39 protein-coding genes are annotated in these 53,250 nt (G+C 64.8%); 20 read left to right on the top strand and 19 right to left on the bottom strand.

What is annotated here, in order from left to right:
- The 6 genes from DBR20_RS14870 to prmB form a co-directional block, all read right to left on the bottom strand.
- Nucleotides 1–305, bottom strand: a 305-nt coding sequence (locus tag DBR20_RS14870) for a VOC family protein (protein ID WP_108266715.1), incomplete at its 3' end; no start/stop codon positions are given.
- Complete coding sequence (locus DBR20_RS14865; protein WP_108266711.1) at nt 302–2,284, bottom strand: FimV/HubP family polar landmark protein; 1,983 nt, start codon at nt 2,282–2,284, stop codon at nt 302–304. The genes DBR20_RS14870 and DBR20_RS14865, both read right to left, overlap by 4 nt.
- A 149-nt stretch (nt 2,285–2,433) precedes the next feature.
- Entirely contained in the window at nt 2,434–3,462 is a 1,029-nt protein-coding gene (locus tag DBR20_RS14860) for an aspartate-semialdehyde dehydrogenase (RefSeq protein WP_108266710.1), read from the bottom strand.
- A gap of 90 nt (nt 3,463–3,552) precedes the next feature.
- Nucleotides 3,553–4,590: a D-glycerate dehydrogenase gene (locus tag DBR20_RS14855; RefSeq protein WP_108266709.1), complete on the bottom strand. Its 1,038-nt coding sequence runs from the start codon at nt 4,588–4,590 to the stop codon at nt 3,553–3,555.
- Nucleotides 4,583–5,686, bottom strand: coding sequence for a chorismate synthase (gene aroC, locus DBR20_RS14850; protein ID WP_100461071.1), 1,104 nt, complete (start codon nt 5,684–5,686; stop codon nt 4,583–4,585). Before aroC ends, DBR20_RS14855 begins: the two co-directional genes overlap by 8 nt.
- Nucleotides 5,683–6,612: a 50S ribosomal protein L3 N(5)-glutamine methyltransferase gene (gene prmB / locus DBR20_RS14845; RefSeq protein WP_100461075.1), complete on the bottom strand. Its 930-nt coding sequence runs from the start codon at nt 6,610–6,612 to the stop codon at nt 5,683–5,685. Before prmB ends, aroC begins: the two co-directional genes overlap by 4 nt.
- A gap of 123 nt (nt 6,613–6,735) precedes the next feature.
- On the opposite strand from prmB, the gene DBR20_RS14840 reads away from it, so the two are divergent.
- Entirely contained in the window at nt 6,736–7,386 is a 651-nt protein-coding gene (locus DBR20_RS14840) for an SCO family protein (protein ID WP_108266708.1), read from the top strand.
- Nucleotides 7,383–8,225: an archaetidylserine decarboxylase gene (gene asd, locus DBR20_RS14835; protein WP_108266707.1), complete on the top strand. Its 843-nt coding sequence runs from the start codon at nt 7,383–7,385 to the stop codon at nt 8,223–8,225. Before DBR20_RS14840 ends, asd begins: the two co-directional genes overlap by 4 nt.
- A gap of 92 nt (nt 8,226–8,317) precedes the next feature.
- Here asd and DBR20_RS14830 read toward each other — a convergent pair whose 3' ends face one another.
- Both DBR20_RS14830 and DBR20_RS14825 read right to left on the bottom strand, forming a co-directional pair.
- A complete protein-coding gene (locus DBR20_RS14830; protein ID WP_108266706.1) occupies nt 8,318–8,665 on the bottom strand; it encodes a ribonuclease E inhibitor RraB in 348 nt (115 codons plus the stop codon).
- A 23-nt stretch (nt 8,666–8,688) separates the two neighbouring features.
- The gene (locus DBR20_RS14825; protein ID WP_108266705.1) at nt 8,689–10,299 is read right to left on the bottom strand and encodes a transglycosylase SLT domain-containing protein; all 1,611 of its coding nucleotides are present in this window, start codon (nt 10,297–10,299) and stop codon (nt 8,689–8,691) included.
- A 122-nt stretch (nt 10,300–10,421) separates the two neighbouring features.
- On the opposite strand from DBR20_RS14825, the gene DBR20_RS14820 reads away from it, so the two are divergent.
- Genes DBR20_RS14820 through greB form a run of 3 tightly spaced genes read left to right on the top strand, consistent with a single transcriptional unit; the run spans nt 10,422 to nt 12,933 of the window.
- Nucleotides 10,422–11,927, top strand: a complete 1,506-nt coding sequence (locus DBR20_RS14820) for a helicase HerA-like domain-containing protein (protein WP_108266704.1) — start codon at nt 10,422–10,424, stop codon at nt 11,925–11,927.
- 2 nt (nt 11,928–11,929) lie between these two features.
- Entirely contained in the window at nt 11,930–12,421 is a 492-nt protein-coding gene (locus DBR20_RS21930) for a hypothetical protein (protein ID WP_146187016.1), read from the top strand.
- Nucleotides 12,418–12,933, top strand: a complete 516-nt coding sequence (greB, locus tag DBR20_RS14810) for a transcription elongation factor GreB (RefSeq protein WP_100553118.1) — start codon at nt 12,418–12,420, stop codon at nt 12,931–12,933. Before DBR20_RS21930 ends, greB begins: the two co-directional genes overlap by 4 nt.
- A gap of 43 nt (nt 12,934–12,976) precedes the next feature.
- On the opposite strand, the gene DBR20_RS14805 is transcribed toward greB, so the two are convergent.
- On the bottom strand, nt 12,977–13,795 hold the full coding sequence (locus DBR20_RS14805) for a DUF3025 domain-containing protein (protein ID WP_108266702.1): 819 nt from the start codon (nt 13,793–13,795) through the stop codon (nt 12,977–12,979).
- Nucleotides 13,792–15,153, bottom strand: coding sequence for a 30S ribosomal protein S12 methylthiotransferase RimO (rimO, locus tag DBR20_RS14800; RefSeq protein ID WP_108266701.1), 1,362 nt, complete (start codon nt 15,151–15,153; stop codon nt 13,792–13,794). The genes DBR20_RS14805 and rimO overlap by 4 nt, the downstream gene beginning before the upstream one ends.
- Before the next feature lie 201 nt (nt 15,154–15,354).
- On the opposite strand from rimO, the gene DBR20_RS14795 reads away from it, so the two are divergent.
- Nucleotides 15,355–15,726, top strand: a complete 372-nt coding sequence (locus tag DBR20_RS14795; RefSeq protein ID WP_108266700.1) for a hypothetical protein — start codon at nt 15,355–15,357, stop codon at nt 15,724–15,726.
- A gap of 290 nt (nt 15,727–16,016) precedes the next feature.
- On the opposite strand, the gene DBR20_RS14790 is transcribed toward DBR20_RS14795, so the two are convergent.
- Complete coding sequence (locus tag DBR20_RS14790) at nt 16,017–16,601, bottom strand: hypothetical protein (RefSeq protein ID WP_108266699.1); 585 nt, start codon at nt 16,599–16,601, stop codon at nt 16,017–16,019.
- Nucleotides 16,602–16,715: 114 nt separating this feature from the next.
- Between DBR20_RS14790 and DBR20_RS21925 the strand changes: the two genes are divergently transcribed.
- The 4 genes from DBR20_RS21925 (at nt 16,716) to DBR20_RS22155 (ending at nt 18,409) form a co-directional block, all read left to right on the top strand.
- Complete coding sequence (locus DBR20_RS21925; RefSeq protein ID WP_146187015.1) at nt 16,716–16,964, top strand: hypothetical protein; 249 nt, start codon at nt 16,716–16,718, stop codon at nt 16,962–16,964.
- A 171-nt stretch (nt 16,965–17,135) separates the two neighbouring features.
- A complete protein-coding gene (locus tag DBR20_RS14785; protein ID WP_108266698.1) occupies nt 17,136–17,807 on the top strand; it encodes a dienelactone hydrolase family protein in 672 nt (223 codons plus the stop codon).
- A complete protein-coding gene (locus DBR20_RS14780; RefSeq protein WP_108266697.1) occupies nt 17,804–18,226 on the top strand; it encodes an HIT family protein in 423 nt (140 codons plus the stop codon). Before DBR20_RS14785 ends, DBR20_RS14780 begins: the two co-directional genes overlap by 4 nt.
- 15 nt (nt 18,227–18,241) lie before the next feature.
- Nucleotides 18,242–18,409 carry a DUF5668 domain-containing protein gene (locus DBR20_RS22155; protein ID WP_025876120.1) on the top strand — a complete coding sequence of 56 codons (168 nt, stop codon included), beginning with the start codon at nt 18,242–18,244 and terminating at the stop codon, nt 18,407–18,409.
- 65 nt (nt 18,410–18,474) lie between these two features.
- Here the strand turns inward: DBR20_RS22155 and dcd are convergent, their stop codons facing one another.
- Together dcd and apbC are read right to left on the bottom strand one after the other, a co-directional pair.
- Entirely contained in the window at nt 18,475–19,041 is a 567-nt protein-coding gene (gene dcd, locus DBR20_RS14775; protein WP_089236335.1) for a dCTP deaminase, read from the bottom strand.
- A gap of 79 nt (nt 19,042–19,120) precedes the next feature.
- The gene (gene apbC, locus DBR20_RS14770) at nt 19,121–19,975 is read right to left on the bottom strand and encodes an iron-sulfur cluster carrier protein ApbC (RefSeq protein ID WP_089236336.1); all 855 of its coding nucleotides are present in this window, start codon (nt 19,973–19,975) and stop codon (nt 19,121–19,123) included.
- Nucleotides 19,976–20,192: 217 nt separating this feature from the next.
- On the opposite strand from apbC, the gene DBR20_RS14765 reads away from it, so the two are divergent.
- From DBR20_RS14765 to DBR20_RS14730, 8 genes are all read left to right on the top strand, one after another.
- The gene (locus tag DBR20_RS14765; RefSeq protein ID WP_108266696.1) at nt 20,193–22,988 is read left to right on the top strand and encodes a TonB-dependent receptor; all 2,796 of its coding nucleotides are present in this window, start codon (nt 20,193–20,195) and stop codon (nt 22,986–22,988) included.
- 357 nt (nt 22,989–23,345) lie between these two features.
- A complete protein-coding gene (locus DBR20_RS14760) occupies nt 23,346–26,153 on the top strand; it encodes a TonB-dependent receptor (protein ID WP_108266695.1) in 2,808 nt (935 codons plus the stop codon).
- Nucleotides 26,154–26,540: 387 nt separating this feature from the next.
- Nucleotides 26,541–29,345: a TonB-dependent receptor gene (locus DBR20_RS14755; protein ID WP_108266694.1), complete on the top strand. Its 2,805-nt coding sequence runs from the start codon at nt 26,541–26,543 to the stop codon at nt 29,343–29,345.
- A 161-nt stretch (nt 29,346–29,506) separates the two neighbouring features.
- The gene (locus DBR20_RS14750) at nt 29,507–31,543 is read left to right on the top strand and encodes a prolyl oligopeptidase family serine peptidase (RefSeq protein ID WP_258223376.1); all 2,037 of its coding nucleotides are present in this window, start codon (nt 29,507–29,509) and stop codon (nt 31,541–31,543) included.
- Between the two features lie 182 nt (nt 31,544–31,725).
- Nucleotides 31,726–34,578: a TonB-dependent receptor gene (locus tag DBR20_RS14745; RefSeq protein WP_108266693.1), complete on the top strand. Its 2,853-nt coding sequence runs from the start codon at nt 31,726–31,728 to the stop codon at nt 34,576–34,578.
- 482 nt (nt 34,579–35,060) lie between these two features.
- The gene (locus tag DBR20_RS14740) at nt 35,061–38,051 is read left to right on the top strand and encodes a TonB-dependent receptor (protein ID WP_108266692.1); all 2,991 of its coding nucleotides are present in this window, start codon (nt 35,061–35,063) and stop codon (nt 38,049–38,051) included.
- Between the two features lie 190 nt (nt 38,052–38,241).
- Nucleotides 38,242–40,347 carry a M13-type metalloendopeptidase gene (locus DBR20_RS14735; protein ID WP_108266691.1) on the top strand — a complete coding sequence of 702 codons (2,106 nt, stop codon included), beginning with the start codon at nt 38,242–38,244 and terminating at the stop codon, nt 40,345–40,347.
- Between the two features lie 375 nt (nt 40,348–40,722).
- The gene (locus DBR20_RS14730) at nt 40,723–42,729 is read left to right on the top strand and encodes a M13 family metallopeptidase (RefSeq protein WP_108266690.1); all 2,007 of its coding nucleotides are present in this window, start codon (nt 40,723–40,725) and stop codon (nt 42,727–42,729) included.
- A gap of 131 nt (nt 42,730–42,860) precedes the next feature.
- On the opposite strand, the gene DBR20_RS14725 is transcribed toward DBR20_RS14730, so the two are convergent.
- Both DBR20_RS14725 and DBR20_RS14720 read right to left on the bottom strand, forming a co-directional pair.
- Nucleotides 42,861–45,890 carry a TonB-dependent receptor gene (locus DBR20_RS14725; protein WP_108266689.1) on the bottom strand — a complete coding sequence of 1,010 codons (3,030 nt, stop codon included), beginning with the start codon at nt 45,888–45,890 and terminating at the stop codon, nt 42,861–42,863.
- 318 nt (nt 45,891–46,208) lie between these two features.
- Entirely contained in the window at nt 46,209–47,864 is a 1,656-nt protein-coding gene (locus DBR20_RS14720; protein ID WP_108266713.1) for an SDR family oxidoreductase, read from the bottom strand.
- Between the two features lie 125 nt (nt 47,865–47,989).
- On the opposite strand from DBR20_RS14720, the gene DBR20_RS14715 reads away from it, so the two are divergent.
- On the top strand, nt 47,990–48,472 hold the full coding sequence (locus tag DBR20_RS14715; RefSeq protein ID WP_108266688.1) for a VOC family protein: 483 nt from the start codon (nt 47,990–47,992) through the stop codon (nt 48,470–48,472).
- Nucleotides 48,469–50,055, top strand: a complete 1,587-nt coding sequence (locus tag DBR20_RS14710) for an NAD(P)/FAD-dependent oxidoreductase (RefSeq protein ID WP_108266687.1) — start codon at nt 48,469–48,471, stop codon at nt 50,053–50,055. Before DBR20_RS14715 ends, DBR20_RS14710 begins: the two co-directional genes overlap by 4 nt.
- Nucleotides 50,056–50,249: 194 nt before the next feature.
- On the opposite strand, the gene DBR20_RS14705 is transcribed toward DBR20_RS14710, so the two are convergent.
- The 4 genes from DBR20_RS14705 to DBR20_RS14690 all read right to left on the bottom strand — a co-directional run.
- A complete protein-coding gene (locus DBR20_RS14705) occupies nt 50,250–50,924 on the bottom strand; it encodes a rhomboid family intramembrane serine protease (RefSeq protein WP_108266686.1) in 675 nt (224 codons plus the stop codon).
- A gap of 93 nt (nt 50,925–51,017) precedes the next feature.
- Entirely contained in the window at nt 51,018–51,446 is a 429-nt protein-coding gene (locus DBR20_RS14700; protein ID WP_258223375.1) for an MGMT family protein, read from the bottom strand.
- Nucleotides 51,353–52,273 (bottom strand): DMT family transporter, encoded by a 921-nt coding sequence (locus tag DBR20_RS14695; RefSeq protein WP_108266685.1) that lies wholly within the window; start codon nt 52,271–52,273, stop codon nt 51,353–51,355. Before DBR20_RS14695 ends, DBR20_RS14700 begins: the two co-directional genes overlap by 94 nt.
- A gap of 205 nt (nt 52,274–52,478) precedes the next feature.
- The coding region (locus tag DBR20_RS14690) for an FAD-dependent oxidoreductase (RefSeq protein WP_181393094.1) at nt 52,479–53,250 on the bottom strand (772 nt) is incomplete at its 5' end.

Genomic DNA, 53,250 nt, shown 5'->3' with positions numbered 1-53,250 from the left:
AACTGGAAACGGCTGCCGCCGGGAAAAGAGAACACGGTTCGCACGATCTGGCCACCGGCCGCGCGCACCGCCGCTTCCATCGGCGCCAGCTGGTCGGCATACAGCACCAGCAGTGGCGCGCCTTCGCTGGCACGCTGCGGTTGGCCGCGGAAGAAGCCTCCCTGCAGGCGGCCGTCATCGAAGGCGGTGTAGTCGCTGCCGTAATCGACAAACGACCAGCCGAACACGTCTTCGAAGAAGGCGCGGCTCGCAGCCGGGTCGCTCGAGGCGAATTCAACGTAGTCGAGACGGCGTTCGCGGGTCATGGCAGGCGGGCCAACAGTTCGCGGGCCTGCGCCTGGCAATGCAGATCGCCGCCTTCGGCCACCTCGTGCAGCAGGGTGCGCGCAGTCTGCGAGTCGCCCAGGTCCAGATAGGCGATGGCCAGTTCCAGCCGTTCCTGGCCGACACGCGGGGTCCAGTCATGGCCACTGCCTGCCGAAGACCCGACGGCGTCCTCGTCGGCAGCATGCTCGTCGTGCAGGTCGACCGGTGCAGCCGTCCCGTGCTCATGCGGTTCGGCCGGCAGATCGAACACACCGCGGAACTGCGGCTCCTGTTCGGCCTGCAGCGCGTAGTCGGGTACGGCTACCTCGGCCGGTTCGGTCGGCGCGACTGGGGCAGCGGCAGCGGCATCGTCCCAGCGCGGCAGGTCGTTCACCGCAGCAGGCAGTTCAGCCAGCTCGTCTTCATCAAGCTCACCCGCCCGCCACTCGGCCGGCGAGGCATCCTCACGGCTTTCCGCATCCGGCGCATCATGGCCGGCGGTGCTGGCCCAGGCCGGCATCGCCGGTTCCTGACGTCCGCCTTCGGCCGCGAAACCCACCCCGGCGTCCTGCTCGGCCAGGGTATCGAGCGCGGCACCTGCTGGCAGGGCTGCGGCCAGGCCGGCGGCATCGTGTTCCTCGCGCAGCGGTGGCAGCGGCGAGGGCTTGCGACGACGCAGCAACCAGGCGCCCAGGGCAACCAGCACCAGCAGCGGCAGGCCCAGCCAGTACCACGGCGTACCGGCGCCCGGCGCACCCGGCGCCTGTGCCAAGCGCTGCTGCGCGGCGGCCAGGTCATTGTCCTTCATCGCGATCAGTGACTGCTGCTGCTCCTTGAGCTTCTCCAGCTCCGCCACGCGCTGCTTCAGATCGCCGATCTCGGCATCGCGGGTGGCGATGTCCTCCTTGGCCTGGCGCAGTTGTTCGTTGCCCAGCATGTCACCCTCGCTGCCGGCACTGGTGCCGGTGGTTGTGCCCGCGTGCGCGGCGTCGGATGCCAGCGCCGGAGCGATTTCAAGTCGTGCCCCTGAGGCCGCAGCCGGGGAAGAAACGCTGCCATCGGCCTTGGCCACCGGCATCGGGGCGCCAGCCGGCTGCGGCACGGTACGTGCCTGCCGCCACTGCGCGGCATGTTCGCGAACCAGCGCGGCGGCCTCGGCCGCATCCACCGCGGCCAGTGCGCTATCGCCCGGCATGCGCAGCACCGCGCCCTGCTTGAGCAGGTTGACGTTGCCTCGGATGAAGGCTTCGGGGTTGGCGCGCAACAGCGCGATCATCGCCCGGTCGCGACTGATCTGATTGCCACGGGCCAGCGACCCGGCAATCTGCGAAAGGGTCTGCCCGCGCTGCACGGTCACGCTGCCGTCTGCGGCCAGTGCGGGCGCTGCTGGTGCTGGCGCAGGTGCCGCAGCGCGCGGACGCGGTGCCGCAGGTGCGGCTGCCGGCGTGGCTGGTGCCGGCTCGGCTGTGGTTGCAGCGGCGGCAGGCGCATCGCGGACGATGGTGTCCGACAGCACGCCGGCCGGCGCGACGATCTCCGGTTCGGCCACGGCCAGTGCACTGGCCGGTGCATCGACCAGCGCCGAGTACTCACGCACCAGCCGACCCTGGCCCCAATCGGCCTCGACCAGGAAGCTCAGCGACGGGGTTTCCACAGGCGTCTGCGAGGTCACCCGCACCACCGCCCTGCCCTGTGCGTTGCGGGTCAACTCGAACTGCAGTTCGCTGACCAAGCCAGCCGGACGCTGCAGGCCAACGCGCTCGAAGGTGACCGGCGAGGCGAGCGCGACGCGCAGGTTCTCAAGTTCGGACGGATCGGCCGAGATCACCGGGATCTCGGCCAGCAACGGCTGTCCCGGCTTGGACAGGACCCGGATGTCGCCCAGCCCCAGGGCCATGGCCGAACTGCTGACCAGGGCCAGCAGCGCGGCGGAAAGACAGGTGAGCGGACGCCGTGCGCCCTTGGCTCGTTTATTCATGGGCGACACTATAAAGCGTGCGGACCAAGGTCCGCACCCACCGGGGAGGCGGCCTGCGGTAGTGCCGGCCGCTGGCCGGCAGCACGGGCATGCGCCGACAAGGCAATGCCGGCCAGCGGCCGGCACTACCGGTCAGGCAACAGCGGCGATCAGCGCGTCTCGGCGGCGACCAGCTCGGCCAGCTGCACCGCGTTGAGGGCAGCCCCCTTGCGCACGTTGTCCGACACGATCCACAGGTTCAGGCCGCGCGGATGCGACAGGTCCTCGCGGATGCGTCCAACGTACACCGCGTCCGTGCCCGAGGCATGGGTGACCGGCGTCGGGTAGCCACCGGCTTCATGACGATCCACCACCTCGATGCCCGGCGACTGTTCCAGCAGCGCGCGCGCTTCGGCCACGGTCACCTTGTCACGGGTTTCGATCGCCACCGATTCGGAGTGGCCGTAGAACACCGGCACACGCACCGCGGTCGGGTTCACCAGGATGCTGTCGTCGCCCAGGATCTTGCGGGTCTCCCAGACCAGCTTCATCTCTTCCTTGGTGAAGCCGTTGTCCAGGAAGTCGTCGATGTGCGGGATCAGGTTGAAGGCGATCTGCACCGGGAAACGCTGCGGATCGATTTCCTGGAAGCTCAACAGCTGGCCGGTCTGCTTGCCCAGTTCTTCCAGCGCCGAACGGCCGCCGCCGGACACCGACTGGTAGGTGGACACGTTGATGCGCTCGATGCCGTACTTGCGATGCAGCGGTGCCAGCGCGACCAGCATCTGCATGGTGGAGCAGTTCGGGTTGGCGATGATGCCGCGCGGACGGTTGCCGATCTGGTCCGGGTTGACCTCCGACACCACCAGCGGCACGTCATCGTCGTAACGGAAGGCCGAGGAGTTGTCGATCACCACCGCGCCAGCGGCGGCGAACTTCGGGGCGTATTCCTTGGACACGCTGCCACCGGCCGAGAACAGGGCGATGTCCACGCCACTCGGGTCGAAGGTGGCCAGGTCCTGGATCTTGACCTTGCTGCCGTTGAATTCGACTTCGCCGCCGGCCGAGCGCTCGGAAGCGAGCAGGCTGAGGGTGGCGACCGGGAAATCGCGCTCGGCCAGGATGGCCAGCATGGTCTCGCCGACCGCACCGGTGGCGCCGACGATGGCGACGTGGAAGCTGCGTTGTGCATTGCTCATGGGGGAACTCTCACGAAAACGGGAAGGGGGAAAACTCACGCACGACAGCTGGGTTCGGGGAGCCTCCTCGGATGGATGCGCGGAGGTTCCCTATCGTTTCCCGCTTTTTTTATCCGAGGATGCGCGCGCGGCAAGGGCCGCGTCGGCGTTGATCGCGCTCGGCATGCGCGCCGGGCTGCCGTCCAGGCCAAGCCCGGCCAGCAGATTGTCCACGGCCATCTGCACCATGGCCGTGCGCGTGGCCAGCGAGGCGCTGCCGATGTGCGGGGTCAGCACGATGTTGCGCAGGGCCAGCAGTTCCGGCCGCACGTTCGGCTCGCCTTCGTAGACATCCAGGCCAGCCGCGGCCAGGCGACCGTTGGCCAGTGCATCGGCCAGCGCAAGTTCGTCGACGATGCCGCCGCGGGCGATGTTCACCAGCGTGGCCGACGGCTTCATCTTCGCCAGCGCGGCAGCGTCGATGATGTGGTGCGATGACGGGGAGTACGGCAGTACGGTCAGCAGATGGTCGGACTGCGCCAGCAGCGTGTCCAGGTCCACGTAGGTCGCACCGAGTGCGGATTCGGTATCGGCCGGCAACCGCGAACGGTTGTGGTACAGCACCTTCATGCCGAAGCCGAGTGCACCGCGACGGGCGATGCCCTGGCCGATGCGGCCCATGCCGAGGATGCCCAGCGTGCTGCCATGGATGTCGGCACCGAGCATGGTCTGGAACGACCACTGCCCCCATTGCCCCTCGCGCAGCCAGCGCTCGGATTCGGTGATCCGGCGCGCGGTGGCCATCAGCAGGGCGAAGCCGAGATCGGCGGTGGTCTCGGTGAGGACGTCCGGGGTGTTGCTGGCGAGGATGCCGGCGGCGCTGAGCGCGTCGACATCCAGGTTGTTGTAGCCGACCCCGACATTCGCGATCACCTGCAGCTGCGCGGCATCAGCGACCTGGGCCGCGCCGATCCGCTCGTTGAGGGTGATGATCGCTCCGTCAACGTCAGCCAGCTGCGCGGCGATCTGCTGCGGTGACCAGACGGTGACGGTGTCGGTGGTGCGCAGCTGCACGCGATCGCGCAGCGGCGCGATGGCCGCGTCGATCAGCGGCTGGCTCACCCAGACCGTCGGCCGCGCATCAGCCATCAAGCTGGCCGGGAATGCGCGGAGTGATGGTGCCGACGTCGCCGCACTGCGCGCGGTGGCGCAGCGCCTGGTCCATCAGCACCAGTGCCATCATCGCCTCGGCGATGGGTGTAGCGCGGATGCCGACGCAGGGATCATGGCGGCCGGTGGTCACCACCTCCACCACATTGCCGGCCGTATCCAGCGACTCACCCGGCAGGCGCAGGCTGGAGGTCGGCTTGAGCACCATCGAGGCGACCACCGGCTGGCCGGTGGAGATGCCGCCGAGAATGCCGCCGGCATGGTTGCTGGCAAAACCCTGAGGAGTCAGCAGGTCACGGTGCTCGGTGCCCTTCTGCATGGCGCTGGCGAAACCGTCGCCGATCTCCACGCCCTTCACCGCGTTGATGCTCATCAGTGCGGCAGCCAGTTCCCCATCGAGCTTGCCGTAGATCGGCTCACCCCAGCCCGGTGGCACGTTGTCGGCGACCACGTCCACGCAGGCGCCGACCGAATCACCGGACTTGCGCAGCGCATCCATGTACGCCTCCAGCTCGGGCACCTGTGCGGCGTGCGGCCAGAAGAACGGGTTGTCCTCGACCACCGACCAGTCGAAACCGGCCGGGGTGATCTCGCCCAGCTGCGACAGGTAGCCGCGCACGGTGATGCCGAAGCGTTCGGCCAGCCATTTCTTGGCGACCACGCCAGCAGCCACGCGCATGGTGGTCTCGCGCGCCGAGGAGCGGCCACCGCCACGCGGGTCGCGGATGCCGTACTTGTGCCAGTAGCTGTAGTCGGCATGCCCCGGACGGAACTGCTGGCCGATGTTGCTGTAGTCCTTGCTGCGCTGGTCGGTGTTGCGGATCAGCAGCGCGATCGGGGTGCCGGTGGTCAGGCCCTCGTACACCCCGGACAGGATCTCGATTTCGTCGGCCTCGCGCCGCGCCGAGGTATGCCGGCTCTTGCCGGTGGCGCGACGCTGCAGGTCGTGGCTGAATTCGGCCGCGTCCAGCGCCAGCCCCGGCGGGCAGCCATCGATCACGCAGCCGATGGCCGGCCCGTGCGATTCGCCGAACGTGGTGACGGTGAACAGCTTGCCGAACGAATTGGAGCTCACGGGCGCTGTGCCGCCAATTCGGTGATGCGTGCGCTGTGGGCGATCAGCTCGCGGCACTCGACCGCGAAGATGCCCATCTGGCCGACCTTGAACTCGACCCAGGCGAAATCGACTTCCGGCAGCAGCTTGATCAGGTGCTGTTCGGATTCGCCCACTTCACAGATCAGCAGACCGTCCTCGCTCAGGTGCAGCGGCGCGTCGCGCAGGATCTTCAGCACCAGGTCCAGGCCGTCGTCGCCGGCACGCAGGCCCATGTCCGGCTCGTAGGAGTATTCCTGCGGCAGGGCATCGGTCTCGTCGTTGGTGACGTACGGCGGGTTGGTGACGATCAGGTCGTAGTGGCGGCCGGTCAGGCCGTTGAACAGGTCCGACTTCAGCAGGGTCACGTTGTGCGCCTGCAGGCGTTCCTTGTTCTCTTCGGCCAGCGACAGCGCCTCATCGCTGAGGTCCACGCCGTCCACTTCCCAGTTCGGGTAGTAGTGGCCCATGGCGATGGCGATGCAGCCCGAGCCGGTGCACAGGTCCAGCGCGCGGCTGACGTCGCGGCCGGCCAGCCACGGCTCGAAGCCGCACTCGATCAGTTCGGCGATCGGCGAACGCGGCACCAGGGCACGCGTGTCGCTCTTGAAGCTGAGGCCGGCGAACCAGGCTTCACCAGTCAGGTAGGCGGCCGGGATGCGCTCGTCGATGCGGCGCTGGAACAGCTCCAGCACCGCCAGCTTCTCTTCCCGCAGCAGGCGCGCCTGGCCGTAGGCCGGGCCGAGGTCGTGCGGCAGATGCAGGCCGTGCAGCACCAGCTGGGTGGCCTCGTCCAGGGCATTGTCGTAGCTGTGCCCGAAGGTCAGGCCCGCAGCGTTGAAACGGCTGGTGCCGTAGCGGATCAGATCGATGATCGTATGGAGTTCGGCGGCCGTTTCAGCGGTCATGGCGGTACTGCGGGCAAAGTGGCCCCCGATTATAGGGGTTGCCGCCTGCGCCGGCATCCGTTGCGGCAGAAACGATCCAGTCGCAGCCGGTATGATGGTGGCCACTTCCTGCGGCGGAATCCCATGTTCAATCGCAACGTCGGCATCATCCTGCTGATCGCTCTGGCAGCGGGCCTTGGCCTGCTCGCCGCCCAGCAGGTGTTCGCGCCGAAGCCGCCGGCCGGGCAGCCGGCCACCGAAGCGATCACCCTGTACCCGCAGCCGCGCGCCCTGCCCGACTACAACCTGACCCAGTCCGACGGCACGCGCCTGATTCCCGGCGAGCTGAAGGGCCACTGGACCCTGGTGTTCCTCGGCTTCACCTTCTGCCCGGACGTGTGCCCGACCACCCTGGCCGAGCTGGCCGGTGCGCAGAACCAGTGGGAAGCCCTGCCCGATGGCCTGCGCCCGCGCGTGTTGTTCGTCTCGGTCGACCCGGAGCGCGACACCGCGACCCGCTTGGGCGAGTACGCCCATGGCTTCCACAAGGACACCCTGGCGGCGACCGCCGACATCCCCTCGCTGGAGCGCTTTGCCACCTCGCTGGGCTTCGTGTTCCAGAAGGTGCCGGGCAAGCACTTCGACGAGAATCCCGAGGATTACACCCTCGAGCACTCCGCCAGCCTGGCCGTGCTCGATCCGCAGGGCCGGCTCGCCGGCCTGGTGCGGCCCCCGTTCAACGCGCCGGCGATCGCCCGCGACCTGCAGAAGCTGACCGAGAAATCCGCCCCATGAGTCTGACCACCGCCCTGACGTACGTCCTGCCCCACCGCCTGCTGTCCTCGATGGCGCGTTCGCTGGCGTACTCGGACAACCCGCGCGTATCGCGCTGGCTGATCGACACGGTCACCCGCAAGTTCAACGTCAACCTGGATGAAGCGGCCAACCCGGACCCGCGCAGCTACTCGACCTTCAACCAGTTCTTCACCCGCGCGCTGAAACCCGGCGCGCGCGTGGCGGATGCCGATCCGCGCAGCCTGGTGATGCCGGCCGACGGCCGCATCAGCCAGCTCGGAAAGATCGACGCCGGCCGCATCTTCCAGGCCAAGGGCCAGTCCTTCACCGCCGCCGAGCTGCTGGGCAGCGCCGAGGACGCCAAGCCGTTCAACGAGGGCCTGTATGCCACGGTGTACCTGTCGCCGCGCGACTATCACCGCGTGCACATGCCGTGGACCGGCACCCTGCGCGAAACCGTGCACGTACCCGGCCGCCTGTTCAGCGTCGGCCCGGCCGCGGTGAACAACGTGCCCGGCCTGTTCGCACGCAACGAACGCCTGGTCTGCCACTTCGACACCAGTTTCGGCCCGATGGTCAGCGTGATGGTCGGTGCGCTGCTGGTGTCGGGCGTGGAAACGGTGTGGAGCGGCGAAGAAATTCCGCATTACGGCGACCGCATCACCCGCAAGGATTACCGGGGCCGCGGCATCACGCTGCAGCGCTTCGAAGAGATGGCGCGCTTCAATTACGGCTCGACCGTGATCGTGCTGCTGCCACCGGGGGTGGCCGAATTCGCCCCGCATCTGGATGCCGAGCATCCTGTGCAGCTGGGCCAGGCATTGGCGAAGCTGCGCTGATCTTCTGGTAGTGCCGGCCGCTGGCCGGCATCTCCGTTGATCCAACGCATCGAGCGTTGCCGGCCAGCGGCCGGCACTACCGGATGCGGGCGTTACTGCAGGGTCGGCGCCGGGCCGACGTCCATCCCGTCGTAGTCTTCCACGCCCATCTGCGTGGCCAGCGCACTCAGCTCCTGGTTGCGCTTGTCCAGTGAGGTTTCGTCGTGGACTTCCACGCGCTCCACGTGCAGCACGTGGAATGCAGCGTCACCGTCTTCCGGCTCCTGCTCGAACATCTCCACCAGCACATAGCCCTGCGCTTGCAGGTGGGTGCCCAGTGCCTGCAGCGGTTCGGCAGTGGAGTGCACGAAGAAGTACCCCCACAGCAGCGGGGCATCCAGGTCCCAGTCGGTGTTCTCGCGGAGGTTGGTGAACAGGTTGCGGGTGTCTTCGATGTCCATGCGATATCCAGATTGCAGAAAAATTATTTGTCGCAGCCCTGCAGCTTCAGCACCTGGCCGTGGCGCAGGCTGTAGCCGGGGGCCTTGAGGCCATTGGCGCGGGCCAGCACCGGTACATCGCACTGGAACTTCGCGGCGATCCGGCCCAGGGTCTCACCCTTGCCGACCTTGTAGCTGCGCGCCGGTTTGGCACGGGGTGCCGGCGCCGGGCGCGGCGCAGCCACCGGCGCTGCAGGCGTGGTCGGCACGCTGCTGGCGGCATTGGGATCGACCACCGGCACCACCCCGCCCACGGCCACGCTGCCGGTGTAGCTGGCGGCGCTGGGGCGCACGATCGCCGCATTGAGGTCGGCGGTAATCAGGGTGCGGGCCAGGTCCGCACGCGGGCCGCTGACGCAGTTGCGCGTGTACAGGCCGGCAATGCGGTTGGTGGCGTTGATGAGGGTTCCGGCCGGAATCCAGCCGTCGGCCTCATAGCGCGGGTTGAGGTTGCGCAATGCGCGCATGTAGCCATCGCGAGTGCCATGGCTGCCCAGGCAGATGGTCAGCTCGTAGATCGTGGTCGAGCGGGCCAAGCGGATCGTGGCCGGCTGTGCGTTGATCTTCGGGAACTCCACGCCGTACTGCTGCGGGTGCAGGAAGATCCAGGACGCGGCGATCACCATCGGCACGTAGTCCTTGGTCTCGCCCGGGAACTGGTTGTAGACGCTGTCCACCCAGAAGCTCTGCCCCGGGTACTGCTTGTAGACGCGCGCCGCGCGGCCTTCGCCGCCGTTGTAGCCGGCCAACGACAGTTCGACATTGTTGTTGAGCTCACGCATGCGCTCGTTGAGGTAGGTCGCGCTGGCTTCGGCGGCGCTGCGCGCATCGAAGCGGGTATCGAAACCGGTACCGTCCGGGCCCAGGCCGAAGCGGCGGCCGGTGGCCGGCATGAACTGCATCAGTCCTGCGGCACCAGCGCGTGAGGACGCATGCACGCGGCCATTGGACTCCTTGGCCATGATGCCGAACAGCAACGCCTCGGGCAGGCCGCGCTTCTCCCATTCCGGCCACATCACCGCGCGCAGGTTCTGGTAGTTCTCGTAGGTGGTCATCAGCGCCGGGCGCATGTCGGTCAGCCAGCGGCGGATGCCGGCCTGCACGGCCGGGTTGTACTCGACCATGTTGTCGAAGGCATGGCGCTTGTCGTTGAGCAGCGCCGCCGCGCGGGTCGCCTCGGGCACGTCGGCAGCCAGCGGGCCGACATGGTCCGGGTCGGCTTCCAGGCGGTCGCCGGCTTCATCGGCCACGTCATCATCGGCGGCAGCATCGGCATCGTGCTTGAGCAGCCGCTTGTAGGTCGCCAGCATGTTGCTCATCTGGCAGCCCTTCTGCTTCACGCACTCGCTGATGACATCTTCCATGTCCTCCAGCGCGGCATCGGCCTCGTTGCGACCCTTCGGATCGGCGTTGGCGACCAGCAGCACGGCATCGCTGTAGCGCTTCTCGGCAGCCGTCATGCGCAGCTGCAGTGTATCCACCTTCACCTTGTCCCGGGCCGAAACCCGCTGTGCGTGGGCCTCCGGCGCCAGGGAAACCAGGCCAGCCAGGGCCAGCAGCGGCCAGGTGCGGGAAATCAGGACAGGAACGGGCATTGGTGGCACTGTGTATGAAACAGGCAGGCAGAGTAGCGGCGCGGCCAAGGTCGGGGCAAGCCGACCTTCGGCCCGTCACTGTCGGCGGTTAACATTGGCACATTCATCACAAGGGCTGGACCATGGATCCGATTCTGCTCGGCAAAGGCATCACTGACGATGTAGCTGTCACCCTGCTGCCGAAACTCGGCAACCGTCATGGGCTGGTGGCCGGCGCTACCGGCACCGGCAAGACCGTGACCCTGATGACCCTGGCCGAGGGTTTCTCGCGGATCGGGGTACCGGTGTTCCTGGCCGATGTGAAGGGCGATGTGTCTGGCCTGGCCGTGCCAGGTACCGGCGCTGAGAACCTGCTCAAGCGCGCGGCCGAGATCGGCGTGGGCGACTACGCCCCGGCGGCCAGCCCCACCGTGTTCTGGGATCTGTACGGCAAGCTCGGCCACCCGGTTCGCACCACCGTGAGCGAGATGGGCCCGACCCTGCTGGCACGCATCCTGGAATTGAACGACACCCAGGCCGGCGTGCTCGACATCGTGTTCAAGCTGGCCGATGACCGCGGCCTGCTGCTGCTGGACATGGACGACCTGCGCGCCCTGCTCGGCCTGGTGGCCGAGGAGCGCAAGGACATCTCCACCGAGTACGGCCTGGTCAGCGCGCAGTCGGTGGCGGCCATCCAGCGCTCCCTGCTGCGCCTGGCGCAGGACGGCGGCGAGCATTTCTTCGGCGAACCGGCGCTGGAACTGGCCGACATCATGCGGGTCAACCATGATGGCCGCGGTGTCATCGGCATCCTTGCCGCCGACCAGCTGGTGCTCAAGCCCAAGCTGTACTCCACCTTCCTGCTGTGGCTGCTGTCGGAGCTGTTCGAGCAGCTGCCGGAAGTGGGCGACCTCGACAAGCCGAAGCTGGTCTTCATTTTCGACGAAGCGCACCTCCTGTTCGACGATGCACCGCCTGCACTGGTACAGCGCATCGAACAAGTGGTGCGGCTGATCCGCTCCAAGGGCGTGGGCGTGTACTTCTGCTCGCAGTTCCCGGACGACGTACCGGCCAACATCCTCGGCCAGCTCGGCAACCGCGTGCAGCACGCGTTGCGCGCATTCACCCCGCGCGACCAGAAGGCAGTGAAGACCGCCGCCGAGACCTTCGTGCCGAACCCGAAACTGGATGTGGTGAAGGTGCTCAGCCAGCTCGGTACCGGCGAGGCGCTGGTGTCCACGCTGCAGGACAAGGGCGTGCCGATGCCGGTACAGCAGACGATGATCGCCCCGCCGCGCTGCCGCATGGGACCGGTCACCGAGACCGAACGTACGCAGGTGCGTGCCGGCAGCCCGGTCGGCACGCGCTACGACACCGCCATCAACCGCGAATCGGCCGCCGAACTGCTGGCCCAGCGCGCGCAGAAGGTGGTCGAGAAAACCGATGCGCCGGCCGCACGCAGCCGTGAGCAGGACGAGGCGCAGGAAGGTGGCTTCGGGCAGTCGATCAAGGACGCAATCTTTGGCACCAAGCGCCGCCAGGGCATGATCGAGACGATGGCCAAGCAGACAACGCGTACGGTCGGTACCAAGCTGGGCAACCAGATCGTGCGCGGCATCCTCGGTGGCATCTTCGGCGGCAAGCGCTGAGCATGCGCAACCGCGCCCTCATTGTTACAGCCGCAGGGATGTTGATGGCATTGCTGACGGTAGGTTGCAAGCCACCGCACGCACCTGCAGAAGGCAGCATTGCCGCTGCAACTTCGGACAATGCTCCCGCTGTGGGACACACCGGCCAGGAAGTGGTGGAGGCTGCCGAGGCAAGGCCAAGCGAAGCAGCGCCTGCTTACATGCCAGTCAGCACCACGGAACTGGCCGGCACATTCCTCGTTGGCGGCATCGAAACCCGTACTCTCGAACTCAAACCCAACGGCCGCTACGCACTGAAGGGCGGCGCGGTCTGGGACCTTGTCGAAAGCAAATGGTCCTTGGAGGCCGGCGGCACGAACCTGCGCCTGCACCATGATCACCAGCAAACGGAAGATCTGTTGTTTGGCGTGGAATCAGCCGATGTACTGGTCATGCTCAATGCCGATGGCAGCCCCACCCACATGCGCAGCACCCTGGATAGAGTCAAGAAGTGAGCCGTTGGCGTCCCCCCGCAGAAAAGAGCACCGCGCTGATCACCGCCGCCGGCCATGCACGCTTGAAAGCCGAGCTGGATGAGCTGTGGCGGGTGCGTCGACCCGAAGTGGTCAAGGCGCTGGCCGCGGCCGCCGCCGAAGGCGATCGCTCGGAGAATGCCGAATACACCTACCGCAAGAAGCAGCTGGGCGAGATCGATCGTCGCGTGCGCTACCTGACCAAGCGCCTGGAATCACTGCGCGTGGTCGACACCACGCCGACCGATCCACAAGCGGTGTTCTTCGGTGCCTGGGTGGAGCTGGAGAACGTGGACAGCGGGCAGACCAGCCGCTACCGCATCGTCGGGCCGGATGAGACCGATGCGGGGCTGGGCTGGATCAGCATCGATTCGCCCTTGGCGCGGGCCTTGTTGAAGAAGCGCCTGGATGATGAGTTTTCGGTGGAACTGCCCAGTGGTCATCACACCTTTGCGGTGATCGATGTCGAGTACGAGACTGCGGCCAAGGGCTGAGCCTCTGGCGGGCAGCCGCGCTCAGCCGGGCATGGGCTCGGCTCTACAGCAGCGGCGACGGGTAACGACGACCTTCGCGCAGCGGGCGGAAGTAATCGTCGTTCGCGTAGAAGGCTGGTGTCTGATCGGTGTGCCAGCCCGGAATGCCCGCCAATGGCAGCGGCCGCAGCTCCAGAGGGTCGAGCAGCACCCTGCCCTCGTCGATGGCCTGCGCGACCGCGCCGATGCAGCCGGCATCATCATCGCCCTGCAGCACGATGCATTTACCCACCAGCAGCCGGCCCGGCAGCAGCGCCTGTTCCATCAAGGCGTGACCAAACACAGCGGCAATGGTGATCCGCCCCGACTGCCAAGGGATGTGTTCGAAAAACGCGCGCCAATCGTGAGCATCCCAGGCGGCCAGCGAGGCCGGATCGTGCACGCGCACCACCACGCCCGTTTCATCGAACTGGGTCAGCGCGGCCTGCGCGCGGTTGCGCTGCCCTGCGGCCATGCTGTCGATGTGCCGGCATTGCTGCGTGTTGAGTGCGCGCTTGATCGGCAGGTAGCGTGCCCAGACCAGGGCATTGAACAGGTCGTGCCAGTTTTCGGCCCGGGTTGCGATGCGACCTTCGGCGATGCGCGTTTCATAGTGCAGGCCGTCGGCCAGCAACGCCGCATCCTGTTCGACAAAGCGCTTGCCCGGCAGCGCCAGGCGCGCGTCCAGGCCGGACACGCGCGGCCAGTTCGCTGCGGTCAGCAGATCAGCGAATTCGGCGATACCGGCAAACAGCGGATGATCGAACGCGGCCCCATCCACTGCCGCGCGCAGCGGTGCCACGAAGCGGCGGGGGCCGCCATCAGCAGCCTCCGCCGCGGTCACAGCACCTTGAGGTCGAATGCCGGGCGCGTGGTCGGCGGCAGCGCGTCGCCGTAGAGGTCGTGCTCGTCACTCTCGGTGATTTCCACGTCGACGAACTCACCCACGCGCAGCGGCACCTGATCGGCGTTCTGGATATGCACCAGGCCGTCGATCTCCGGCGCATCTGCCTTGGAACGGGCCACGGCGATATCGCCTTCGATGGCATCGACCAGGCATTGCTGCACCGTGCCGATCTTGGCTTCCAGACGCGAGGCCGAAATCTGCGCCTGCTTTTCCATGAAGCGCGCCAAGCGTTCCTGCTTCACTTCTTCCGGCACCGGGTCCGGCAGGTTGTTGGCCGTGGCGCCCTCGACGGGCGAGTAGGCGAACGCACCGACGCGGTCCAGCTGCGCTTCGTCCAGGAAGGACAGCAGCTCTTCGAACTCGGCCTCGGTCTCGCCCGGGAAACCGACGATGAAGGTCGAACGCACGGTGATGTCCGGCGCGATACGGCGCCAGTTCTGCACGCGCTCCAGGGTCTTTTCGACCGCGCCGGGGCGCTTCATCAGGCGCAGGATGCGCGGGCTGGCGTGCTGGAACGGGATGTCCAGGTACGGCAGGATCCGGTTCTCGGCCATCAGCGGTACCACGTCATCGACGTGCGGATACGGATAGACGTAGTGCATGCGCACCCACGCATCCAGTTCGGACAAGCCTTCGCACAGTGCCTTCAGTCGGGTCTGGTAGGCCTTGTCGCGCCACATCTTCTCGGCGTACTTCACGTCCACGCCGTAGGCAGAGGTGTCCTGCGAAACCACCAGCAGTTCGCGCACGCCGCCACGCACCAGGCGCTCGGCTTCGCGCAGCACGTCATCCACCGGGCGCGAGACCAGCTTGCCGCGCATCGACGGAATGATGCAGAAGCTGCAATGGTGATTGCAGCCTTCGGAAATCTTCAGGTAGGCGTAGTGACGCGGGGTCAGCTTGATGCCGTAGTCCGGCACCAGATCCACGAACGGGTCGTGCTTGGGCGGCAGCGCCGCGTGCACGGCTTCCATTACGCTCTGGTAATCCTGCGGCCCGGACACCGCCAGCACGTTCGGGTACGCCTCACGGATCTGCTCCGGGCGTTTGCCCAGGCAGCCGGTGACGATGACCTTGCCGTTCTGGTTCATCGCCTCGCCGATGGCATCCAGCGACTCGGTCACCGCCGAATCGATGAAGCCACAGGTGTTGACCACCACCACATCGGCCGAATCGTAGGACGGGACGATGTCGTAGCCTTCCGACCGCAGCTGGGTGAGGATGCGCTCGGAATCGACGAGGGCCTTCGGGCAGCCAAGGCTGACGAAGCCGACTTTGGGGTTCAGCTGGGACATGGAATCGCGGGACTCTGGGGGCCTGGGCCCCTGCCGGCATGGCAGGGGGACCTGGGGGCCGGGGCCTGAAAGGGCGCCAGTATACCGGGGTTGGGCGGCGGCCTCTGAATCGCGTGAGCCGCCCGATCCCGCACAGCCGCTGACATCGCGCTAACCCGCCCAGCGCCGGCAATGCAGGCCTGCCCCGCAACGAGCCCCCCGATGTCCGAATGGATCACCCTGGATACGCATTACGGTCCGCGCCTGGCAGGCACTGCCCGAGGGCAAACCCCGCGGCGCGCTGCCCGATTGTTCGAGGGTGGGGATAGATCAGAAGCGCTGGGCGGCCGGCTGACCGTTGCTCGGGCGCGGGTGGCTGACACCGCCGCCAAGATTGAGCGGATCAACGATGCCATGCTGGCCGATGACGCGGTTGACGCTCCGGCAGCACTCAAGCGCCGGGCAAGAGAGCTGGAAACGCCGCTGGCCGAGCAAGAGGCAGAGGCCGAGGCGTTGGAGCGGGAGTTGGTCATTATGGCGAGCTCGCCAACCCGACGGTCGCCAAGGTCTGGGCTGACCTTCAGGCCGGGGTGAACGCTCTGGACTATGGCGCTCGCACCAAAGCCGTCAGCTGGTTTCAGACACTTTCGAGCGTTTAGATCCGGATATGACTGCAGGGATGAAACGAGAGAGGCAGCCTGCCAATCTGTCTTGTTCATCTCGCCGGTCTTCAGTCGACCAAGTGCCAAGATGTGGCCGCTCTGCACCGTTAATCCTGCCCATCCATGAAGGACCTCGGAGAGTGTCACTGTCGACGCGACCAATTCTTTGGACGCGCCAACAAGAAAACGCCCGGCCAGCAGTGCTGCTGACCGGGCCCAGCCTCAGTTGGCCAGCAGGATCAGCTGGAACTTGGCATTCACCCCCCACGATCCGCCACCGCCTCCCGACGCGCCCAGGCTAAGGCTGAAGCTGCCGCCACCAAAGGACGAGCCGCCCGAGAAATCGATGCCCATGCCGCCGCCGAACTCCTGACGGACGCTTCCCTTCCAACCTTCGCTGAAGTTGTAGGTGACACCGACGCTTGCGGGGGAAATATCGACCACAGTGTTCTTGAATTCGACTTTGGCGGAGCCGGAGAGGTTGCCGTTGCTGTCGAAGGTGCCGCTCAGGCGAGCTTCCTCGGGGCCCACGCCGTAGCCGATCGTTCCGGAAACGCGCTCGTTCTCGTATTTCAGACGCAGGAAGGAGTCGTCCGCACCAACTTTCACGAACGCGTTGCCCGTCTTTGCTTCACCGCCGACCGCAGTGCCGTTGATGTTGCCGGAGAAGCTGGCACCTACCGGGCGGCCTTTTTCATTGATGACGCTGCCGCTGACCTGCCAGCCACTCTCGTCCATCGGTTGATCGATGGTGCCACCGCCTGCGCGCTGCATCACGTTGTCGTCCATGTGTTCGTTCTTGCTCATTGAATTGCTCCTGGTTGTTGCCTGTGCGGCGGTAATCGGTGCCACGGCCTATCCGGGGCACCAAAACTGCAGAGGGCCGCACATGGCGGCCCTCAAGTAAGAGTTGAATCCTGGTTGTGGTTGCTGCTGATCGCGATCCACCTGGATCAAGGCTTGGCAGGCGCGGAGGTGGTTTTCGACGTCGGTGCCGTTTCGAACTGCAGCTCCGACAACCTCAGGACGCAGCTCGGCTCGCGCATCACGTTTGACGGCGCCGGCGGCAGCTTCGGACAGCCGCCTGTTTCCACGCCGCCCTCGGGCAACGCGCGGACAACAAAAAAAGCCCCCGGCTTGCGCCGGAGGCTTGTATGTCATCCTGGCTGAAAGCTTAGGCTCCGGGTGTGCACCGGTCAATGCGAAAACCACCATCTGCACCGCCTTGGGAAACCACCGCCATTTCCCCGTAGCCGCCCGATGCGGCACAGCCGCTGACATCGCGCTAACCCTCACAACGTCGACAATGCCGTTCTGTTCCCTGCAACGAGGTACCCCCCGATGTCCGAATGGATCACCCTGGATACGCATTCCGGTCCGGTCCGTGCCTGGCAGGTCCTGCCCGAAGGCCCTCCGCGTGGCAGCCTGGTGGTGGTGCAGGAAATCTTCGGCGCCAACCCGCACATCCGCAGCGTGGCCGAACGTTTCGCGGCCGAGGGCTACGCGGTGCTGGCACCGTCATTCTTCGACCTGGTGGACGGCCCCGAGGCCGATCCGGATGCCCTGCCCTATACCCCCGAAGGCGTGAAGGATGGCCTGGAACGGGTCACCGCCCTGGGCATGGAAAAGGCGCTGGAAGTGGTCCGCGCCGCAGCCACCCGGCTGGCCCCGCATGGCAAGGTCGGCACGGTCGGCTACTGCTGGGGAGGCAGCGTCGCGCTTCTGTCCGCGCTGCGCCTGGGCCTGCCCTCGGTGAGCTACTACGGCGCGCGCAACGTGCAATTCCTGGATGAAACGCCGAAGGCCCCGGTGATGTTCCACTTCGGCGCTCAGGACAAGAGCATCCCGCCGCCGGCGATCCAGGCCCACCGCGAGAAGCTGCCGCAGATGGCGACCTACGTCTATCCGGCCGATCATGCCTTCAACCGCGAGGTCGGACATGCGTATGATCCAGACAGCGCCGCCCTGGCGCTGCAACGCACCCTGGACTTCTTCTCGGAGCATCTTGGATGAGCGATTTCGAACTCGATTCACGCCTGGCCACCGATAGCGTGCTGGTGGCCGAAGGCCCGTTGTCGCAAGTGCGACTGATGAACGACGAACGATTCCCCTGGCTGGTCCTGGTGCCGCGCCTGGCCGGGGTGACCGAGTGGATCGAGCTGGACGGCGAGCAGCAGGACAAGCTGCGCACCGAGCTCAACCGCGCCTGCAAGGCGCTGCACGGTTCCGACGGGGTTGAGAAAATCAACATCGGCGCGCTGGGCAACATCGTGCGCCAGCTGCATTTCCACGTGATCGGCCGCCATGACGGTGATCCGGCGTGGCCGGGACCGGTCTGGGGCAGCGGCCCAGCGCACCGCTATGAGCCGGCCGTGCTGGACCAGCATGTCGCCTACTGGAAGGAACGGCTAGGATATCCAGCCCATTCCTGAGTCAGTGCCGACCCGATGCGATTCAATATCGTCGCCGCCATCCTGCTGATCCTGATCGGCCTGTTCATGCTGGCCAGCAACCTGGGCTGGACCAACCTGAACCTGTCGCGCCTGCTGTTGACCTGGTGGCCGCTCGGCCTGGTGGCCGTAGGCATCGCGATCCTGTTCGGTCGCGGCAAATAAGCGAAGGCGGCGCATGCGCCGCCTTCGCGATCACGCAGAACGCCGGGCATCGCCCGGCGCCACCTTCAGGTGCGCGGCAGGGTCACGCCGGTCTGGCCCTGGTACTTGCCGCCGCGGTCCTTGTACGAGGTCTCGCACACTTCATCGGACTGGAAGAACAGCATCTGCGCCACGCCTTCGTTGGCGTAGATACGCGCCGGCAGCGGCGTGGTATTGCTGAATTCCAGAGTCACGTGACCTTCCCACTCCGGCTCCAGCGGGGTCACGTTGACGATGATGCCGCAGCGCGCATAGGTGCTCTTGCCCAGGCACACCACCAGGGTGTCGCGCGGGATGCGGAAATATTCGACCGTGCGCGCCAGCGCGAAGCTGTTCGGCGGAATGATGCACTCATCGCCAACGATGTCGACGAAGCTGCCCGGATCGAAATGCTTGGGGTCCACGATCGTCGAGTTGATGTTGGTGAACACCTTGAACTCGCGCGAGCAGCGCACGTCGTAGCCGTAGCTGGAAGTGCCGTAGCTGACGATGCGCTCGCCGTTGACCTGCTTGACCTGCCCGGCCTCGTACGGCTCGATCATGCCGTGTTGTTCGGACATCTGGCGGATCCAACGGTCACTCTTGATGCTCATGCTCTGTCCTGGGTGCAAGGGGGCGCAAGGATTCTAACAGGGGGCCGGGCGTCGCCGCCGCAGCCCCGCCAGCGGGCCCTTACAGCAGCGAGGACAGGATCGGGATCGAGGCGCGCGGGCGCTTGCCCACCTCCTCGACCAGACGCTGGGCAGCGCGATGGTAGGCCTGGGCCGCCGCCGAATCCGGCTGCGCGGCGGTGATCGGGGTGCCGGCATCACCCTGCTCGCGGATGCCGATCTGCAGCGGCAACGACCCCAGCAGCGGCACGCCGTACTGCGCGGCCATGCGCTCGCCACCACCCTCGCCGAACAGGTGCTCGACGTGCCCGCAGTTGCTGCAGGTATGCACGGCCATGTTCTCGACCACGCCCAGCACCGGCACCTCGACCTTCTCGAACATCTTCAGCGCCTTCTTCGCGTCCAGCGTGGCGATGTCCTGCGGGGTTGTGACGATCACCGCGCCGGCCAGCGGGATCTTCTGCACCAGCGTCAGCTGGATGTCGCCGGTGCCCGGCGGCAGGTCGATCAGCAGGTAGTCCAGGTCGTCCCACAACGTGTCTTCGAACAGCTGGGTCAGCGCCGCCGTCGCGCGTGGCGCGCGCATGATCAGCGGCGTTTCGTCCTCGACCAGATAGCCGATCGACATGGTGTCCACGCCGAAGGCACGCATCGGCTCGATGCTCTTGTTGTCCGGGCTTTCCGGGCGACCGGACAGGCCGAGCATCGCCGGCACGCTGGGGCCGTAGATATCCGCGTCAAGCACGCCGACGCGCGCGCCAAGCTGCTGCAGGGCAACGGCAAGGTTGACCGCCGTGGTCGACTTGCCCACCCCACCCTTTCCCGAGCCCACCGCGATCACGTTGCGGATGCGCGCATGCGGCGCCAGTCCCTTCTGCACCTGGCTGGCATGCGGACGACGGGAAGAACTGTTCACTGCGGACTCCGGGGTGAATCGATAAGAAGAACCCAACATCATACTAGCTGGACGTACGCTGACTGAAATTCAGGATTGCTACAGATTCGTGCACAGATTGTTAAGTTCATGTTACGTTCGCTGAGCACTGGTTTTGGGCTCCGCGGCTGGTTGTTGCAGCACGCACGATGGCGCATGCGCAGTGCCGTACTCGTATTTGCTCTTTGAACGGAACTACATGAAAGACCTTCGCAATTCCGCACGTCGCAACACCCTCGCTGTCGCCTTGATCTCCGCCCTGGTTGCCGCCTCGCCGGCAATGGCCCAGGACAAGGCCACCAACCTGGACAAGATCACCGTCACCGGCTCGCTGATCCCGCAGACCCAGGTTGAAACCCAGACCCCGGTGATGTCGATCTCCGCCGAGGACATCCAGACCCGTGGCTTCAGCAGCGTTGCTGAAGTGCTGCAGCAGTCCTCGCTGACCACCGGCGGCCTGCAGGGCGGCCAGACCTCGGGCGCTTTCACCCAAGGTGCCGAAGCGGCCGGCATGTTCGGCCTGAACCCGGGCTACACCAAGTACCTGATCAACGGCCGCCCGATGCTTTCGTATCCGGCGCTGTACAACGGTAGCGAAACCTTCAACAACATCAGCGGCATTCCGATCGACATCGTCGAGCGCATCGAAGTGCTGCCGGGCGGCCAGTCCTCGCTGTACGGCTCGGACGCGATCGCCGGCGTGGTCAACATCATCCTGAAGGAGCGCATGGACGGCGGCACCGTGACCGTCCGCGGCGGCACCTACACCAAGGGTGGTGGCAACAACATCCGCTTCAGCGCGGCCAAGGGCTTCAACGCCTTCGATGACCGCTTCCATGCCCTGGTCAACGTGCAGCTGGAAAACAGCAGCCCGATCTGGGGCTTCCAGCGCGACATCACCAAGCAGAACAACCCGGTTGGTTACACCGCGCAGCTGCCGTCCAACGATTTTGCCGTCATCGGCAACTCGGACAACAAGCTGTACATGATGGACCCGACCCGCTGCGGCAACGTGGCTGGCCTGTATGACGGCACCACCACCGTCGGCAAGCGCGCCTCCGGCGAGTCCTGCGGCTCGGTGTACAGCGCCGGCTACAAGACCCTGAAGAACGGCAAGGACAGCGGTCAGTTCTACTCGTCGATGACCTTCGACGTGAACGACAACTTCCAGCTGTTCGCCGACGTGCTGTACAGCAAGGAAAAGACCGAGTTCACCTCCGGCTCCAGCGCCCTCTGGTGGGGCACCAAGTCGGTCATGGGCGGCTTCTACGACCAGGGCCTGGGCAAGGTCGTCAACCTGCAGCGCGCTTTCGCACCGGAAGAAATCGGCCCCGGCCACTACGACAACATCCTCAACTCGGATGAGAGCCGTTCCTACCAGGTCACCCTGGGCGGCAAGGGCATGGTCGGCGACTGGGACTACAGCGCCAGCTTCACCCGCGGTGAGTACCGTCTGGACCAGAACCGCTTCGTGCGCTGGAAGGACAAGATCGAGGACTTCTTCGGCCAGACCGTGCTGGGCCCGCGCCTGGGCACCACCGCTGATGGCTTCGGCATCTACAACCCGAACTACGCCGCGTTCTACTCGCCGATCACCCCGGACCAGTTCGCCAGCTTCACCGGCTACGGCACCCACCGCAGCAAGACCTGGCAGAACCTGGCCCGTGCACAGGTGACCAACGGCTCGCTGTTCCAGCTGCCGGGCGGCGACGCCGGCCTGGCGATCGTCCTCGAGGGCGGCAGTGAAGGTTGGGATTACTCGCCGGACCAGGCGTTCGTCGATGGCAACGTGTGGGGCACCACTGCGGTTGCCGGCGCCGGCCACCGCAGCAACTACGCGGTGACCAGCGAACTGCGCATGCCGGTACTGGAAACCCTGACCGTCAGCGCCTCGGGCCGCTATGACGCGTTCAAGATCGGCGATGGCACCGTCGACAAGGCCACCTACAGCATCGGCCTGGAATTCCGTCCGATCGAAAGCCTGCTGTTCCGCGGCAAGTACGGCACCGCCTTCCGCGCGCCGACCCTGTCCGATGCCTACCAGGGCATGAGCGGCTCCTACGCCTCGAGCCAGAACGACTACTACCGTTGCAGCCAGCTGGGCTACGCCCTGCGCGACGAAGCCTGCTCGTTCTACAAGACCACCTCGGTGTACAGCGAAAAGTCCGGCAACCCGGAACTGAAGCCGATCACCGCCGACGTGTGGAGCGCAGGCGTGGTGTGGGCTCCGATCAGCAACTTCTCGCTGTCGGCCGACTACTACAACTGGAAGATCAAGAACGAAGTCAAGACCCTCAGCACCGACCAGCTGCTGCTGGCCGAGTACCAGTGCCACAACGGTCTGCCGAACAACACCTCGGCCAGCTGCCAGAACGTGACCGACTGGGTGACCCGCGATGCCGGCGGCAACCTGACCCGCGTGTACACGCCCAAGCTCAACGTTGCCAGCCAGAACCTGGAAGCGGTGACGGTCAGCGCCAAGTACCTGCAGGACATGGGCCGCTTCGGTTCGCTGCAGTTCTCGGGCAACTACACCAACATGCTGAAGCGTGAAGTGACCCCGCTGCCGGGTGCACAGAAGCTGGATCTGCTGAGCGATCCGTACAACATGTGGTACTACGACAACTTCGCCAAGGTCCGTGGCGATCTGTCGGTAGGCTGGAACATCGGCAAGTTCACCACCACCGTGTATGCCAACTACGTCGGCAGCACCCCGAACTACCTGGCCTACACCGGCCGCAGCTATGACTACGTCCACTCCTCCGGCGCCAAGGCCGGCAAGTGGGGCTCGTACACCACCTACAACATGAGCCTGAACTACCAGGCGCAGGACGATCTGACCCTGTCGCTGATGGTCAACAACGTGTTCAACAAGCTGCCGGAAGGCCAGCGCTACAACTACCCGGGCAATGAATCGACCCCGTTCAATGGCGGCTTCTACAGCGTCTACGGCCGTCAGATCTCCGCCCAGGTGAAGTACGACTTCGGCAAGTAATCCCGTCGTTTTCCGGGTTTGATTCCGGACCAGGCCCCGCTTCGGCGGGGCCTTTTTTTTTGGCTGGACACGCCGCGCCAAATGCAGCGGCCCCTCAATTGTCAATCAATAAATATTTACACAACATTCATTCCGCCAAACTCGGCAAAGCAGCTAGATTTTCGCAAATTGCTGTTTTCAAAGAAGTTTTTATTAACCTCAAATAACGAGCCATGGAAGCGTTACAAAGCCGCGCAAAACAAGTTAAGCGTGTGTTACGTTCGAAAAACGCCGCCTTCCTGAGTTTGCAGGCTGCTGAACAATCCATGAGTTCCCAGGAAAGGGAAACGCGTCTCTCACGACCACTCGGAGTACCGCATGTCTCGCAATGGCTTCCCGCGTCACCCCCTCACCCGCGCCGTCCTCAGCGGCCTGATCCTGGCCAGCAGCAGCGCGATCGCGCTCGCCCAGGAGAGCACTCCTACCGATCTCGGACGCGTGACCGTCACCGGATCCCTGATCCCGCAGACGCAGATCGAGAACCACACGCCGGTCCTGACCGTCACCGCCGAGGACATCCAGACGCGCGGCTTCAGCAGCGTGGCCGAGGTGCTGCAGCAGAACTCGCTGACCACCGGCGGCCTGCAGGGCGGCCAGACCTCTGCTTCGTTCACCCAGGGCGCTGAAGCTTCGGGCATGTTCGGCCTCAGCCCGAGCTACACCAAGTACCTGATCAACGGACGGCCGATGCTGTCCTACCCGGCCCTCTACAACGGCAGCGACACCTTCAACAACCTCAGCGGCATCCCGATCGACATCGTCGAGCGCATCGAGATCCTGCCCGGCGGCCAGTCGTCGCTGTACGGCTCGGACGCGATCGCCGGTGTGGTCAACATCATCCTCAAGGACCGCATGGACGGCGGCGTGCTGAACGTGCGCGGCGGCGCCTACACCGAGGGCGGTGGCAACGATTTCCGCGTCAGCGGCGCGCATGGTTTCAACGCCTTCGATGACCGCTTCCACGCGCTGGTCAACGTGCAGTACGAGAAGAGCAGCCCGATCTGGGGCTACCAGCGTGATCTGACCAAGCAGAACAACACCAAGGGCTATACGCCGCAGGTGCCGACCAACGACTTCCTGGTCTACCTGCCGGGCCAGCAGAACGCTTACGTGATGATGGACCCGACCCGCTGCGCCAACGTGGCCGGCCAATTCGGTGGCACCACCGTACTGGGCACGCGCGCTACCGGTGAGTCCTGTGGCTCGCCCTTCAGTGCCGGCTACAAGACCCTGAAGAACGGCAAGGAAAGCAGCCAGATCTATTCGTCGATGTCCTTCGACGTCAACGACAACTTCCAGCTGTTCGCAGATGCGCTCTACAGCCTGGAAGAAGTGCAGTACACCGCTGGTTCGGGCTACGCGTTCTGGGGCAGCAACGTCGGCTTCGGTGCCTTCGTCGACCAGGCCAGCGGCGAGTACATGAACCTGCAGCGCGCGTTCGCGCCTGAGGACATCAGCGCCGGCGGCTACCGCGACATCATGAGCACCGATCGCAACAAGGCCTACCAGGTCACTCTGGGCGGTCGTGGCAACGTCGGCAACTGGGACTACAGCGCCAGCTTCAGCCGCGGCGAGTACAAGCTGACCGAGCGCAGCTTCGCGCGCTGGGCCAACGAGATCGACAGCTATTTCGAAGACCGTGTGCTGGGTCCGGTGCTGGGCGTCACCGACGACGGCTACAACATCTACAACCCGAACTGGGGCGCGTTCTACTCGCCGCTGCCGGCGGGTGATTTCCAGACCTTCACCGGCTTCACCTACAACAAGAGCCGCACCTGGCAGAACCTGGGCCGCGCGCAGATCACCAATGGTTCGCTGTTCAAGCTGCCCGGTGGCGATGCTGGCCTGGCGGTGGTGGCCGAAGCCGGCAGTGAAGGCTGGTCGTATACACCCGACCAGCGCCTGCTTGATGGCAGCGTATGGGGAACCACCTCGGTGGCCGGCGCCGGCCATCGCAGCAACTACGCGCTGACCAGCGAGCTGCGCATGCCGCTGCTGGAGTCGCTGACCGTGACCGCCTCCGGCCGCTACGACGCGTTCAAGATCGCCGACAAGACCGTCGACAAATCGACCTACAGCATCGGCGTGGAATTCCGCCCGATCGAAAGCCTGCTGTTCCGCGGCAAGTACGGCACCGCCTTCCGCGCGCCCAGCCTGTCCGATGCATTCCAGGGCCGCAGCGGCTACTACGCCAACAGTTCGGTCGACTACTACCGCTGTGGCCAGCTCGGCTTCAACCCGAGCGACACGGTAGGCTGCCCGTATGCCAACGAATCAGTGTTCGGCGAACAGTCCGGCAATGCCGAGCTGGAAGCGATCACCGCCGACGTCTGGAACGCCGGCATCGTGTGGGCCCCCATCAACAACCTGTCGGTGTCGGTGGACTACTACAACTGGAAGATCAAGAACGAGGTCAACACCCTCAGCTCCGATCAGCTGCTGCTGGCCGAGTACTACTGCCGCAACGGCCAGACCAACAACACCTCGGCCAGCTGCCAGAACGTGAGCGACTGGATCACCCGTGACGGCACCGGCAAGCTGGACCAGATCTACACGCCGAAGATGAACATCGCCAGCCAGAACCTGCAGGCGGTGACGGCCAGCTTCAAGTACGTGCAGGACATCGGTCGCTTCGGTGCGCTGCAGTTCTCCAGCAACTACACCAACATGATCAAGCGCGAACTGCAGCCGCAGCCGGGCGACGACTACCTGGACCTGCTGCGCGACCCGTACGCGATGTGGAACTACGACCAGTACGCCAAGGTGCGTGCAGATGGTGCGGTGGGCTGGGCGAAGGACAAGTGGACCACCACGCTGTACTTCAACTACATCGGCAAGACGCCCAACCGCATGGCATACCTGGGCAAGGGCTACGACTACGTGCATCCGTCTGGTTACGAAGCCGGCAAGTGGGGCTCGTACACCACCTACAACCTGAGCGTGAACTACCAGGCGATGGACAACCTGACGCTGTCGATGATGGTCAACAACGTGTTCAACAAGATGCCAGACGGCCAGGCCCACAGCTACGCCGGCAACATCGACGCGCCGTACAACAGCAACATCTACAACCCCTACGGCCGTGCGGTCTACGTGCAGGCCAAGTACGAGTTCGGCAAGAAGTAAGCGCCGCTCTCGCAGCAACCCAAAGGCCCCGCTTCGGCGGGGCCTTTTTCATGCCCGTCGATTGAGACGAACGAAAACGAAAAGTCCCATAAATTAAATATCCAGAAATACTCCAAGGGCGTCCACAAGCCTTTGATCCTGAAGATAAATATCACTGTCGACCAATACCGTTCTGCATCGCAACATTTTGAAACATTCCCAGACAAACTCGTTTATTCATTGATTACAAAGGAATTTTCCAGGAACAGCTGGCACATCCGTATGACAGCGCCATTTTGACAACGTGAACGCCGTGTTACGGTCTTGCTGAATGGATTGAAACTGAACAAATCATGAAGATGTCAAGGACGACATAGCCAGACGACATCGCTCATACGGGGATCCATCATGTCTCGCCATCGCACCACGCCTTCGCGTCACCCCCTGACCCTCGCCCTGATCGGCACCCTGCTCGCCTCCGGCGCAGCCCACGCACAGGACAACGCGCCGACCCAGCTCGACCGCGTCACCGTCACCGGTTCACTGATCCCGCAGACGCAGATCGAGAACCACACGCCGGTCCTGACCGTTACCGCCGAGGACATCCAGACCCGCGGTTTCACCAGTGTCGCCGACGTCCTGCAGCAGTCCTCGCTATCGACCGGCGGCCTGCAGGGCGGACAGACCTCTGCTTCGTTCACCCAGGGTGCCGAGGCAGCCGGCATGTTCGGGCTCAGCCCCGGCTACACCAAGTACCTGATCAACGGCCGCCCGATGCTCTCGTATCCGGCGCTGTACAACGGCAGCGACAGTTTCAACAACATCAGCGGCATTCCGATCGACATCGTCGAGCGCATCGAGATCCTGCCCGGCGGCCAGTCGTCGCTGTACGGTTCGGATGCGATCGCCGGCGTGGTCAACATCATCCTCAAGGAACGCATGGACGGCGGCGTGCTGAACATCCGCGGCGGCGCCTACAGCGAAGGGGGCGGCAACAGCTTCCGCTTCAGCGGCGCCCGCGGGTTCAATTCCAAGGACGACCGCTTCAATGCGCTGGTCAACGTGCAGTACGAAAAGACCAGCCCGATCTGGGGCTACCAGCGCGACCTGACCAAGGTCAACAACCCCGACGGCTACAGCCCACAGTACGTCTCCAACGACTTCCTGGTACTGCTGCCGGCCAACAGCAACCGCTACGCGATGATGGACCCGAACCTGTGCGCCAACGTGGCGGGCCAGTTCGACGGCACCACCGTGCTCGGCACCCGGCCGACCGGCCAGGCCTGTGGTTCGGTGTACGGCACCGGCTACAAGACCATCAAGAACGGCAAGGAAAGCGGGCAGATCTACAGCTCGATGACCTTCGATGTGAACGACAACTTCCAGCTGTTCGGCGACGCGCTCTACAGCCTGGAAGAAGTGAAGTACGCCACCGGCTCCGGCTACACCTGGTGGGGCACCTCTTCCGGCTGGGGCCGCTTCTATGATCAGGACAGCGGCCAGTACATGAACCTGCAGCGTGTGTTCGCGCCGGAGGACATCGGCGACGGCGGCTACCGCGACATCATGAACACCGATCGCAACAAGGCCTACCAGGTCACGCTCGGCGGTCGCGGCACGGTCGGCAACTGGGACTACAGCGCGAGCTTCACCCGCGGCGAGTACAAGCTGACCGAGCGCAACTTCGTGCGCTGGAACGATCCGATCAACGATTACTTCGAGCAGCGTGTGCTGGGGCCGGTGCTGGGCACCACCAGTACCGGCTACGACATCTACAGCCCGGACTGGGAAGCGTTCTACTCGCCGCTGCCGAGCGGAGATTTCCAGAGCTTCACCGGCTACACCTACAGCCAGAGCCGGACCTGGCAGAACCTGTTGCGCGCGCAGGTCACCAACGGTTCGTTGTTCAAGCTGCCCGGCGGCGATGCCGGCTTCGCAGTGGTGGTCGAAGGTGGCAGCGAAGGCTGGGACTATACGCCGGATGCACGCCTGGTCGATGGCAGCGTCTGGGGCACCACCGCGGTGTCCGGCGCAGGCCATCGCAGCAACTATGCAGTGACCACTGAACTGCGCATGCCGTTGCTGGAATCGCTGACGGTAACCGGCTCCGGTCGCTACGACGCCTTCAAGATCGGCAGCAGCACTGTCGACAAGGCAACCTACAGCGTCGGACTCGAATTCCGTCCGATCGACAGCCTGCTGTTCCGTGGCAAGTACGGCACCGCCTTCCGTGCGCCCACCCTGTCCGACGCTTTCCAGGGTGTCAGCGGCTATTACGCCAACGGCTCCACCGACTACTACCGTTGCGGCCAGCTTGGCTACGACCCGGCCAACACGACGGGCTGCCCGTATGACAGCGTGTCGGTGTTTGGAACGCAGTCCGGCAACCCCGACCTGGAACCGATCACCGCAGATGTATGGAACGCCGGCATCGTGTGGGCTCCGATCAACAACCTGTCGGTGTCGGTGGACTACTACAACTGGAAGATCAAGAACGAAGTCAACACCCTCAGCTCCGATCAGCTGCTGCTGGCCGAGTACTACTGCCGCAACGGCCAGACCAACAACACCTCGGCCAGCTGCCAGAACGTGAGCGACTGGATCACCCGTGATGGCTCCGGCGTACTCGATGAGATCTATACGCCGAAGATGAACGTGGCCAGCCAGAACCTGCAGGCGCTGACGGCCAGCTTCAAGTACGTGCAGGACATCGGCCGTTTCGGTTCGCTGCAGTTCTCCGGCAACTACACCGACATGCTCAAGCGCGAACTGCAGCCGCAGCCGGGCGATGAGTACCTGGACCTGCTGCGCGACCCGTATGCGATGTGGGTGTACGACTCGTACGCCAAGGTGCGCGCCGACGGTTCGATCGGCTGGGCCAAGGACAAGTGGACCACCACCCTGTATGCCAACTACATCGGCAAGACGCCGAACTACATGGCCTACCTGGGCAACGGCTACGACTACGTCCACACCTCCGGCTACAAGGCCGGCAAGTGGGGGTCGTACACCACCTACAACCTCAGCGTGAATTATCGGGCGATGGACAACCTGACCCTGTCACTGATGGTCAACAACGTGTTCAACAAGCTGCCCGACAACCAGCGGTACAGCTTCGCCGGCACCAGCGGCCAGCCGTACAACAACTACCTGTACAACGCCTACGGCCGTGCCATCTACGTGCAGGCCAAGTACGAGTTCGGCAACCACTGATCCGTCGACACGTCCGCGCACAGCAGAAGACCCCGCTTCGGCGGGGTCTCTTCATTTGGGCTGCCGGGAGGACGAAGGCACTTTTCACGCCGAGTTGACGGAATCCCGGGCTTCGTTCATCTTCAGGTCATGTTGCCGTGCCTCGCCACAAGGAACCTCTGATGATGCAACCCCGTTACAAGACCGCCCGTCCGGGTACCGTCGCCACGCTGCTGCTGGGCCTCTGCATCGGCCACGCCGTTGCTGCGCCCCTGCCCGCGGAGGATTTCGCCAAGATTCCCGCGCTGCAGTCGGTCACGATGAGTGCCGACGGCAAGCAGCTGGTCGCCATCATTGCCGCCCCTGGCAGCAACAATGCCGATACCGCGCTGGCCAACTGGAACCTGGACAACCTCGCCGCCGGTCCGGTCGCCATCACCCCGTCCGGCGATCGAATGAAGTTCATCGCTGCCAGCGCCCTCAAGGCCGGACGCAACCTGGTCATCAGCCGCCAGGAGTGGACCGGCAAGCTGGGCGGCTGCGGCGAAGGCAACAGTACCGGCGCCACCAAGACGTTCCTGACCAAGGCCTACCTGACCGACGCCAGCCAGGCGAAATTCGACGAGGCCTTTGCCAGTAACACCCGAACGCTGGGTGTCAGTGCCGATACCCTGCGCTGCCTGGAACTGGCCGGCACCGCTTCGCTGGTGCACCAGCTGCCGTTGGACCCGGACCGGGTCATCATCAACCAGCTCAATGAAGCCACCCTGCAGGCCAACTACTACCGCTTCAACCTGCGCACCGGCCAGACCGAACTGCTGTTCAAGGGCAACTCGCGCACAACCCCGGGCCTGTTCCACCCGCGCACCGGCGAAGTGGTGACCCAGACCCAGATCGAATCCAGCGGCTCGGACGATTTCGAACAGCGCGTGCTGATCAAGAACAGCGCCGGCCAGTTCGAGGTCCATGCGCCGCTGACCACCAAGCTGAGCGAACGCTACACAGTGGACGTGGTCGGCATCGACGATGACAGCGGCAAACTGTATGTGCTGACCGACCAGTTTTCCGATCTGGTGCAGGCCCGCCTGTACGACCCGGTCAAGAAAGAGTTCGACAAGGAGCCATTGGCTGCCCACCCGACCTTCTCCATCAGCTCGCTGATCCTCGGCACGCGCAAGAGCAACTTCAACCAGGTGCTGGGCTTCTACATCGATGGACCGCAGCGCCAGGCGATCTACGTCGATCCGCAGATGAAGGGCCTGCAGGAAGGCCTGCAGAAGGCCTATCCGGGCCTGACCGTCTACATCACCGGCTACAACGACGATCTCTCGCGGGTGCTGTTCACCACGGAAAGCAACCGCAACCCGAAGAGCTATTACATCCTGGCCGACCGCAAGGACGTGGTGCCGCTGGGCAGCGAACGTCCCTGGGTGGACAGCAAGCAGATCGGCGAGCAGCGCTGGGTGACCTACACCGCCCGCGATGGCCAGCAGATCCCGGCGATCCTCGACCTGCCGGCAGGTTGGAAGCAGGGCGACGGCCCACTGCCGACTCTGGTGCATCCGCATGGCGGACCGTGGGCTCGCGACTACACAGGCTGGGACGTGTCCGGCTGGGTGCCCTTCTTCACCTCGCGCGGTTATGCCGTGCTGCGACCGCAGTACCGTGGCAGCTCCGGTCTGGGCCGCAAGCTGTGGCTGGCAGGCGATGGCGAGTGGGGCCAGAAGATGCAGGATGACAAGGACGATGGTGCCGCCTGGCTGGTGTCGCAGGGCATCGCGGCGAAGGATCGCATCGCGATCTTCGGCTACTCCTATGGCGGCTTCGCTGCGGCAGCGGCCACCGTACGCAGCCCATCGCCCTACCAGTGCGCCATCGCCGGTGCACCGGTCACCGATCTGGGCCGGTTGGGCACATCCTGGAGCCAGAACCGCCTGCAGCGCATTCTGCAGGGTCGCACGGTGAAGGGCATGGACCCGATGCAGAACACGGCCAAGGCCACCATTCCACTACTGACTTTCGTCGGCGACCGCGATGTCCGCACGCCGGCGTTCCATGCCCGCAATTTCTACAGCGCAGTGCAGGGCAAGGTGCCGGCCAGGTTCGAACTGATCCCGGACATGCCGCACAGCATGCCGTGGTACCCGCGCCACTTCCAGACGACCCTCACCCTGATGGCCGATTACCTGGCCAAGGACTGCGGGCCGGGCGGCCTGTAACCCCCACAGAGCACCCGATCAGCAACCCCGCCGGCTTAACCGGCGGGGTTTTTTAATGCCCGAATTCCTGAATTTTCCCTTAGCAACAATAAGTTACGAGAAGTATCCATTCATGTTGCATTTACTTTACGCCACACATACACTCCATTAACCGAAGCATAACAAGTGGGGATCACGACGAAATGCGCAACGCCAACCGCCACATCAAGCCAAGCCGCGTACCACTGACTCTCGCTGTGCTGGCCTGTCTCCAGGTCGCACCGGCAATGGCCCAGGAGACCACCCAGCAGGAAGCAAAGGCGTCAAGCACTTCTTCCTCCACCCAGCGTGCCACCGACCTTGACAAGGTCACCGTCACCGGCTCGTTGATCCGCCGTGCGGACTACGAAACCACCTCGCCGGTGTTCACCATCAACGCCGAGACCAACGCCAGGCAGGGTCAGGTCAACGTCGCAGAGTTCCTGCAGAAGTCGGCCATCGGTTCGGCTGAAACGCAGATCACCCACCAGTTCGGCGGCTTCGTCGTCGACGGCGGCACCGGCGTGCAGACCGTGTCGCTTCGCGGCCTGGGTGCCAACCGCACCCTGGTGCTGCTGGACGGCCAGCGTCCGGGCCCGGCCGGTACCCGCGGTGCCGTGGGCGCCTTCGACCTGAACGTCATTCCCACCGCCATCCTGCAGCGCGCCGAGATCGTGAAGGACGGCTCGTCCTCCATCTACGGCTCCGATGCCGTGGCTGGTGTGGTCAACCTGATCACCAAGAAGAACATCGAGCGACCGGAACTGACCGTCACCGGCCGCGTGCCCACCGAGGGCGGCGGTGAAGTGTTCTCGGCGTCGCTGGCCAATGGCTGGAACTTCGAGAAGGGCAGCATCATCGCTGCCGTCGAGTGGTATCAGCACAACGAGCTGACCCGCGGCGACCGCGACTTCCTCAACTGCGGCAACGATCTGGTCAAGGACGCCGACGGCAACCGCATCGACCGCGAAGATCGTTCGCTCAATGCCGGTACGCCGCTGGCCAACTGCAACAACATGCTGCACAACGTGGTCGACATCGGCAGCACCCGCTATGTGCCATCGGGTGATGGCAGCACCGTCGGCCCGCTGCCGGGCTACCGCCCGCGCAAGACCCAGAACTACACGCGCGGCCAGGCCTTCTACGATGAGCCGGTGAACTTCGAGCGCTGGGGCCAGGGCCACATCATCAACAAGCAGGAACGCAAGACGGCTTACCTGGCCACCGACTTCGGCTTCGATTCGGTCAACTGGAAGACCCAGTTCCTGTTCAACCGCCGCGAAACCGAGACGTTCTCCTGGCGCCAGTTCTTCCCGTATGCCTACCTCCCGGGCACCCAGATCGTCGCCAACCCGGTGATGCTGTTCAAGTCGCAGCAGGACATCACCGTCGATTACTTCTACGCCGCGACCAAGCTTGATGGCCTGTTCAAGGGCACCGACACCTGGGCGTGGGAAGTCAACGCGAACTTCAGCCACTCCAAGGGCAAGTACGGCAACCTGGCCATCCAGGCCTCCAAGAGCGGCGACCTGGACTACACCGACGCTCCGCCGGCGGTGAACTACTTCGACCCGGACTACCTGAGCGGCCGCAAGGTCGACGAGCTGGTCGACAAGCTGGGTGCGTGGGACTGGGGCAAGACCACCTACAAGCAGGCCACCATCAACGCGATCGTCAGCGGCGATCTGTTCGAGATGCCGGCCGGCGCAGTGGGCGTCGCCGCGGGCCTGGAATACCGCTACTACTCGCTCAACGACCAGCCGAGCGAACTGTCCCGCACCGGCGACATCTGGGGCTCGTCCTCGGCTGACGTGACCAAGGGCAACGACAGGGTCAAGGAAGCCTTCGTCGAAGTCGATGTGCCGCTGCTGAAGGGCCTGCCGGCGGTGGAATCGCTGAGCATCAATGCCTCGGGCCGTGTGTTCAAGTACGACAACGTGTCCGATTCGGACAACGTCTGGAAGGTCGGCGTGAACTGGCAGGTGATTCCGTCGCTGCGTCTGCGCGGTTCGATCGGCACCTCCTACCGCGCTCCGGGCCTGTATGAGCTGTACCTGGGCAACGAGACCGGATTCTTCCAGCAGGCGAACGATCCGTGCGTGCGCTGGGGTGAAAGCTCCAACACCAACTACCAGACCAACTGCGCGGCCGCAGGCATCCCGGCCAACTATGCCGGTGGTGGCAGCAGCGGCACGGTGTACCGCCAGGGCGGTGGTGACTCGTTGATTCCGGAAACTTCGCGTGCGAAGACCGCCGGTATCGTGTTCACCCCGACCTTCGCCAACCTGAGCGTGGCCATCGATTACTTCGATTATGAAGTGAGCAATGAAATCGCACAGCTGGGCAGCACCAACGTCCTGCGCGGCTGCTACGGCGGCTCGGTGTACCCGAACAGCTACTGCGATCTGCTGACCCGCAATTCGGGCACTGCTACCCAGCCGTATGCGGTGACCCAGATCCTGAACAAGTTCATCAACATCAACAAGCAGCGCACCCGTGGCTACGACCTGACCGCGAACTTCGACCACGATTTCTCGTTCGGCAAGTTCTCGGCTGAGACCCAGGTAACCTACACGATCGAAGATACCCAGGAAGTGTTCTCCAGCGCAGCTGCAAGCGGCCTGGAATCCTCGGAGCTGCTGGGTGACATCGGCCGTCCCAAGGTCGTGGGCAACCTGGCACTGAGCCTGACCCGTGGCGACTGGTCGTACAACTGGCTGACCACCTACATCCACAAGACCGAAGACATCGATCTGGATCCGGTGTTCACCTACCAGGGCCGTCCGAACTCCTACCGTGACATCGTGGCTGATTCGCGCATCTACCACACCGCGTCTGTCAGCTATGCGCAGGCTGATTGGGAAATCCTGGTGGGCGTCAGCAACATCTTCAACAAGACCCCGCCGCTGGTTTCCACCGGCGTCGCCGATTCCCGCTACGGCAACGTGCCGGCCTTCGCCACCCAGTACGACTACTACGGCCGCACCCCGTTCGTGCGTCTGAAGTACAAGTTCTGATCCGGCAGTAACAGCAGTACCCCGGAAAGGGCGGCGCAAGCCGCCCTTTCCTTTTGCGGGCCTGCACCACTCCTCCTCCCTTGATCACAGGCCCGACGGTGGCCTGGCTTTGCAGTGGCTGCCAGAAAGATCAAGAGAGACAGGGAGAACGGCATCAATGGAACTGCCTGGCGTCCTCGCTACGCCTCTCCCTGAGGCAAGCGCCCCACCCCGCCAACCGCCAGATTGCGCAAAGACTCTCTTAACACCCAATTCATAAAGCGAAGAAGAAACAAAGCTCACTTGTCACAACTGAGACTAAGACACTGTAATTGTTGCAATTTAATGATCAAAAACCCCTTATTCCACAAGGAAATGTGACGGACCCATGCTTTTTCCGTTAAGCGCGTGTTAGGTTCGATGAACGTCAGGACGACACATGAACATCCACATAACAATCACAAGGAGGTGGTCGATCTCTTTCCACTAGGGGGATTTACCTGATGACGCACTACCGCACGCCCGGTCGCCACCCGCTGACCAACGCCCTGCTCGCCGGCCTGATGATGGCTGCTGCGGCCCCGGCTCTGGCCCAGGAGGCAAGCTCCGGCAGCAACCCGATCGACCTGGACCGCGTCAGCGTGACCGGCTCGCGCATCGCGCGTACCGGCTTCGTGACCCCCTCGCCGGTCACCGCCATCACCGCTGAAGAAATCCGCGCCACCGGCGCCAACAACATCGGCGACCTGATGGCGCGCCTGCCGGCGCTGAGCCCGACCTATACGCTGGGCAATTCCACCCGCTTCATCGGCACCGCCGGCGTGGGCCTGATGGACCTGCGCGGCATGGGCACCTCGCGTACGCTGGTGCTGGTCAATGGTCGCCGCCATGTCGGCGCGACCTCCGGCTCCTCGGCGGTGGACGTCAACACGATCCCGGTCGAGTGGATCGAACGCGTTGAAGTCATCACCGGTGGTGCCTCGGCCGTGTACGGCGCCGATGCCGTGGCCGGCGTCGTCAACTTCATCATGAAGAAGTCATTCGACGGCGCCGAAGTACGCGCCCAGACCGGCATGGCCAGTGAAGGCGGCTTCAATCGTTCCTTCATCAGCGCCTCGGCAGGTACCGATTTCGCCAATGGCCGCGGCAGCGCGGCGATCGCACTGGAATACAGCAAGCAGGACCGCTTTGTCCGCAGCGACCGCGCGATCGGCAACGAGTTCCTGGTGTCGGTGCCGAACCCCAACTACGACCCGACCAAGCCCTCCAACGAAAGCAATCCGCAGACCGTCCTCAGCGGCCCCGGCGGCAACCACTCGATCTCCTTCGGCGGCACCTTCACGCTGGGTGCGTTCTCGCCCACCAACAAGGCGACCTGGGGCAACCGCTACCAGTTCAATCCGGACGGCACCTACCGCCCGCAGCGCTATGACGGCGTGATGCCGAGCACCACCAGCTGCGTCAACTGCGACTTCGCCGACCTCAATTCGGTGGCCGATCTGCAGCCCGGCTTCGACCGCAAGAGCGTCAATACGGTCGTCAACTTCGATCTGACCGACAACCATCGCCTGTATTTCGAAGGCAAGTACACCGAGACCGTGTCGGACTTCCTGGCCCAGCCGTCGTTCGACCAGACCCTGCGCATCCAGCGCGACAATGCCTATGTTTCTCCGGAGCTGCGCGCGCTGATGGTCGCCAACGGCGCCAGCCAGTTGACCCTGAGCCGCTTCAACGTCGATGCCGGACAGCGTGGTGAGCACGTTGAGCGCAACACCCAGCGCTTCGTGCTGGGCGTGGAGGGCAACCTGACCGAGAACTGGACCTACGACGTGTACGGCAACTGGGGCCAGAGCGAAGTCAAGCGCTGGAACCTCAACAACCGTATCAATGAGCGTTGGCAGGCAGGCCTGGACACCGTGGTCGATCCGTCCACCGGCCAGATCGTCTGCCGCACCACGCTGAACCCGAGCGCGACCAACCCCAACAACGGCAACCGCGTGTACTCGCAGTTCGCACGCGAGGGCTGCGTACCGTTCTCGGTATTCGGCAACGGTGCAGTGACCCAGGCCGCACGTGACTGGATGAACGTCAGGTCGTTCAACTATTCGCGCCTGCAGCAGTCGGTGTTCAGCGCCTCGCTGGCCAACGCCTCGCTGTTCAGCCTGCCGGCAGGCGACGTCGGCGTGGCCGGTGGCGTGGAATACCGCCGCGAGAAGAGCCGTGAAATCACCGATCCGCTGGCAGCGCAGGGCCTGACCTTCCTCAACGCGATCCCCAACCGGATGGGCAAGTACGACGTGCGCGAAGCGTTCGTCGAAGCTACCGTACCGTTGCTGGCCGACATCCCGGGCATCTACAACCTGACCATGGACGCTGCCGGCCGCTGGTCCGATTACAGCAGCATCGGCAAGACCACCACCTGGAAGGTCGGCCTGGACTGGACGATCATTCCGTCCCTGCGTGCCCGCGGCACCCTGTCGCAGGCGGTGCGTGCGCCGAGCATCGGCGAACTGTACAACCCGCAGAGCGAGAACTTCGCCACCGTCAACGATCCCTGCAACTACCTGGCCACCAATTCCAACCGCCCCAACACTGCAGCTGATCCGGCCCTGCGCCAGGCCAACTGCTCGGCGCTGGGCGTGCCGGTCGGCTGGGTCGACACCTACACCGCAACCCGCCCGGGTGTCAGCGGCGGCAACCCGAACCTGAAGCCGGAGCGCGCGCGCAGCTTCACCTATGGCCTGGTCTGGCAGCCTGATTTCCTGCAGGGCTTCGGCATGTCCGTGGACTACTGGTGGATCAGCCTGAAGGACGCCATCGGTGCAGTGACCGCGCAGACCAATGCCACCCGCTGCGTTGACTCGCCGGGAGGCATCAACAACAGCTTCTGCGGCTTCATCGAGCGCGCACCGGTCGGTGGCAAGACCGATGCGGGCGGCCGCACCTTCCCGGAGCATTCGATCAGCCGTTGGGTTGCATTGAATGAAAACCTGGCACGTTCGCGTCGCGTCGGCGTCGATCTGGAAATGGACTACCGCTTCAAGCTGGCTGAGGGCGACACGGTGATCCGCCTGGTCGGTACCCGCCTGCTGCAGTCGCGTGAATGGGCCTTCCAGGACTTCCCGACCGAGTACGACGAGAACGTCACTTGGGTGACCGACCCGCGCTGGCGCGGTTCGCTGCAGACCAAGTACTCGCTGGGTCAGTGGCGTGCGTCGTGGGACCTGAACTACGTGAGCAGCAACCTGCGCGTGCAGCCGAAGAGCTACCAGGCCAACCCGGGCCAGAGCAGCCCGATCCGCAACGGCTCGTACGTCTACCACAACTTCCAGTTCGGCTACCGCTTCCCGGGCGACAAGATCGACGTCTACCTGGGCGTGGACAACGCCTTCGACAAGGATCCGCCGGTGAACTACTTCGGCTCCGACGTCGGTTCGGCGATGTACGACAACATCGGCCGCTACATGTATATGGGTGCGACCTACAAGTTCTGATCCAGCAACAAATGCATTACCCCGACAGACCCGGCTTTTGCCGGGTCTGTCTTTTTCCGGTGCCGGCAAGGCCCCCTTGCGCCCGGCCATGACCTTCGACACCCTTGCAGTGCGGGCCGGCGGCGTATTGTTCGGCCCACGGCCGTCACCACGGCCCTTCCCTGACTCACTCGGCCTGGAGGCCATTCAAGTGACCCGTACTCCCAAGATCGTGCTGCTGACCCTGGCCGTTTCGGCCGCGCTGGTCGGCTGCGGCAAGAACGAAACCCCGGCAAAGGATGCCACCGCCTCCACGCCGGCCGCCGCCGACGCCGCCACCACCTACAAGCTCGACGAGAGCAAGCTGCCGGCCTACAACGCCTTCCAGGCCAGCGACCTGGACAGCAACCTTGACGCCTGCAATGCCTTCGGCGACTACGTCAACGGCAAGTGGCTGGCCGCCAACGAGATTCCGGGCGACCGCACCAGCTGGGGCGCCTTCACCATCCTCGACGAGCGTTCGGTGGCCGTGCAGCACCAGCTGGCCGAGCAGGTCGCGCAGGTCAAGAACCCGGCCGGCATCGAGAAGATCGTCGGCGACCTGTGGGCCACCGGCATGGACGAAGCCAAGGTCAACGCCCAGGGCATCGAGCCGCTGAAGGCCGACCTGGCTGCGATCGATGGCCTGCAGGACAAGGCCGCCATCGCCAACTACCTGCGCACCAGCGCCGCCAAGGGCGAGAACGTGCTGTTCGGCTTCGGCGCCGAAGCCGACTTCAAGAACTCGGCCGTGAACATGGCCTACGCCAGCCAGGGCGGCCTGGGCCTGCCGGACAAGACCTTCTATACCGACGCGTCCAAGGCAGACAAGCTGAAGGCCTACCAGGCCCACGTGGCCAAGGTGCTGGAACTGTCCGGCGTCGCCGCTGCCGATGCTGCCAAGCAGGCTGAAGAAGTCGTCAAGTTCGAGACCCGCCTGGCCAAGGCGTCCAAGTCCAGCGTCGAGCTGTCGCGCGATGTCTCGCTGTACTACCACCCGGTCAGCCTGGCCGAAGCCGATGCACTGACCCCGAACTTCAGCTGGACCGAGTTCTTCAAGTCGCAGAACGTGGCCGCGCCGGAGAAGTTCTCGCTGGCCATCCCGGCCTTCCACCAGGAAGTGAGCAAGGCGCTGGGCGACACCGATCCGTCGGTGTGGCGCGCCTACCTGCGCTTCCACACCGTGGACAGCGCCTCGCCGTACCTGGCTGATGCCTTCGTGCAGGAAAGCTACGAGTTCTACGGCAAGACCCTCAACGGCCAGAAGGAACAGAAGCCGCGCTGGAAGCGCGTGCTGGGCACCATCGAGAGCGACGCCGGCGAAGCCTTCGGCCAGCTGTACGTGAAGGTCGCCTTCTCGCCGGAAGCCAAGGCGAAGATGGAAGAGCTGGTGAAGAACCTGGCCGCCTCGCTGAAGGAACGCATCCAGGGCCTGTCCTGGATGAGCGAAGAGACCAAGGCCAAGGCCATCGCCAAGTGGGAAACCTTCACTCCGAAGATCGGTTACCCGGACAAGTGGCGTGACTGGTCGGGCCTGCAGACCAACCGTGACAGCTACCTGGGCAACGTGCGCGCAGCCACCGCGTTCAACTACCAGTACAACCTGGCCAAGATCGGCAAGCCGGTGGACAAGACCGAATGGGGCATGACCCCGCAGACGGTCAATGCCTACTACAACCCGCTGCAGAACGAGATCGTGTTCCCGGCCGCCATCCTGCAGCCGCCGTTCTTCGATGCCAAGGCCGACGACGCGCTGAACTACGGCGGCATCGGTGCAGTCATCGGCCACGAAATGACCCACGGTTACGACGACCAGGGCAGCCGCTTCGGGCCGACCGGCAACTTCGAAAACTGGTGGACCGAAGGCGATTCGAAGAACTTCGCTGGCCTGACCGGCAAGCTGGTCAAGCAGTTCGACCAGTACAAGGTTGACGGCCAGGCCGTGAACGGCCATCTGACCCTGGGCGAGAACATCGCCGACCTGGGTGGCCTGGCCACTGCCTACGACGCACTGCAGAAGGCGTCGGCCGGCAAGGAAGACGCGAAGATCGATGGCTTCACCCGCGATCAGCGCTTCTTCTTCAACTGGGCTACCGTGTGGCGCACCAAGTACACCCCGGAGAACGCCAAGGTCCGCCTGGCAACCGACCCGCACGCGCCGGCGCAGTTCCGTGCCATCGGTGCGCCGTCGAACCTGCCGACCTTCACCGCGGCCTTCCAGTGCAAGCCGGGTACGCCGATGTCGCGTACCGGCGACTCGCAGGTGGTGATCTGGTAAGCCACGGCTGAGGCCACGGTTTGCCTGCAGAGGCCCGGGATTTCCCGGGCCTTTGTTTTTTGCGGCGCCAACCATCCACGCGTGGCGTGGATCTACTGGCGGCCTGCCGGTCCGCGCCGTTGGTAGAGGCCGAGCGTGGTCGGCGCACGGCACGAAGGGACCACCGTGACGCGTGCATGCCGCGCCCATGCCACCCACCCGGTAGCGCCGGGCCATGCCCGGCGGATGCACCGTGACGCGTGCATCCCGCGCCCATGCCACTCACCCAGTAGCGCCGGGCCATGCCCGGCGGATGCACCGTGATGCGTGCATGCCGCGCCCATGCCCGGCTTGCTATAGTTCGCCCGCCCTCAATCCATCACGGATTCGTTCTACATGCCCAACTTCCGTCCGCTAGCCATCGCCCTGGGCATCAGCCTGGCGACCCTGGTTCCGACCCACGATGCGTTCGCCGCCAAGAAGAAGGCCGCACGCGCCCCGGCCGTCAGTGCGCAGTGCAGCGATTTCTACGACGCCACCAACGCGGGCTGGCTGAAGGCCAACCCGGTGCCGCAGACCGGTGCCGCGACCGCATTGGGCCAGCTGGTCGACCGCAGCCGGCAGCAGCAGCGTGAACTGCTGGACGCCTCGATGAAGGCGCCGCAGGGCAACGTGCAGAAGCTGCTGGGCGACTTCTGGGCCAGCGGCCTGGACGAAGCTGCAGTGGAGGCCGATGGTTCCAACCCGATCGCGCCGCTGCTGACCCGCATCAACGCGATCAAGAAGGCCAAGGACATTCCCGCCTCGATCGCCGCGCTGCACCAGGTCGGCATCCCGGTGGCCTTCAACTTCGGTCCGGACGTGGACCTGAAGGCACTGGACCGCCACATCGGTTACTTCATGCAGGGCGGCATGGGCCTGCCTGATCCGGCCTTCTACACCCGCACCGATGCCGACACCGTCGCGCTGATGGGCCGCTACCGCAACTACGTCAAGCAGATCCTGGCACTGACCGGCACCCCGTCGGCCAAGCTGGACGCCGAGTCGCAGGCGGTGATCGCGCTGGAAACCGAACTGGCCCGCAACGCGCAGTCGCTGGCGGGCATCAACAACCCGTTCAACAACTACGCGCCGATCTCCACCAAGGACCTCAACAGCCGCTATCGCAACCTGCAGCTGGATGCGTTCCTGAAGGCACAGGGCGTCAACGATGACCTGGTGTCGCTGGCCGATCCGGCGCTGTTCAAGCAGCTCGACGGCATGGTCACCAAGCTCAAGCCGGACCAGTGGAAGGCCTACCTGCGCTGGCGCGTGGGCGACTCGATGGCGCCGTACCTGTCCAAGGCGTACCGCGATGCGGAGTTCGAATTCCGTGGCCGCGTGCTGCGTGGTGAGACCCTGCCGCCGCAGCGCTGGGAAAGCGTGCTGGACGCGATCAACGTGGCCGCTGGCCCGATGGTCGGCCGCGAGTACGCAGCCCGTTACCTGTCCGCCGAGGACCGTCGCCAGGCGGCGTGGATCGTCGACAAGGTGCGTGAAGTGCAGATCGAGGCAGTCAAGAACAACAGCTGGATGAGCGCCGAGGCCAAGACCGAAGCGCAGGCCAAGCTGGCCGCGCTGAAGATCGAGATCGGCACCCCGCTGCGTGACCTGGACTACAGCGTGCAGCCGATGGGCCGTGGTTCGTTCGGCGGCAACATGCTGATCGCTTCGACCTGGCGTCACCGCGAGGAAATGAAGCGCATCGGCAAGGGCAACGCCGACCGCCGCTGGGACGTGCTGCCGCAGCAGCCGTCGCTGGCATATGACCTGGCGCAGAACCGGCTGATCGTCACCGCCGCGATCCTGCAGGGCCCGGTGTTCAACGCCAAGGCCGATGCCGCGGACAAGTTCGGCAGCTTCGGCGGCCTGGTTGGCCACGAGCTGACCCGCGCGATCGACGCCAAGGGTGCACTGGTTGATGCCAAGGGCGAACTGCGCAGCTGGTGGACCCCGGCAGACAAGACTGCCTGGACCCTGCTCGGCAGCCGTGTCGCCACGCAGTACGGCGGCTACGAGTTCCCCGGCGTGAAGGGAGCCAAGGTCAACGGCACGCTGACCCAGGAAGAGAACCTGGCCGATATCGCCGGTCTGGAACTGGCCTGGGCCGCCTACACCGCGCAGGAGCCGAAGGCCAAGCCGGCACAGCAGCAGGGCTTCTTCCGCGCCTGGGCCGCGCTGTGGCCACAGCAGCTGTCGCCGAACGAGGCCGCACGCCGCCTGACCGCCGACATCCGTGCACCGGGCCGCTGGCGCACCAACGGCCCGTTGTCGAACCTGCCGGCGTTCGGCGCCAGCTTCAGCTGCAAGCCGGGCCAGCCGATGCAGCGTACCGACGCCGAGCAGATCAAGGTCTGGCGCTGAGGTTGATGCGATAGCCGTAACGGAAAGGGCGCCTTCGGGCGCCCTTTTTTGTTGAGTGCGCATTGGAAAAAGGCCCTGAAGGATCAGGACCAAGCCAACCCATGCGGAGAGTGAGCCGCTATGCGCGCAGGTCAGAAATCGTACGAGGCGGTCAGGCGAACCGTACGCGGCGGCGTGAAGTGGGTTCCCATGCCGTAGAGATTGGAAACCGTATCCGGACTTGTCTGGTACGTCGCAGTCGACTGCAGCTGACGCCGCTGGTTGAGTACGTTGAAGACATTCAACCCCAGGCCAAGGCGATTGTCGGCAAACGCTGGCCGGTACAGCACTCCCATGTCCAGCTGCGCCGTCCACGGCTGTCGGCCGGCATCCCCGGGTCGTGACGGTTCGCCGTTGCAGTAGTGGTACGCCGAGCCGTAGCCATGCGCCGGATCGCTCTGGTCGCTTCCGTAGTAGCCCAGGCAGTTCTTGGGCATGCCAGACATCACGCGCACGGTCGCCGATGCGGTCCACTCGTCATTGATCTGATACGCACCGAATGCCTTCAACTGATGCCGGCGATCATTGGCCAGGTAGCCACCGGCATACTCCATCAGCGACACCGCATCCCAATCCTGGGTCTTGGAAACATCATCCTGACCGATATCGGATCTCACCTGCCCTTCGGTGTTGCCGAAGCTGCGCGACCAGGTGTAGTCAAGGCGCGCGTACCAGCGCTCGGACATCGGGTGTTCGATGAACAGATCCACCGCGACATATTCGCGCTTGGCCTTCTTGCCGTCGTAGCCCCAATCGGACGCGCTCATGCTGACCGGCGTATAGCCGGACCCATCACGATGGCGCACCTGGAACGAATTGGTCTGCCCCGGGTTGAAGATCACGCAGCCGGGGAGCTCGTACGCATCGGGATCCAGGCCCATGCCAGCGAGCCGGTCGGCGAAGCGCCCGGAATCACAGGTATCGTCGATGGCCGACTGCAGCCGGCGGAAGGTCAGTTTTGCGCCACTGTTCCAGGTAGTGCCCAAGGTTTTCTCGAAGCCCAGGATCAGCTCATCCTGGTACTGGGAACGCAGGTCCGTGGGCGCCACCGAAAGGGGATCCGGAGCTTGGCCGTACTCGTTGTTGGTTGATACCGGACCGTCGCCCAAAGGCGTCAGGCCCGTGGGATTGCCGTCGGCGTCAATGCCGGTATAGGTGAAGTATTCACGGGTGTAGGTCGACGCGGACGCACCACGGATGGCCACGCTGTTGGGCAATGCCAGGTAGTAGCGGCCAAGGTTGGCGAAGACCTTCAGCGATGCGTCACCGAACACATCCCAACTGGCGCCCAATCGCGGCGCCCACTGGTCGCCACTTTCCACATACGCAAGCCCATCGCTGTTGTAGTTGGTGAAACGATCATTGCGCAGGCCAAGTGTCAGCAGCCACTCGGGAGTGAGTTGCCAGCGGTCTTCCAGGTAGTAGGCCTTCTGCTTCACCGACATGCTGGTGGTGGTGGAGAAGATGTACTTCTGCACGAAATAGCCATTGCCGCCCGGCGGTGCGATGCCGAAGCCGGGGTTGGGCGACGCATCCGGATTGCCGCGGGAGTAGATCCAGGCATGACCTGGGCCGGTCATGGACTGGCCTTCGTTGTTCGCCCAGTAGGCCATGTTGTCGATGCCGGCGGTCAGTTCGTGGTTACCGATGCGGTACTGCAGATCCATGCGCAGGCCCTGTGTCCTGCTGCCCGCATCGGGGGCCTTGGTATACAGGTCGGCCTGGTCGTTGCGGACCGGCGTTCCACCAATGAGGGACGGATCCTGGTTCCCGGCACCACTGATGTAGGGGTTGCCCGAATCCAATGGATTGAATTCCAGGTTGCCGACGCGCGTGCGCCCCCACACTGCGCTGAAGGTCAGGTCGTCGTTGAGGTACCCGGTGTACTTGAAGATGTCGACATCGGTGCTGGCCTTGGTGGTGTTGGGGAAGGTGCCAGTGCGCCCCCCTTCGGCCAACGACGGGTATTCGAACTCCGTGTAGTACCCGCCATAGCGATCATTGTCCTGGAAGCGGGTGTATTCCAGCGTGTTGCTGTCGTTGATGTTCCAGTCGATCTTGCCGTAGAACTTCGGTGTATCCACGCGGTAGTGGTTGCGGGCCTGCTGCGCGCTGGCTTCGCTGGCTGTGGAGATGCCTTCGCGCCGTTCGGACTCCGCCGCGAGATGGATGAACAATCGATCCTCGATCAACGGTCCGCTGACATAGCCGCTGTAGGTGGTTGTGGTCGCCTTGTCCCCGCGACGGTAACGATACAACGTGCCCTGCTTGGACTCGTTCTCGTAGGCATACCCATCCGGCAGGGCCATGTCGGGGTAGTTGACCGATGCCGGCGACTCGGCAAGCTCCGCCGGTGCCCACGTCACCTGGGCACCGAACCGCCACCGGTTGGTGCCGCGTTTTCCCAGCTGGTTGATGACACCGCCGGTGGAGCGGCCATAGCCGGCGCCGTACCCGCCGGTGAAGGTCTCCTGCTGATCGATGGAACCATAGGGCAGGCTGATGCCGCCGAGGTTGCTCAGCGGGTTGGTGACATTGAAGCCGTTGAGGTAGTAGGCGTTCTCGGTAACGCTTGCGCCGCCGAACGACAGCACGGATCGCGAACCGTTGGAGAATTCACCGCTGCCGGCGACCACCCCCGGGGCCAACAGAGCGATGGCCTCGGCACTTCGGCCCAGCGGCAGCACATCCAGTTGTTCGGACGTGATGACGGACTTGGAGACCGTGTGGGTCACATCGATCTTCGGCAGGTTTGCTGCAGTGACGTTGACCGCGTCCAGCGTGGTGGCCGGGCCATGTGCGGCGAAGCTCACTTCGGTACCACTGCCCACGCGCAGCTGGACGTTGTCCTGCTGCTGGATGACACGGCCGTCGCGCTGCACGCTGACGCTGTAGCGTCCCACCGGCAACGCGCCAAAGCTGTAGCGGCCCTGTGCATCGATGGCTGCCGTCCGCCGCAGACCGCTGTCGCTCTGGGCGACAACGGTAGCGCCTTCGCCACCGGCGGCGGTGCCGTACAACGTGCCAGTCGTGCTCTGTGCAGCAACGGCCCCAACGATGGAAAACAACACCGCCGAAAGCGCGCTGCGCTTCAACACACGATGCGTGGATGCAAATGCCATGAAGCTCTCTCCCGTGATGAAACTGACGGGGTTTTATAGGCACAGGTTTCCCTGCGAGGCAGTGCTGCAACCCGCGATGAATCAGGGCGAATGCGTCAGCAAGCGGGCATCGGCGACGCTATTGAATCGGGCCAGACAGCTGAAAACGTGGGGATTTCAGCCAATCAGCGGCACCGTAGCGACAGCATCCGCAGCAGGACAACAGAGGTCACATACGTCACATGAACGCGGTCGATACGCTGTGTTAAGCGTTCGATACGACAGCCCCGCGTTCTGGTTCCGACACTCATGGTGCATCCAGCGCTGCACCGATACCCATCACACCGCCTCCAACGTTCCGCGGTAATGCACGATCCGCCCCACCACTGGCGCGCCGATCTCCACGTCGAACACGAATCGCCCGTCCACTTCATACTCGAAACTGTTCTCCCCCGGCAGCAGCGCGCGCGGCAACGGCATGCCCAGGATCGACCAGCGTCGCGGCACAAGCTGCAGCCGCCCGTTCTCCACCAGCAGCGCCAACGCTACCGAGATCACGCCGAAGCGCTCGACCAGCAGCGCTTCGTTGCGCACCTGCCCCTGCGTCTGCAACGAAGAGAAACGACGGCCGGCAAAAGTCCGCGTCCAACGCTCACCACCCGCCTCCGGGTTGAACTCCACACTGACCGGCACACTCTCGCCCGCCGCGGGAAAGCCGAACACCTTCCCCAGCAAGCGCGACAGCAGTCCACGACCACGTTCGACCGATGCCGTGCCACTCCAGTGCCTGGCTGCAGACGGTGCGTGCAACGCCTGCACGCTGGCCGGCAGTTGCGCGTATGCGTTGCCAAGCAGGCGCTGGTACAGGCTGGCACCCGGCATGTCACGGCGGAAACCGGTATGGATCGTGCGCCCTTCAAACAGCCGGTCGTAGTCGCTCAACTCCAGCGCATGCGTGGCCGCACGCGCACCCGGTGCCGGCCGATCACCGGCCAGCTGCTTGCGGATCACCGCCTCGATCGCCATCGACGGAATGTACGGGCCGTCATCGGCCTCGGCCAGCAGGTGCCAGCTCTGTTCGACGCGCGCACCATCGCGGGTACCCACTGCACGTACGATCATGCCACCACGATGTTCGCCGAACTTCATCAGGTTCAGTACGGTGTAGAACAACCGCGAGCACGGCTCCAGCGACGGTAGTTTCAGGTGCAGACGCGCCTTGGCCAGCAGGTTCAGCACGCGATGCAGGATTTCCGGCACCGGGCCAGCCCCCATCCAGATGTCGGTCATCGTCGGATGTTCGGGCGGCAGCACCTGCAGATCAGGCACATCCACCAGCGAGAAATGCAGGTTGCGCAGCGGCAGCCGTCCCGGCACCGCGACGGTGAAACGGCGACTCTCGGCCAGGCCGATGCCGTGCCCATCGCGACCGTTGCGGCGCAGCTTCACCGGCGCACCGGCATAGCCGACCACCGCACGCATCACATTCAGACCAATGCCGGCATACGGCGATGGCGCGATGCCACCTTCCACGCTGACGATATCCATGTGCGTGGCCATCTCGCGCAGCACCGCGGCGGTCAGTACCGGGAAGCTGCTGACGCCCGACAGCACGTAGATGCCAGCCGCCCTGGCCTGCGCGTCGTACTGCGAAACGCCGAATACGAAGTCCGCCGCGTCGGCGAAGTCCAGATAATCAATGCCGGCGGCAATACAGGCTTCGATCGCGCCGTAGCGGTGTTCGCCGTAGTCCTGGAAAGGACCGGAGGCATCCACCACGAGGTCCGGTCGCTCGGCCTGCAGGGCCGTGGCCAGCTGCTGCCGGTCGACCTGCAGTGGGCGCAGTGTCGATTGCCCCACGTAGCTTGCACAGAAGGCCTGCGCCGCCACCAGGTTGCGGCCACCGATCAGCAGTTCCAGCATCGGCAGGTCCGCCAGCAAGCGGACCAGACGCCCCCCGAACACCCCATATCCACCCAGAATCAGGATCTTCACGCATCGTCCCTGTCGTGTCGTCCAGCCATGGTAGCGCGACGCCGCCAGCTCCCGCAGTGCAGCACGATCCAGCATTAACACGACCCATGCTATCGCTGCGCCTTCGTCCACTGCGGAGCCCCGCCATGGCTCACAAGAACACGATCTGCGTCTGGTACGACAGCGGTGCGCTCGAGGCCGCCTCGTTCTACGCAAAGACCTTTCCCGACAGTGAAGTAACCGCCGTGCATCACGCGCCGGGCGACTTCCCCGACGGCAAGCAGGGTGACGTCCTCACCATCGAGTTCACGGTCTGCGGTGTCCCCTGTGTCGGCCTCAATGGCGGCCCGACCTTCAAGCACAGCGAAGCGTTCTCGTTCCAGATTTCCACCGAGGACCAGGACGAGACCGATCGCCTGTGGAATGCCATCGTCGGCAACGGTGGCCAGGAGAGCCAATGCGGCTGGTGCAAGGATCGCTGGGGCATCTCCTGGCAGATCAGCCCACGCATGCTGATCGAAGCGGTGACCAGCAAGGACAAGGCCCTGGCCAAGCGCGCCTTCAACGCGATGATGCCGATGAAGAAGATCGACATCGCCACCATCGAAGCGGCGATCCGCAACGCATGACGACGTTGGACACGATCATCGTTGGCGGCGGCCACAACGGCCTGGTGTGTGCGGCGTACTTGGCGCGCGCGGGGCAACGGGTGCTGGTGCTGGAGCGCCGTGGTGTACTCGGCGGTGCGGCGGTCACCGAAGAGTTCCATCCCGGCTTCCGCAACTCGGTGGCCTCTTACACCGTGTCGCTGCTGCAGCCGAAGGTGATCGAGGAACTGCAGCTGCATGCGCACGGGCTGCGCATCATCGCGCGGCCGGCCAACAACTTCCTGCCGTTGCCCGATGGTCGCTACCTGCTGTCTGCACCGGGCCGCACCCAGGCTGAAGTGGCGAAATTTTCCGAGCGCGATGCGCAGGCGCTGCCTGCCTATGAAGCGCGTCTGGAAGTATTTGCCGACGTGCTGCGCGACTGGGCGCTGCGTCCGCCGCCCGACCTCGGGGTGACGGCCGGCTGGCGCGCGCTGCCCGCACTGTGGCAGATGGGCCGGCTGGGGCGCGAGCTGGCCGCACTTGATCCTGCATTGCGGCAGGAACTGCTGGATTTGTTCACGCTGTCGGCCGCCGAATACCTGGACCGCTGGTTCGAGAGCGAGCCGATCAAGGCCCTGTTCGGTTTCGATGGCATTGTTGGCAACTACGCCAGCCCCTACACGCCCGGCAGCGCCTACGTGCTGCTGCATCACGTGTTTGGCCAGTGCAACGGGGTCAAGGGCGCCTGGGGCCACGCCATCGGTGGCATGGGAGCGATCAGCCAGGCCATCGCCGCATCCGCGCGTGCGGCGGGTGCCGAGCTGCGTGTCGATGCCGGCGTGCAGCGCCTGCTGGTTGAAGACGGACGCGTGGTCGGCGTCGCGTTGTCCGGCGGCGAGAGCCTGCGCGCACGTGCCGTGGTGGCCAACGTCAATCCGAAGCTGCTGTACGAACAGCTGCTGCAGCCTGCGCAGGTTCCAGCCACCACCCGCGAACGCATGGCGAACTGGCGCTGCGGCTCGGGCACGTTCCGGATGAACGTGGCGCTGTCGCGGCTGCCGGATTTCCGCGCCCTGCCCGGCCCTGGCGACCACCTCAGTGCCGGCATCATCATGGCGCCCAGCCTGGATTACATGGACCGTGCCTGGCTGGATGCACGCCGCGATGGCTGGTCGCGCGAGCCGATCGTGGAGATGCTGATTCCGAGCACGCTGGACGACTCGCTGGCGCCCCCCGGGCAGCATGTGGCGAGCCTGTTCTGCCAGCACGTGGCGCCAGAGCTGCCCGATGGCCGTCACTGGGATGACCACCGGGATACCGTCGCCGACCTGATGATCGCTACCGTCGATCACTACGCCCCCGGCTTCGCCGACAGCGTGCTCGGTCGGCAGGCGCTTTCACCGTTGGATCTGGAGCGGACGTTCGGGCTGATCGGCGGTGACATCTTCCACGGTGCGCTCAGTGCCAACCAGTTGTTCTCGGCACGACCGATGGTCGGCCAGGCCGGCTATCGCGGCGCCCTGCCCGGCCTGTACCTGTGCGGCGCGGGCACGCATCCGGGCGGCGGGGTGACCGGTGCGCCCGGGCACAATGCGGCGCAGGTGGTGCTGCAGGACCAGTAGATCCACGCCATGCGTGGATGTGGTTACAACCCGCCGCCTGCATTGCCTGCTGTTGGTAGGCGCCAACCTTGGTTGGCACAACGTGGCAGAGATGATTGCCAACCAAGGTTGGCATCTACCGCGTCAAATGATCCTTTCCAATGCGTGCCAACCAAGGTTGGCACCTACCCGCGTGAAACGAGGCGCGTAGCGCCTCACTTCACGCTGCGCAGATGGTTCGGGCGCTTCGGCGGGCCGGGGGGACGACGCTTGTTGAACGGCGATTGGCCGCGCCAGTAGCGGATCAGCAGCCAGCCGAACAGCATGCCGCCCAGGTGCGCGAAATGGGCCACGCCCGGCTGCCAACCGGTCATGCCCAGCACCAGCTCGCCCACGCCGAACAGGATCACGAACGTACGCGCCTTCATCGGAATCGGCGGGAACAGCAGCATCACCCGCTGGTTGGGGAACAGCATGCCGTAAGCCAGCAGCAGGCCGAACACACCACCGGAAGCGCCCAGCACCGTGGCCGGATTGTCGAGCATCGTGCCGACCAGCAACTGGCACAGGCCGGCGCCGACCACGCACACCAGGTAATAGATCAGGAAGCGCTTCTCGCCCCAAGTCTGCTCCAGCGGCGCACCGAACATGAAGACAGCCAGCATGTTGAAGAACAGATGCCCGAAGCTGCCATGCAGGAAGCCGTAGGTCAGCAGCTGCCAGGGCTGGAAGTTGCCGCCCGGCGAGAACGCATCGAAGCCCTGCTGCAGCGGCTGCAGCATGAACGGCTCGAAGGTCTGCATGCCGAGCAGGAACGGCTGCTGCAGCAGGAACAGGATCGCGTTGGCTATCAACAGGGCCTTGGTAACGGTTGGCAGTCGCGGGAACATGGGGGCACCGGCATGGAACGGCCTCCATCATAGCCGCAGCACCGGCCCTTTTTGACCCGAGCGGACGCTCGCCCGTTCAGTCGCAGGCAGCGATCAGCCAAGCCCCCATACGGCGGCATCCAGCGCCACCGCCGGGTCGACTGCGGGCATCCGCACCCGGCCGTTTTCCACGACGACACCCTCCGCACGCAGCCGCTGCGATTGTTCGCGCCAGCCGGCCGAACCCTCGGCCATGGCGATGCGCCCATCCGAACGCAGCACGCGGTGCCAGGGCAGCGAGGGATCCTCATTCTGGCCGAGGATGCGCGCGGTCAGCCGGGCGCGTCCAGGCAGGCCCGCGCGCATCGCCACCTGGCCGTAGCCCATCACCTGTCCCGGCGGAATCGCATGGATCACCGCCAGGATGCGCGCACGCGCCTGCTCCGGCGTCAGCGGCGCAGCCGCGTCACCAGCAGTACGCCGAGCAGGACCAGCACGGTGCCGGCGATCTGCGCCGGCCCCATCGGTTCGTCGAGCAGCCATAGGCTCATCACGATGGTGGAAACCGGACCCAGCATACCCACCTGCGCGGCCAGCGACGAGCCGACGCGCTGCACCGCCAGCATGATGGCCAGCACCGGCAGCACGGTGCAGACCGTCGCATTGATCAGCGACAGCCACTGCACGGCGGCGGGTGCCTGCCACAGCAACGGCAGTGGATGGGTGATGGTGAAATGCAGCAGCACCAGCACACTGGCCACGCAGCTGGCGTAGGCGGTCAGACGCACCGCGCCGATACGGGCGACCACCTGACCGCTGCCGAACAGATAGAGCGCATAGCTGAGCGCACTGCCCAGCACCAGCAGGCTGCCGAGAATGATCTGCCCACCTTCGCGCTGCAGGTCATGGCCGAACGCGATCAGCACGCCGAGATAGCTGAGCACCAGCGCGCCGATCTGCCAGCGACCCGGCCGCTGCCGCGCCAGCAGCACGTTGATCAACAGCACCAGGGTCGGGTTCAAGTACAGGATCAACCGTTCCAGGGTCACGCTGATGTACTGCAGGCCCTGGAAATCCAGCAGGCTGGACAGGTAGTAACCGGTGAAGCCGAGCCACAGCACGCGTGCCCGGTCAGCCCAGGAAAGTCGCTCCGCACGGCGCGACGCCCACACCGCCATCAGCGCGAACAGGGGCAGCGCCATCAGCATGCGCAGCGCCAGCAGCGTGGTGGCATCCACGCCATGGCGCAGCCCCAGCTTGACGATGATGGCCTTGCCCGAGGCGGCAATGGCGCCGATTGCAGCCAGGCCCATGCCGCCCAGGGCGATGCGCGAGGACGTGGTGGCGAGGCGGGGAGAAGAGGTAGACATCAGGAAGAAAACGGGCCGCACGGGCGGCTGGAAGGAGCCGGATAGCTTCCAATTGTCTCATGGCACTTCCGGGCGAACGATCTGATTTCCGTTCATGCTCACTGCAATTCCTGATCCACGCATGGTGTGGCTTTACCGTGTCGACCAAGGTCGACACCTACCAACAGAGGTTGCCGGCCAGCGGCCGGCACTACCGCGTGTCGGCTCAGCGCATCAACACCACTTCTTCAGCAGACGTCGGGTGAATCGCCACCGTATCGTCGAACTGCGCCTTGGTCGCGCCCATCTTCACCGCCACCGCGAAACCCTGCAGGATCTCATCCGCCGCTTCGCCGAGCAGGTGTACGCCGACCACACGCTCTTCCGGCCCGGCACAGACCATCTTGAACAGGCTGCGCTGGGTGCCGTTGGCCAGTGCCTGCAGCATCGGCCGGAAACGGCTGTGGTACACCGTCACCTGGTCGAAACGCGCACGTGCGTCTTCCTCGCTCATGCCCACTGCGCCCAGCGGCGGGTGCGAGAACACCACGCTGGCCACGTTGTCATAGTCCATCTTCGCGTCCGGGCGGCCACCAAACAGACGATCCATCAGACGACGCGATGCAGCCACGGCAACCGGCGTCAGCCCGACCTTGCCAGCGATGTCACCAACCGCATGCACGCTTGGTACCGCCGTGGTTTGCCACTCGTCCACCTCCACCTGCTGGTGTTCGCCGATGCCGATGCCCAGCGCCTCCAGGCCCAGATCCCTGCTGTTGCCGCGCCGGCCCGTAGCAAAGAACACGGCATCGAACACGCTGTCGATCGGGCCGTCATGGCCGAAAGCGCGCACGCGTTCGCCGTCGCGCTTCAACTCACGCAGGCGGTAATCGAAGTGGATGCGGACACCCTGCTGGCGCAGGTTCTCGGCCAGCTGCGCGGTCAACTCGTAGTCGAAGCGCTCCAGCAGGCGACTACCACGCACCAGCAGGCTCACC

The sequence above is a fragment of the Stenotrophomonas sp. HMWF023 genome (assembly GCF_003060985.1).
Taxonomy (GTDB): Bacteria; Pseudomonadota; Gammaproteobacteria; order Xanthomonadales; family Xanthomonadaceae; genus Stenotrophomonas; species Stenotrophomonas lactitubi.
This window is presented reverse-complemented; position numbering and strand designations above follow the sequence as displayed.

Excerpts from the sequence above, each read along its gene's own strand:
- DBR20_RS14865 (WP_108266711.1), bottom strand. The coding sequence starts at position 2,284 with ATGAATAAACGAGCCAAGGGCGCACGGCGTCCGCTCACCTGTCTTTCC.
- DBR20_RS14860 (WP_108266710.1), bottom strand. The coding sequence starts at position 3,462 with ATGAGCAATGCACAACGCAGCTTCCACGTCGCCATCGTCGGCGCCACC.
- DBR20_RS14855 (WP_108266709.1), bottom strand. The coding sequence starts at position 4,590 with ATGGCTGATGCGCGGCCGACGGTCTGGGTGAGCCAGCCGCTGATCGAC.
- prmB (WP_100461075.1), bottom strand. The coding sequence starts at position 6,612 with ATGACCGCTGAAACGGCCGCCGAACTCCATACGATCATCGATCTGATC.
- DBR20_RS14840 (WP_108266708.1), top strand. The coding sequence starts at position 6,736 with ATGTTCAATCGCAACGTCGGCATCATCCTGCTGATCGCTCTGGCAGCG.
- asd (WP_108266707.1), top strand. The coding sequence starts at position 7,383 with ATGAGTCTGACCACCGCCCTGACGTACGTCCTGCCCCACCGCCTGCTG.
- DBR20_RS14830 (WP_108266706.1), bottom strand. The coding sequence starts at position 8,665 with ATGGACATCGAAGACACCCGCAACCTGTTCACCAACCTCCGCGAGAAC.
- DBR20_RS14825 (WP_108266705.1), bottom strand. The coding sequence starts at position 10,299 with ATGCCCGTTCCTGTCCTGATTTCCCGCACCTGGCCGCTGCTGGCCCTG.
- DBR20_RS14820 (WP_108266704.1), top strand. The coding sequence starts at position 10,422 with ATGGATCCGATTCTGCTCGGCAAAGGCATCACTGACGATGTAGCTGTC.
- DBR20_RS21930 (WP_146187016.1), top strand. The coding sequence starts at position 11,930 with ATGCGCAACCGCGCCCTCATTGTTACAGCCGCAGGGATGTTGATGGCA.
- rimO (WP_108266701.1), bottom strand. The coding sequence starts at position 15,153 with ATGTCCCAGCTGAACCCCAAAGTCGGCTTCGTCAGCCTTGGCTGCCCG.
- DBR20_RS14795 (WP_108266700.1), top strand. The coding sequence starts at position 15,355 with ATGTCCGAATGGATCACCCTGGATACGCATTACGGTCCGCGCCTGGCA.
- DBR20_RS14790 (WP_108266699.1), bottom strand. The coding sequence starts at position 16,601 with ATGAGCAAGAACGAACACATGGACGACAACGTGATGCAGCGCGCAGGC.
- DBR20_RS14785 (WP_108266698.1), top strand. The coding sequence starts at position 17,136 with ATGTCCGAATGGATCACCCTGGATACGCATTCCGGTCCGGTCCGTGCC.
- DBR20_RS14780 (WP_108266697.1), top strand. The coding sequence starts at position 17,804 with ATGAGCGATTTCGAACTCGATTCACGCCTGGCCACCGATAGCGTGCTG.
- DBR20_RS22155 (WP_025876120.1), top strand. The coding sequence starts at position 18,242 with ATGCGATTCAATATCGTCGCCGCCATCCTGCTGATCCTGATCGGCCTG.
- dcd (WP_089236335.1), bottom strand. The coding sequence starts at position 19,041 with ATGAGCATCAAGAGTGACCGTTGGATCCGCCAGATGTCCGAACAACAC.
- DBR20_RS14765 (WP_108266696.1), top strand. The coding sequence starts at position 20,193 with ATGAAAGACCTTCGCAATTCCGCACGTCGCAACACCCTCGCTGTCGCC.
- DBR20_RS14760 (WP_108266695.1), top strand. The coding sequence starts at position 23,346 with ATGTCTCGCAATGGCTTCCCGCGTCACCCCCTCACCCGCGCCGTCCTC.
- DBR20_RS14755 (WP_108266694.1), top strand. The coding sequence starts at position 26,541 with ATGTCTCGCCATCGCACCACGCCTTCGCGTCACCCCCTGACCCTCGCC.
- DBR20_RS14750 (WP_258223376.1), top strand. The coding sequence starts at position 29,507 with ATGATGCAACCCCGTTACAAGACCGCCCGTCCGGGTACCGTCGCCACG.
- DBR20_RS14745 (WP_108266693.1), top strand. The coding sequence starts at position 31,726 with ATGCGCAACGCCAACCGCCACATCAAGCCAAGCCGCGTACCACTGACT.
- DBR20_RS14740 (WP_108266692.1), top strand. The coding sequence starts at position 35,061 with ATGACGCACTACCGCACGCCCGGTCGCCACCCGCTGACCAACGCCCTG.
- DBR20_RS14730 (WP_108266690.1), top strand. The coding sequence starts at position 40,723 with ATGCCCAACTTCCGTCCGCTAGCCATCGCCCTGGGCATCAGCCTGGCG.
- DBR20_RS14725 (WP_108266689.1), bottom strand. The coding sequence starts at position 45,890 with ATGGCATTTGCATCCACGCATCGTGTGTTGAAGCGCAGCGCGCTTTCG.
- DBR20_RS14715 (WP_108266688.1), top strand. The coding sequence starts at position 47,990 with ATGGCTCACAAGAACACGATCTGCGTCTGGTACGACAGCGGTGCGCTC.
- DBR20_RS14710 (WP_108266687.1), top strand. The coding sequence starts at position 48,469 with ATGACGACGTTGGACACGATCATCGTTGGCGGCGGCCACAACGGCCTG.
- DBR20_RS14705 (WP_108266686.1), bottom strand. The coding sequence starts at position 50,924 with ATGTTCCCGCGACTGCCAACCGTTACCAAGGCCCTGTTGATAGCCAAC.
- DBR20_RS14700 (WP_258223375.1), bottom strand. The coding sequence starts at position 51,446 with ATGGCTGCTCGACGAACCGATGGGGCCGGCGCAGATCGCCGGCACCGT.
- DBR20_RS14695 (WP_108266685.1), bottom strand. The coding sequence starts at position 52,273 with ATGTCTACCTCTTCTCCCCGCCTCGCCACCACGTCCTCGCGCATCGCC.